The sequence below is a fragment of the Atopobium sp. ICM42b genome, from assembly GCA_000564995.1.
GTDB lineage: Bacteria > Actinomycetota > Coriobacteriia > Coriobacteriales > Atopobiaceae > Lancefieldella.
In genome coordinates this window covers 1-42253 of sequence record JDFH01000016.1, presented here as the reverse complement: position 1 = coordinate 42253, position 42253 = coordinate 1, and the positions used below count along the sequence as shown (strand labels likewise).

Below are 42253 nucleotides of genomic sequence, written 5' to 3'. Positions count from 1 at the left end.
CCGATAAATTCTGCACCTACGGAACACACCTAAGTCAGATAATCTGCTCAGATGCGGGCATTTTACACATCTAATGACGATAATCTGCATGTTTGTGACAATTTCTGCGTCATGTATACGTCTTTTTAACAGATTATCCGACTTAGGTGTGTTTTGAACTGCCTCCTATTTCTCGTGTCCAAGAAATGGGAGGCAGTTCAACATGAGAGGTTTCAGGAATCGAAACTATTAGCTGTTACTGTCTTGCTTTAACCTCAGCAACAAGCTGGTTAGCAGGCACCTGTACCTGCTCGTGAGACTCCATATCACGAAGGGTTACCGCACCAGCTTCAACCTCATCTGGACCAATAACCACACAAAGCGTTGCACCCATCTTATCTGCCTGCTTAAACTGAGCCTTCAGCGAACGACCAGTGCGATCAGCCTCACATCTAATGCCAGCCTCACGTAGCGCCAGCACAGCATCAAATACAACAGGAGCCTGCTCAGCACCTGCGCAGGCAACATAAACACAGCTTGGAGCTGCTGGCTCGGCTGCAACACCAAGAGCCTCCAGCGCAAGCATAATGCGCTCAAAACCAACAGCAAAACCGACACCTGGAGTTGGCTTTCCACCTTCAAGCTCAACAAGACCGTCATAACGACCGCCGCCGCCAATGGCGCCAACACCAGCGTTTGGAATCTCTACCTCAAAGACGGTACGCGTGTAGTAATCCAGGCCACGAACAAGTGTTGGATCCTCAACGTATGAAATACCCGCAGCATCCAGATACGCCTTGACCTGCTCATAGTGAGCACGACAATCATCACACAGGTTGTCAGAAATCAGTGGAGCGTCCTTCATGACCGCATGACAACTCTCGTTTTTGCAGTCAAACGCACGAAGCGGATTGATCTCTGCACGCTCAAGACAGTCCTCACACATCTCATCCTTGTGATCAAGAATGAACTGCTTGACCTTCTCGCGATATGCAGGACGGCACTCCGCATCACCCATGGAGTTAATCATGAGCTTCATATCAGCTGGCGAGAAACCCATCTGCTCGTAAAACTTTATCAACATGATGATGGACTCTGCATCGGCAGCTGGATCAGAGGCTCCAAGCCACTCGACACCTACCTGGTGGAACTGGCGCAGACGGCCTTTCTGAGGACGCTCTCCTCTGAACATTGACTCGGCGTACCAAAGTTTTGCAGGAGTTCCTCCCTGTGGCACAAAGTTGTGCTCAACGGCAGCGCGGACCACACCAGCAGTTCCCTCAGGACGCATAGCCATACGCTGACGAGGCTTAAGACCGGACTCATTGCCGGCAGCCAGCAAATCATCAAGTAGCGCGCCTGAAAAAACGCGGAACATTTCTTTACGTACGACATCGGTTGACTCACCAATACCGTGAACAAAGGTATCTACCTGCTCAAGTGCAGGTGTCTCAATGCGGTCAAAGCCATAAGTACCAAACAGATGGCGGGCAACATCTTGCATATGCTCCCAAGAGCGCATATAGCCGCCGTAAAGATCTTCGGTACCTTGAATTCTCTGACCCATGAATCCTCCTTGTTACAAACATAGATGTTTCTAGTTTACCCATGAGAGACAGCTCTGGCGCAGAAAAGCTTTTATAACTTTTGAAACCTATGAAAAAATCCGATTATTTTCTAGAAAACGTGAAAAAGTGCTTATGTGAGGGTTGCTTTTTAATTCCTACCAATTAGTATGAATTAGCGGATTTTGGGGTATGACAAAAACATCGGTGACATTGGCGTTTGTCTTTGCCACAAAACCGCACTAGCACAAGGTTTTGCTCGCTCTAGAGCTGCCCAAACTTGCTAGTCACAAACGTATCACGTGCTTGCACGTAGAGATATTTGGAGAGAGATTTATGGCAACTGAGCTACTCCGTGTGAACGGAATTTCTGCAGGTACCGAGGAGAAATCCATCCTGCATTCAATTGATCTGAGCATTGGTGATGGCCAGGCTCACGTTCTGATGGGACCTAACGGCGCAGGTAAATCAACACTTGGCCGCGTCATTATGGGTGATCCTACCTATAAGATTACCGATGGCTCCCTTATCTTTAACGGCGAGGATGTAACTGAGCTTACTGCAGATAAGCGCTCCCTTGCGGGCATCTTCCTCTCCTACCAGGCACCTGTTGAGGTTCCTGGCGTTCCTCTTTATTCATTCCTGCGTACCATTACACAGATGCGCCCTGAGCTTAAGATGACTGCTCGTCAGTTCCGTCAGCGTGTTGGTCAGATTTCTGATCACCTTGAGCTTGACCAGGGCTTCTTGATGCGTGAGCTTAACGTTGGCTTCTCTGGTGGCGAGAAGAAAAAGGTTGAAATGCTCCAGCTTCTGCTGCTTCAACCTAAGCTTGCCATTCTCGACGAGACAGACTCTGGCCTGGACGTTGACGCGCTCTCCGTTGTCTCAAAAGGCATTCAGGCTTATCGCGAGACCTGCGGCGGCTCTCTGCTCATCATTACTCACAACACCCGCATTCTTGAGCGCCTTGAGATTGACCGCACTCACGTTATGGTTAAGGGTCACCTGGTAGCAGACGGTCCTGCTGACCTTATCAACCAGATTGACCACGAGGGCTTTGAGCGTTTTGAGAGCCAGACTGATGAGGGCGGTGCTAACTAGTGAGCGAGAAGAAGCGATCTGAGGTCGCTGACGTAGACCGCTCGCTCTACGACTTCACCAAGTCCGAAGAGGGTTACGAGCGCTACGATGATGGCCTTACGCCAGAAATTGTGCGTGCTATTTCCAAGAAAAAAGAAGAGCCCGAGTGGATGCTCCAAATGAGGTTGTCGGCTCTGGAAACCTATCACCAGCGCCAGATGGCTACCAACTGGGGACCTTCTATTGCAGGTCTGGATTTGAATCATATCTCCACGTATGTCTCGCCAAAGACTCAGCAGGCAAATAGCTGGGACGACGTACCTGAGGATATTAGGGATACCTTTGATCGTTTGGGCATTCCACAGGCAGAGGCAGAGAGCCTTGCTGGTGTTGGTGCTCAGTACGATTCTGAGATTGTCTATCACAACATGCGTGAGGAAGTTGCTGAGCAGGGTGTTATTTACACCACTATTGAGGATGCTCTACATGATCCACAGTGGGAGCCTGTTGTTAAAGAGTACTTTGGCAAACTGATTCCTCCTTCAGACCACAAGTTTGCGGCTCTACACTATGCCGTGTGGTCTGGCGGTTCTTTTGTTTATGTGCCAAAAAACGTCACTCTGGACTACCCACTTCAGAGTTACTTCAGACTGAACGCTCAGGGTGCTGGCCAGTTTGAGCACACGCTTATTATTGTTGAGGAAGGTGCTGACCTGCACTTTATTGAGGGCTGCTCCGCACCTAAGTACTATGCAGCAAACCTCCATGCAGGGGCTGTTGAGCTCTTTGTTAAGGACGGCGCTCGTCTGCGCTACTCGACCATCGAAAACTGGTCCAAGAACATGTACAACCTCAACACCAAGCGCGCCATTATTGGCAGCAATGCAAAGATGGAGTGGGTCTCGGGCTCTTTTGGAAGCCACGTTTCCTACCTCTATCCTTCTACGATCATGAACGGCGATTCTTCTAACTGCGAGTTCACTGGTATTACGTTTGCAGGCGCTACGCAGGACCTAGACACGGGCTGCAAGGTGATCATCAACGGCTCCAATAACTCAGCAAACGTTGACACTAAGTCCATCTCCAAGGACGGTGGCGTCAATACCTTCCGCTCTACAGTTACCGTTGGACGCAAGGCAGAAAACGCTCGCGTGGCATTCTCGTGCCAGTCTCTGATGCTGGATAACATCAGCCGTTCCGACACCATCCCAGAGATGGATGTCCGCAATGCAACTGCTCAGATTGGCCACGAGGCAACTATTGGCCGCATTTCTGACGACACCGTTTTGTACCTGATGAGCCGCGGCTGCTCTGAGGCTGAGGCTCGCACCATGGTAGTAAACGGATTTGCAAACCCTGTCTCAAAGGAGCTCCCAATGGAGTACGCCGTTGAGATGAACAACCTGATTAAACTTGAGATGGAAGGAGCGATTGGTTAATGGATAACGTTTTGATTAATCGCGCCAACGTTCCTGCAGCTCAGACATGGAACCGTCTACGCGCAAACTCACTGTCAGTTACCGTCCCTAATCACGCTGACGCAGGCAAAGTCTACCTGCCTCTGCCTCGCCTTTTTGAGCGCATTGAGTGTGGAATGGGCCAAGAGGTTACTGACTACGTAGAGTCACAGGCATTCAAGTCTGATTTCTACAACGTTCCCGCTCGTACCAAGCGAGATGAGCCTATTGTTGTTGCTGTTTCTGCAGCTCAAAATCAGTGTGCTAACACCGGCATCATTGTACGCGAAGGTGCCGAGGCTACCGTAGTCATCGCAGCGTTTGCAGGCGATGTTGACGGCGACGCACCTACAGGCAGCGACGCGAACGACGATGCGCTTCCAACCAGCGCTGCGCTCACCCGCATTGTGGTTGAGGCTGGTGCAAAACTGCACCTTATTGAGATGCTTGGCGTCAATGAGGGCCAGCAGCACCTTGAAAGCGTTGGCCTTGAGATTCACCAGGACGCTGCTGTTGACGTTAAGCAGTACGCTCTGGGTGGATCAACCATCGGTCTTGGCCTTACCGCCAACTTAGTTGGCGCTCAAGCTCGCCTTGACCTTAACAATCGCTATCACGCTACTCACGAAGAGACGCTTGATATTAACCACCTGGTACGCATGCGTGGTACCTCTACGCGCGCGCTGCTCACCGAGTCCGGCGTCCTTAACGAGGCAGCTAAGAAGACGCTTCGCGCAACTATCGATCTTGTCCGCGGTGCAAAGGATGCCCAGGGCAACGAGATTGAAACGGTCATGATTCTTGGTGACGACGTTGTCAACAAGACCATGCCTGCTATTCTCTGTGATGAAGACGACGTTGCTGGTAACCACGGCGCTACTATCGGATCCGTCTCCCCTGAGCAGCTTGATTACCTTGCAGCTCGAGGACTTTCTCACCAGGCTGCTGAGCAGATGTTTATACGCGCTCTTTTTGAAGACGCCATCATCAACGCGCCTGAGGAGATTTCCCACCGCGTGGCTGTTGAGCGTTGCGAGGCTGAGCTGGGCGCAGAAATTGCTCACGACTATGACGGATCTGCAGCTAGTGACGACGCAGCTGGCAATTCCCTGGCTGCCAGTGATGGCAGGAATTCCGACGCTGAAGCCGATTCCAGCAAAGGTGGTGTCGCGTAATGACCGACGCAGAAGTTGCTCAGATTACCGATAACCCTTACAAGGCAGATTTTCCAATTCTGGCAGCAAACCCCGAGGTAGCTTACTTGGACAGCGCTGCTACTTCTCAGCGCCCACGCGCGGTTATTGAGGCGCAGTCTAGCTTCTACGAGACCATGAACGCAAACGCACTACGCGGATTGTACCGTTGGAGTGTGGAAGCAACCGCAGCTATCGAGGGAGCTCGCGCTTCGATTGCAAAGTTCATTGGCGCTGTCGATAAAAACGGCAAGCCAGAAAGCCAGCAGATTATCTTTACGCGCAACACTTCTGAGGCGCTTAATCTGGTTGCTTCAAGCCTTGGCCGCTATGCACTCAAGCCAGGCGATGACGTGGTCATTTCCATTATGGAGCACCACTCCAATATCATCCCATGGCAGCAGATTTGTAAAGCTACCGGCGCTAACCTGGTGTACCTGCGCATGAATTCGCAGTACCAGATTACACCCGAAGAGATTGCGTCAAAGATTACCGAGCGTGCCAAAATTGTGTCTGTCACACACGTCTCCAACGTACTGGGCACCCGCAATGACATCAAGGACATTGCCAAGCGTGCACACACTATGGGCGCCTACATGGTTGTTGACGCCGCCCAATCCGCACCTCACATCCCTATTAACGTGCATGATCTTGACTGCGACCTGTTGGCCTTCTCGGCACACAAGATGTGTGGACCTATGGGCATTGGCGTGCTCTGGGGTCGCGCTGAGCTGCTTGATGCCATGCCACCGTTCCTTACCGGCGGCGAGATGATTGATTCCGTCACCGAAACCAGCGCTGTTTGGGCTCCTGTTCCCGAGAAGTTTGAGGCAGGCACGCAGGACGCTGCAGGTATCTATGCTACCGGCGCCGCTGTCGAATACCTCAACGGCTTGGATATGACAAAAATCGAGAAGCGAGAAGAACTTCTCGCCAGGTACTTGGTGCAGCAGCTGTGCACACTGGACTTTGTAGACATCGTTGGCTCTAAGCTGGGACATAATCACGTGGGTGCCGTGGCGTTTAACGTGCGCGGCGTTCATCCACACGACGTCTCGAGCATCTTAGACATGAACAACGTTTGCATTCGCGCTGGTCATCACTGCGCCGAGCCGCTTCTGATTGAGTTGCACGAGTCCAGCACCTGCCGCGCATCCGTTGCGTTCTACAACGATAAACACGACATTGACCAGCTGATCGAGGGTCTTAACCAGGTATGGAAGATCTTTGGCAGTGCGGTCAGCAACAAATAAAACAAGGAGTTGAAATAAGTGGCAGCAAACGACCTGTATAACGCTGAGTTTATGGACCACGTTTCTCACCCCGATTACAAATATCAGATGGACAACCCAACCGTCTCCCACGAGGGTGTTAACCCTTCTTGTGGCGATGAGCTGACGTTTTCCGTGCGTATTGAGGACGGAAAGATTGCCGAGGCTGCTTTTGTGGGCAGCGGATGCGCAATTTCTCAGGCGTCGGCCGACATCATGAGCGACCTGATGATTGACCGTACTCCAGAAGAGGCTATTGAGCTCTGCAAACTCTTTGGGCGCATGATTCGCGGAGAAGAGACTGACGAGGCCGTGCTTGGCCAGCTGGAAGACGCCAACATTCTGCACGACATCGCACACATGCCTGCGCGCGTTAAGTGTGCCGAGCTGGCATGGCACACGCTCGAGGAGATGCTCGAGGCTCACAACAGCGGTTCTGCCGCAGCCGGCGCATCTACCACCGAGGACGGCGCCGCGAGCGCCAAGGACGGCGAGTAACCGTGGCCGGAATGTTCTCTACAAAGGGAATGTACGCGCTTCGCGCAATGGCTGACCTGGCCGTTCACGACGGCTGGGTCTCGCTGGGCGATGTTTCCGAGCGCCAGAATATCTCGCGCAAGTACCTTGAGCAGGTCATTGCGCTGATGCACAAGGCTGGATACGTCGAGAGCCTGCGTGGAAAGGGCGGTGGCTATCGCCTCACGCGCAAGCCCGAGGACTACACGCTGGGTGAGATTCTTCGTGCAGCCGAGGGTAATCTTGCACCCGCTAGCTGCTTGAACTGCACAAACACTACGCTCTGCCCCCAGATGGAGTCCTGCACCACTATCAACATTTGGCGTGACCTTGGTCGCATGACCTCCAGTTTCCTGGACAGCAAGACGCTCGCGGACATCGCCCGCAACGAAGGCAACATGCACGTCTCCCCCGCCGACAACCCTACCGCTGAGTAAGCGTTTAAGCTGCGGTTTTATTGTCGTGTGCGGTGGGGCGTGCACAGCGAGAAGACCTTGGAGTACACCAGGTTTCTCGCGAGAAAGACGCACTTGGAGTGCGCCGAGCGTGAGCCTGAAAATCACATCATGTCTGAACGATTTGCCGGATTCTCTTACCATGTCTGAGTGATTTGCCGGTTTTTCTCACCAAGTCTGAGCGATTTTACTCAGACTTGGTAAGTTATTCAGGCTCTGATTTCCTAGGGCTTGATCGATTTCCTAGGGCTTGAACGATTTCCTAGGCTTGAAGAATTTATCGTAGATTCAAGTTAGTATTTCTAAATCTTTTCTAACTCTTTCCACAATTTAATTCTTTTCTCTCTTTCAATTTGCCTTTGTTTTGAAGATGTATGTCTTCTTGGCAAATTTAATCTAGAGCGAATGACCGTAAATAAATTATCCATAAAAACAATATCGTCATATTCATTTTTGCTAATTACAAACTCTTCTATACCAGCAGCTAAAAGTTCGTTATTTCGTTTGTAGTCCCTGTCTGCGCTGTCAATCGATTCATGAACAGATTCGTTATATTCAAGTGCTACATTTTGAGATTCTTTTGGATTCAATACTCCACTGGATAGAAGCAGGTCAATTGCACGACACTTTTTCTGAGATTTTATTCCTGAAATACTTTGTATCTCAAATTCTTTGTTTAACTCAACGCATGGAATAGCATATCCACCTTTATACACTGGCATTAAAGCTCGAAGTGCAAGTTTAACCTCCATCGGGGAAGCTGCATTTTCAACAGACAAATCTACCGCAGCCTTTACCTTTCTAAAAGATCTAGCACCTTTCTTTTTGCTGAGATATGCAAGTAATTCTGACTTTTTGAAAAGAGGCGAATACCAATTTGACTGCAATTCTCCTGTTGACGCATCAATAACAAAACGTCCTTGGAATTCTGAAATGAGGAGCACTAGTTCTAACAGACTCAATTTAGAAGCCATTTGAAACAGCAATTCGAATGGAGATGAAATTAAAACTGAAAAGCTGCTTATATTCAGTTTTATTACAGAGTCAAGCGAAGCACATGTATCAACATGAAAATGAATTCCTTCATAAGCACAGGAATTCTTTTTATTGCTCACAGTAATTTCAACTGGATTTTTAAGTTCAATACCATAATCTACTAGTAACTCGGCATTAATAGCTCTAACCAATTCACGATAAGAAATATCATCTTTGGTCAGTAACTGTCTAGCATCTAAATTGAACTTATTCAGATACTCATTAAATCCATGAGTTAAGAGTTCGTGTCTCCGTGTTCGCAAAGCACGATAAATTTGTAGAGCAGATGTATGTGAAAGGTAATATTCCATATGGAAATAGTATTTCTAAAAGTCAAATAAGCAAAACAACAAAAAAAACCTACGAATATTTGATTAATACGTTATTTCCGCAGATAGATTAAAAACACCTTCAAATATCATCTTTTAAAAGTCCTGCTACAAAGATTAGACCGCTAAATAAATGTATTTTCTCAATTTCGTGACAAATAAGTGACAAAATTAGAATTCCATATTTAAATGAGTATTCTTCTCCATACTACATGACGCAAATGAGTATTACACGTTAATTGACGCTAGTCCGAAATGCGAACTTGACCAAGCGGCTTGCGCACTTCTCTTTCATGAAACTGAGCCTGAAATGTTTAACAAGTCTGAACAAAATCACTCAGATAAGGCGAGAAAAACAGGCAAATTACTCAGACATGGTGAGAAAATCCGGCAAATCGTTCAGACTTGGCGAGAAATTCAGGCTCACATCAAACACATCACCCGCCCCTCGCGAGAAGGGCGTACTAGGTGCACGTCTTTCGCACATACCGCGCCCAACAAAAAACGGACCTGGAAAAATCCAGGTCCGTTGCTTTAACTAGCAGCAAGAACGCGCTGTCGCATCGACGCCCGCGCCCAGCGTAAACCGCAGCAGTTAGTTCCAGCCCTTACCGTCGGAACCAAACTCGCGGATGAGCTCCTTGGTGCGCTCGATGATTGCCTCGCGACCAGGCTTCAGAAGCTTACGAGGATCGTAGCCCTTGCCGTTGTCAACAAGGCCAGCCTCAACGTACTTCTTGGTTGCCTCAGCAAAGACAAGCTGAAGATCGGTGTTGACATTGATCTTGGAAATGCCCATAGAGATAGCCTTCTGAACCTGCTCTACAGGAATGCCGGTGCCACCGTGAAGAACAAGTGGAAGATCGCCAACGCGCTCCTTGATAGCCTTGAGCTGGTCGAAGGAGAGGCCCTCCCAGTTAGCTGGATAGATACCGTGAATGTTGCCGATGCCGCATGCAAGGAAGTCAACGCCCAGGTCAGCAATCTTTGCGCACTGCTCAGGATCAGCAAGCTCGCCCTTAGCGGTTACGCCGTCCTCAGTGCCGCCGATGCCGCCGACCTCAGCCTCAACAGAAATACCCTTTGCGTGAGCTGCCTTTACGACCTCTTCGGTGCGCTTAAGGTTGGTCTCAAAATCAGGCTCGTGAGAACCATCGTACATAATGGAAGTAAATCCAGCCTCGATGCACTTGAATGCATCCTCGTATGAACCGTGGTCAAGGTGAAGAGCAACTGGAACAGTGATGTTCTTGTCCTCAACAAGACGACGAACCATGTCTGCAACAACGCGGTAGCTTACCTGCCACTTTGCTGCGCCGCTGGTGCACTGAATGATGACAGGAGACTGAAGCTCTTCTGCTGCATCAAGGATTGCTGCGGTCCACTCAAGGTTGTTCTCGTTGAATGCGCCGATGCCATAGTGGCCCTTCTCGGCACTCTGGAGCATGGCTTTTGCGCTTACAAGCATGCTAAACCTCCGTTTGACGGAAAACTGATACATATAAATGATACCTTGTTTCATCCCCTTTGATACGGTCGTTTTTAACAAATACATGGCGAGAAACACGCGCATAAGAAAATCGCTTAGTTACTCACAGAACTTCTCGCCATTTCCGACACTGAAGTTGTATGTTGGATGAAACTTAATGCCCTCTGATGTTGCGATTTAGCGACGAAACATTACATCTTCACAAAAATGAGGTAGGCTATCAGTTCGAAGAAAGGAGCATCTTGTGAGCTATAAGCACTTTGATGCAGACAAAACTCGATTAGCTTCGCCTGCTCAGCCTACAGATGAGGCAACAAACGAGAAGCCCAGCCTTCTTAAGGACGTCTCAATTACCCAAATTTTGGCAACATCGCTTGCTGCGGTGACTGCGTTTGTACTGTCAAACCAGATTGGTATTGCCGGCTCGATTATTGGAGTGGCTGTTGGTGCCGCCGCCTCGGCGCTTGCTTCGCAGATTTACCAGAACGTTATCAGGCGCTCCACGCATAAGTTCCGCGCTGGCGACAACGATGAATATAACCAGCAGGCATATCCAAACAGCAGCCAAACAACGCTTGAAGGCACACAATATATGCCTCGAGCACAATATGCACCTTCTCGCGATTATTATCCCAACGCTGACTCTGGTACAGGGCAGTCGTCGCAGGTAAATCGCACACCAACGCTGTCTCGCAAGCGTGTAAGAGCGCTGACTATCGTGACCATTATTTCAATTATCTTTACCATTTCTGCCGTCATTCTTTATGCCATGTTCCTCAGCTATATCACCGACGGATCTGGCCTGGGACCAAAGGTCAGCACAACCCCAGTTGTGACGGAAAAAACTACGAATACCAGCAATTCGACGGATAAGAAAGACGATTCCAGCTCTTCTAGCGAGAAGACCGACGAGTCAAGCAAGTCCACTGATTCCAAGGATTCCTCTTCGGAGAGCACTGACTCCAAGAAATCAGAGACCACCAGCTCCGACAGCTCGTCTAGTTCGGAAAAGACCAGCGACTCGAGCAGCTCAAGCAGCTCGTCTGAGAGCAATTCTTCCAGCAACAACTCTGGAACGGGCAGCTCAAGCAGCAATTCTGGTTCCAATCAGAACTCTGGCTCTGGTAATAGTTCTGACAGTGGCTCCAGCGGTTCTGGCTCAAACAGCTCCAATGGAGGCAACTAAGTCGCGGTCGCAGCAGTCGCCGGCACCGCGACCACTGCAACACACCTAACAGCAACAACAAGCAGCAGCTCACACAGAGCTTGCTACAGAAAGGATGGGTATGGAAACCACAAACGCATGGAAAAAGTACACCTCGGAGGACCTGGAGAAGCTCCAGTCGTTTACCGAGGGCTACAGAAAGTTTATCTCCGATAACAAGACTGAGCGCGAATGCGCCGCAAGCGCTATCAAGCTTGCCGAGGCAGCAGGTTACGTCAAGCTTTCCGACGCTATCGCTGCAGGTAAAACCCTCAAAGCTGGCGACAAGGTATACGCAGACATTCGCGGCAAGTCCGTCATCTTTGTTCAGATTGGTACCAAGTCCCTAGAAGAGGGTCTGAACATTCTTGGTGCTCACATCGACTCCCCTCGCCTGGACGTCAAGCAGAACCCTCTTGAGGAACGCAACGAGCTTGCTACCCTTGACACCCACTACTACGGCGGCGTCAAAAAGTACCAGTGGGTCACCATTCCTCTGGCAATTCATGGCGTTCTTGCACTTAAAGACGGTAGCGTCGTAAACGTATGCGTTGGCGAGGATCCAACTGACCCTGTTTTCTGCATCTCCGACCTTCTCATCCACTTGAGCGCTGAGCAGCTTGGAAAAACTGCTTCCAAGGTCATCGAGGGCGAAATGCTGGACCTTATTGTTGGCAATCGTCCACTTGTTTGGGGCCAGAATGGCGAGAAACCCACTGATGCAGAGGGTGATGAGCCAAAGGAAGCTGTTAAGGCTAACGTCATCAACATCCTGAAGGACCTCTACGGCATTGAGGAAGCAGACCTTCTCTCCGCTGAGCTTGAGATTGTTCCTGCAGGTCCCGCTCGCGACATGGGCTTTGATCGCTCCATGATCTTGGGCTACGGTCACGACGACCGCAGCTGCTCCTACCCTTCCTTGATTGCACAGCTTGAGTGCGACACTCCTGCTCGCACCTCAGTCACCATCCTGACCGACAAGGAAGAGATTGGCTCCGTTGGCGCTACTGGCATGAATTCTCTCTTCTTTGAGAACATCATGGCAGAGGTCCTGGCGCTTGCCGGTTTTGAGTCTCCACTTTCCCTGCGCCGCTGCATGGCCAACTCCTACATGCTCTCCAGCGACGTTTCTGCTGGTTATGACCCAAGCTTTGCTGGTAGCTTTGAAATCAAGAACTCCGCCATCATGGGCCACGGCCTTGCTTTCAACAAGTTCACTGGTAGCGGCGGTAAGGTTGGCTCCAACGATGCCGATGCCGAGTACGTTGCACTGATTCGTCGCATTATGGACAATGCTGGCGTCCAGTTCCAGACCGCTGAGCTTGGCCGCGTTGACGCTGGTGGCGGCGGAACTATCGCATACATGCTGGCAAAATATGGTATGCACGTCATCGACTGCGGCGTCCCTGTTCTCTCCATGCACGCACCTTGGGAGATTGCAAACAAGGCCGACATCTTTGAGGCATATCGTGGATATCGCGCATTCCTGGAGTTCAGCGAGTAAGCAGGCTGCATAATTACCTGCACAAACAAAATTGTGCGTACGCAAATCGAGCTAACAAGAAAGACGTGAGAGGCAAACTCTCATGTCTTTTTCTGTATCAAATTCTAGAGCGAGAAACCCGCACTTCCAGAAATCCGCGAGCCGAGAAACCCGTGGCACTCGCGTCTGCGCGTGCAGGCAGCTATCCCAGCAACGAAAGCACTTCTCGCTTGGCAGCCAAAAACTCTTCGCTTAGGTCAAACGAAGCCAGTTCATTACCTTGACCAGCGTCTTTGCTAGAGTCCACTGCCGCTGCATCCGTGCAGCCCTGTGGCTCAATAACGCCTACGATCTTGGTTACCACGCCCTGAGCAGGACTTCCCGCCATCACGTAAATACGCGAAGCCATCGCAACAGCCTCATCAACGTCGTGCGTGATCACCAGTACGGAGAGGCCAAACTCCTTCACGGAAGACATGAGCCATGCACGCATTTCTCGCCGTGTGAGAGCGTCAAGCGCCGAGAAGGGCTCGTCCAGCAGCATGATGTCTGAGCCGATAAGTGCCGTGCGCAGGAACGCAACACGCTGTCTCATGCCGCCTGAGAGCTCGTGAGGCCAGCTTTGTGCCACGCGCTCAAGTCCGCCGCGCTCTAGCATCTCCTGGGCCCGTGCGCGCGCCTCAGCGCGCGAGACGCCCTTCAGCTCAAGCGGAAGTGCTACGTTGTCGATGATTCGTTTGCTTGGGATGAGCAAATCCTTCTGGAGCATGTAGCCGATGTGTCCCGGGTGTCCCGTGACGTCAGAGCCATGCAGCAGCACCCTGCCCTCCTGCGGCTGCAGAAGTCCTGCAAGCGCATGGAGCAGCGTAGTCTTGCCGCAGCCTGAACGACCAACCAGGCAGGTAATAGTACCAGGCTGCAGCTCAATCGAAATATCCTGAGCAACTACCTGGCCGTTTCCCCAGACTAGCGTAAGGTTGCATGCTTCAAGCGCTGGAGCATTCTGTTGCGGCTCGCATGCAGCTGCAGCTCCAAGGTCCTTCTCGCCAGGAGCTTCTACGGCTGTGCCTTCTGTTATGTCAGTAGTTTGCTTATCCAAGGTACTCACTAGTAAATCCTGCGGATGGATCAATCTTATTCTCAAGCAGCTGCTGGTTATTGAGCCAGGTATAGAAGCGCTGCCAGCGAGCGGAATCAATAACGCCCCACTTCTCGGCGTCGTCAATGTACTTAGCAGCCAAGAACTTTTGAGAGGCTTTAACCAGGTCAGCGTCAAGTTCAGGAACAGCTTTGAGCAGAATCTCTGCTGCCTCGTCAGGATTAGAAACGCAGAATTCGTAACCCTTTCTTGCAGCGCTCAAGAAGGCCTTAACAGCATCTGGATTCTCTTTTGCAAAACCATCGTTTACCGCAATAACTGGTGTGTAAAAGTCAAAGTTTTGATCAATAGCTGCAAAGGCAAAATAGTTGTACGCAAAGTTCTGAACACGAGCGTTTTGAACAGCCCACTGCTCATATACCCAAACAGCATCAAACATCTTTGCTCTTAAGCCAGATACCTCGTCGTCTACCTCGTAAGGTACCATCTTAAGCGTTGAGGGGTCTCCACCGTCGGATTCCATAACAGACCTGATAGTAGCCTGTTCAACAGGGAGATTCCACGTTGCATAAGTGCGGTTATTAAGGTCTCGCGGGCGAACAATGTGATCCTCTTCACGGCTCATAATGCCCGAAAGATTGTGCTGAATGATAGCAGCCACCGCAGTATATGGCAGCGGATTAGAAGACGAGAGGCTGTTAGCAATATAGTCCTGGTAGGTAACGCCCATCTGAGCGCCACCCGCACCAATCAGCGCGTCCGCACCGTCAGCAGGTGGCTGCTGAATGGTTACCTTGAGACCAGCTTGGTCAAAGTAGCCCTTCTCCTGAGCTACATAAATGCCGGTGTGATTGGTGTTTGGAGTGTAATCCAGGGCAAACGTAATCTCCGTGGTACCGCCGCTCTTCTCGCCACCGCCCTTGCTGCTGTTAGACGGAGCGGATGGCTGCTCAAGCGAGCAACCTGCGCAAAGACCTGCTGTCGAGAAACCCATCGCAGCTAGAAAGCTTTTTCTTGTTATACCCTTGCGATTAGATGCGTTCATGCGTGTAATCACTTCTTTCTTTAAGTGCCGTCAAAGTTACTGTGCGGATTCCTTGGCTTCCTGAGAGGTATCCCAAGGTAGCGCACGCTTTTGGACAAGTTCTACGAGCTTCATCAACACCAGCGACAATGCAGAAACCACCACGATTGCTGCAAACATCCTGTCGTACGCAAATGCTTTTCTGACGCGCGTCATATACACGCCAAGGCCAGCATCGCCACCCAGCCACTCTGCAATTACTGCACCGATTACGGCATAGGTCACGCTCATTTTGAGTCCCGAGAAGAACTGTGGCGCAGCAGCAGCCAACTTGACGTGCCAGAAAATCTGCCAACGACTAGCTCCCATGGTAGTCATCAGGTCAACCATATCAGGATCAATAGATTTAAATGCTGAGTTCAACGCCACGGTAATAGGGAAAAACGTTGAAATGGCCACAAGAACAATCTTTGGCAAAAGGCCATAACCCAGCCAAAGCACCAGAAGCGGCGCGATAGTCACAATAGGAATAGTCTGCGAGATAGTAACAAGTGGAGAAAGCAATTTGTCCAACGTTTTGAAAAAGTCCATAAGAACCGCAAGCGCAAAGCCAATAAGCACTCCAATAACCAGGCCAATAAGGGATTCTAGAAGCGTAATCCCTGTATGTGTCAGAAGAAGCTGAAAATCCTTGACCAGCGCAAATACAACCTGAACAGGAGTTGGAACAAGGTAATTTGGAATAATTCCTGCAACAATAACAAGCTGCCAAAGCACAAGAAAAGAAGTAAGGGATATGGCTTGCAATGCAAACTGAGAAAGTTTTTTCATATGCCCTCCTTCTTGTAGTGCGTAAGGACGGCATTGAATCCCTACGCTGGCATTACCCAGATCAGGTTAATGGGTCGCAACATACGGTGTTGCCTCTCAGCCGGGCCATTTCCCAGCTCCCCGTTTTAATTATTATAGCGCGGACGTCTCTAACATCAAATAAATAGTTAAACAATCCCGAAACAGTGCACTTTAAAGTCCTATACCCCGAAGCCACGCGCTCCTAGCCTAACAGGGCTAACCCAGAAGCTCCTTAAGTCCCAGCTTATCTGCCTCAGTAATTTGACGTACGACTTTTGCTGGAGAACCAACAGCAAGAGAATTATCTGGAATATCCTTAGTGACCAGGCTATTAGCACCAATAACGCAGTTATTGCCAATAGTTACACCAGGAAGCACCGTTACATTTCCACCAAACCAGCAGTTATCCCCTACCGTAATAGGCAAAGCTCGCTCATACCAAGCGTTTCTCTCCTCAGCATCTAAAGGATGCTGAACGGTGTATGCCTTAAATTGAGGCCCCACAAAACTATGCGCACCAAAGGTAATAGGCGCGCAATCCATTAGGTATGCACCGTGGTTGATAAAGCTATGTGGGCCAATCTTGATGTTGAAGCCATAATCAACATTAAAAGGGGAAACTGCTGCGCTTCCCTCTCCCAATTCGCCGAGAAGTTCGGTCAAAATCTGACGACACTTTTCTTTATCGCTTGGGCGAGTCTGATTGAACTCCCAGGCAAGATCCTTAGCACGCCAAAAAGCTGCGCTTTGTTCTGCATCAGCTTCACCGCCACACCACTCACCTGCACTCATACGCTCAAGCTTTGATTTCTTATTATCTGAATTTGCGGTGGTCTGCTTTGGATCAATATCGTACATAGCTAACTCCTTGTGCTTCTTTATGTAACAGCAAGAAGTGTAATAAAAGAAGAGCCCCTGACGAGGCTCTTCTCGGCTAGTTTAAAGTTCTTGTAACCAACTACATTGCATCAAAAACATTTACCCACTTAAGCAGGAACTCTGTTTCTTTTACACGACCGCGTGCAAGCTCTGCTGCAGCAATAATGCCAAGCCAATCGTTTACATACTGACGTGTGCAGCCCTGCTTGGTGCAATAAAGATTGATGTACTTCTCGGCAAGCTCCTCATCACCATGAAGAAGCAGGTGCAGATACGTTGTAGCGCAGTCTGCAGCGCCATTACCCTGTGTTGCGTGGGCCCAGTCAAGAATTATTGGAGCGCCATCCTCGGCGAGAATAACGTTAGAAGGAACAAAGTCACCGTGGCAAACCTTAGTGTGAGGCTTCATGCCGTCAAGCTTAAGCAGAAGCTCATACCTTGTAGCCTCATCAAGAATGTCTGGAATGCTGTTAATCATTCGGGTGAGCTTGTCTTTTTGACGAGTAAGAAGCGGTGCTTTATGAGCGTGAATAGCCAGCTCAATATCGATAAACTTATTGAGATACTCGTCCTCTTTTTCTGGATGCTCCTCAATAAGCTGCCTAATTGTTTTACCTTCAACTTTTCTGGTTGAAACAGCCCAGCAATTACCAACTTTACTAATCTCTACAAGAGAGGGAACGTTGATGCCGGCCTGCTCAGCACGAGTAAGGTTTAAAGCCTCATTCATAATATCAGCAGAAGGTTTGCTTCCGCTGAACACCTTAACGACTGTGTCTCCGTTGTCATACACAACCTTGTTATTACGCTCGACAATTACCTTTTTATCAGCTTTGAGCTCCATAACAACCTCCAATAAGGTACTCATGCAGATACTCACTATCCACCTAGTAGTATTGTCGTTCTTCTCTAACTTCTCCTGGCGAGAAGAACACTCTTATTGGTTAAACGGTTGGCAAATTCGGCGAACGTAAACATCTCCAGTTAAAACAAGGAATCGTCCTTCTGACAAAGATCCCCCGCTTTTTATAAAAGCGGGGGATCTGCATACTAAGTATATGTGTGTTGCTTACTGCTCTTTACGAGTGCGAGCATATGCTCCAACACCAACAAAGCCAGCGCCGACCGTTGCAAACGCAACCATAGCTACTACGCTTGCGTCACCAGTATCAGGCGTGCGGTGCTTACGCTTCTTACCAGGCTTCTCTGGAGTTGGGGTTGGGGTAACTGGAGTCTCGGTGTTTGTAATAGTAAAGCCATTGGCCATATCACCAGTTATCTCAGAAGTGTAACCCTCAATAGCATCCTCAGAAACGGTGTAAGCAATGACGTGATTATCTGCTGCGTAAAGATTTACACCAACAAATGAACCGGTCCAATTGTTTGCCTCAGAAAGGACAAGGGTCTGACCAGTGTCAACACCATCAGCAAGCAGGTGAACGGTTACAGAATCCTTCTTTGTACCGTTCCAAACCTTGGTGACTGGGACATCGCGAGTCACTGGAGCGTCAGCCTTGTTAGTAAGAGTTGTAACATTGCCGTTAACCTCAGGAGTCTGAGCAGTCCAACCATTTGGTGTGGACTCCTGGAAGGTCAGAGTAACGTTATCTGGAAGTCCAGTAAAGGTGTGCTCCCAGTTATTAGCTGCGGAAAGCTCAACAGAGTCAACGCGATAACCATCAGCAACAAGGTAAACAGTGAGCTTCTCTGGAATAACTGCGTCTGGATTTGCAGAAGTATCCCAAACCTTCTTAACAGTTACATCCTGAGTGCCCTCTTCACCGGTAATAACGGTACCGTTGGAACCAATACCGCCACCACGCTGTGCAGTGTTGCCATAAATGAGCAACTTAGCCTTATTCTGTGCAGCATTAATTGACTCGTGGCGTGGGTTGGATTCAAGTGCGAGCATATCGGTATTGTTGACGATATTGCTTACCTCTTCAGTGGTGTGACGTGCAGCAGCTGGATCTGCATCACCAACGATGGAAGGAAGGTTGATAGTAACAGCACCGTCCTTTGTCCAGTGAGCAGAAGCACCACCAAGCATGTAATCAGAAATAGTTGCACCGCCGCTATAACCTGCGCCGCGAACAGTAGCAATCTCATCGGCGGCACCATTTGCGGTGTTATTGAAGAAAGCTACACCGTTCTTAGAATGGAACTCTGCATCACCAGTTGGACAGAACCATGCGCCGCCACCAATAACTGTTGCAGTGTTGTCCTTAATAAGTGCGTTATTGATATGAAGGACATAAGGAACAGAAGCAACGTAAACTGCGCCACCCTGATCATTTGCTGTGTTATTGATAATTTCGCCAGCATTAAGAGTTGCATTAGCAGATGCAATATAAATACCAGCACCAACACCCTTATCACCAAGCTGGTTGGTGTCATTACTGGTGGCCTTGTTTCCGTCAATAGAACCACCGTTCATGGTGAAGCCAGCACGGTAGATATTTGGCCAGTTATTCCATGGTGCAGCAGCATTTGAATATGGCATCTTACGATTACCAGCAACGCCTACAAACTGGTCATACGTAGCTACACCGCCACCAGCAATGCCAGCAGTATTGTTCTTGATGATGCCGTTGTTCATTACAACGTTGCCGTTCCAGGCTACATAGATACCGCCACCAGACTCAGAAGCAACATTATTAGTAATAGAGCCGCCGTTGAAGGTAAAGTCTGCCTTTGACTTAGAGTCGCCATAGTAAACATTACCTGCATACACATAGACGCCCGCACCGTCAACAGACTTGTTATTAGTGATATATCCACCACCCATAGTGGCTGTTGTTGTCTCACCATTAGGATCCAAAGCATAGAGCATCAGACCACCAGAGGAATTAATGGTAGAAGCATTGCCACCAGTGATGGTTCCGCCAGTCATAGTGAAATCAGCATTTTTTACCAAAACGCTACCAGAGTACTGATTGGTAAGAGTGGTGTTCTGAATAGTACCGTCACGGAGCTCACCTGTTGCACCATTTGCAACAGTAACCGCACCACCAAGAGCGTTATCAACCGTGCTGTCCTGAATGGTGCCGCCGGCCATAACAAATTTTGCACCAGCGCCAGTAGTAAGAACTACGCCGTTATTTCCAGGATAAGGTTTTGCCTTACCGTTTTTAATAACGCCACGAAGCAAAGTAAAGCTACCACGGTTCTCAACAGCAAATGCAGTGTTGTTACCGTCAATGGTGGCACCATCAAGAGTAACTGCACCGCCAGAAGCAATCTTGAACATATAGAAATGATTAGAGCCGGTCATGGCACTAGTAATAGTTCCACTACCCGTCAATCTAATGTTCTTATTAGCAGGAACCTGGACTGGAGCAGTAATGGTAAAGTCTGCGTTCACCTGAACGATAGACTGTGAACCATCTGCTGGAGCAGCAGCAATAGCAGCCAGCAGCTCAGCCTCTGAGGTAACAGGGGTGGTGTCTGCAAGCGCTTGCTTTGCAAATCCTCCAACGAGCGAGAGTGCTAATACAAAAGTAGCAACAATCGCCATGCTCCAACGTGAAAGCCTTTTCATGGCAAAACTCCTTGCGCTTAGGGAGCCTGTAGTAACAAAAGCAATAAAACAATTAATATAAAAGCGTAAAACAGTACAACTTTAGCGTACCTTACTCTTCTTTGTCTAGCTGTTCAGGCTCTTCTGGGCGATGTTTTAGGCGATCGTATTCTTCTTCGGTCAAAACATCTTCAATTCGCAGGTTAACACCAGAAACTTCAAGGCCTGTCATACCGGTGATTTTCTCGACAATCGTACGCTTAACGTCTTCAAAAATCTGAGGTGCATAAGAACCATATTTAATAAGAACAGACACGGTAACAATTAACGAACTATCAGGCTGCACTTCAACAGTGACACCTTTAGCTGTATCAGATGCGCCAAGAACGTCTTGAACCCTGTTAAGCCAGTTTCCGCGAGCGCCCACCACGTTAGGAACATCACGCAAGGCCAACGAGACAATCTTCTCGACAACTCCGCCAGAGAAGGTAAGAGAGTCTGTATCCTTTAGATCTGCATCGGAAGGAACATCTGTTGTTTCTTCTGCAGGAACAATTTCTTCAGAGGTGGTCTCTTGTGAATTAGTAAGCTCTTCTGCCACAGCTCTCTCCTATCTAATTTCTGTCCGTAAATAAGGAACGAATCTTTGCCAAAATGGTTGCCTTTCCGTCAAAAATCTGACCAATGGCAACTCCTACCAGTACAAATAATGCAACAACCAGCATTTTAAAAAGGCCAAACGTAAACAAAAGAATTGCAAACAAAAGGCCTAAAAATCCGCCAATAATAGCACCTGGATGGCCAACGACATATTTTTTGCACTGTTCTTGCATTTTTTGGAAAAAGTTTTTATCCATTGTCTTTGACCTCCTTTGCGTCTGGCTCTGGAATGCTCAACCGAATGTCTTGACCAGTCTGCTGCGCAGAAGCCTGATTGGAAGGCTGTTCATACGTTTGCTCTTCAACAATCTCTGGCTCTGACACAACCTCTTTTGCCTGGGATAAAGACGAGCTTTCTTCATCTTTTGGCGAGAAGGAACTTGGCTTGATAAAAGAAAGATTGATACTAGAAACACAAGGTCCGCACACGATAGCAAGACCAGACTGAAGCGCGTTGTAGAACTCAGAGCCCTTAGCAGTAACATCAACAGGCTCTTTAGGGAGAATATCAATCTGTACAGCTACAGAATTATTTTTAGAAATCTGCACGTTAACACGGTGAGCTAGGCACGTTCCGTCTTCTTCAATAATATGGGCCGCCTGAGAAGAAATGGCATCTTTAGTGACGGAGATTGTTCCGCCTTCAACTGTTGCAACTGTGAGCTTTACCGTTTTTCTAATAAAGAGAGCTCTGAACAACACCACAACAAGACCAAAGATGCTAATAGCCGCACAAGCGTTAAGAGCAATAAGGTAGGGCTTGGTAAACAAGAGATTAGTTGCCTGATGTGTCCAAGGACCAAACCACGTTAAAGCAAGGGCTAAAAACACAAAAGCACTTGCAAAAACATAGAGTATGTAGCAAAAACGCTTGAAGCCGCTCATGGCACCTCCACTTTCTTTTATATAAACAGTTTAACCCCAATACCGGACAAAAAGAGAATATAAAAACTGCCTCCCGGTGGAAGGCAGTTTTTAGTCTGTATATACCGTTAGCAGAAGACGAACTTAAGCGTTCTTCATAACAACAGAGCGAACAACTCCCGCCGCATCGTCACAGGAATCCAGAACAGTCTCCATGCGGTCAAAAATACGAAGCCAAGCAACGGTGTGGCGACCAGGCATCTCATCACGGAACAAGCGAGAGAGTGCGTTGTGGTAAATAAGGTCTCCCTCGTCCTCAACATGTCCTACTGCAATGGCCTTCTCCATAACGGTAGGATCTTTCTTGTAGTCACTCAGAACACTCAGCATCTCCTGGACTGTCTTGCATGCGCGAAGGGTAAGCTCAGCAAGCTGCATAGCCTCTTTACGAGTATCGTCAACGTTAAAGAGATCAAGGCGCTCTGCAACAGAATTCATTCCGTCAACAATGTCATCAAGACGAAGAGCCAAGTCAGAGATGTCCTCACGCTCAAATGGTGTGACAAAGGAAGCGTAAAGCTCCTTCATAATGTGCTGGACTTTCTCGTCACACTCACGCTCGTAAACCTTCATCTGAGGAATACGTGCAGCGGTCTCGGGAAAGCCTTCCATAATGACCACATACTCTTCAGCGGTTTCTACAATTTTGTCGCCAAACTCGCGGAACATAGTGTAGAAGACGTCCTCTTTTGGCTTACCTAGCATGAATCCTCCAATAAAGTTGAGTGGTTCAATAGAACTCGTAAAAGACAGTTATACGTACTTAGAAAATCATCAGGAACAGTTTTGCAAAAAGAAAACCAATAAGTCCGCAGCCAGGGAAAGTAAACACCCATGCTGCTACCATTTCTTTTGCAACGCCCCAGTTAACTGAACGAATATTTTTTGCAGCACCCGCACCCATCATGGCGGTCATTTTTGTATGAGTTGTTGAAACAGGAAGACCGGTCAGTGTGGAAAGCAGCAAAGATGCAGATGCCGAGAAGGACGCAGCAAAGCCCTGATAACGCTCAAGCTTTACCATTTCCATTCCGACTTTTTTAATAATCTTTCTTCCGCCAATTGCGGTGCCGATAGACATAAGAGCAGCACACAGTACCTGCAACCAAAGCGGGAATACATCTGCACCAGCAGCTCCATGACCTGCGGAAAGTGCAATTGCAAGCATGGCAATGGACATGAACTTCTGACCATCTTGTGCACCATGCATAGCCGCAACAAATGCGGAGCCAACAACTTGCAAATGGCCAAACATCTCATCAGCGCGTTGTCGATCAACGTTAACGCAAAGCTTGTTGATTGCTTTAACAATGATCCAACCAGCGGCAAAACCCAGTGTGGTCGAGAAAAGCAGACCAATTAAAACTTTGCTCCACTCGCCCCAGTTAACTGCACCAAAATCACCATGAATAGCAAGTGCTGCACCGGTGAGACCTGCAATAAGGGCGTGTGACTCAGAAGTTGGAATACCTAAAGCCCAAGCTCCTACTGCCCAAGTAACAATACCAACACAGCCTGCGGCAAGAGCAACAAGAGCCTCATGGTTATTACTACCAAAGTCAACCATGCCCAAAATTGTGTCTGCAACTGCAGTTGAAATGAGGCACATAGCCACCAAACCAACAAAGTTGCATACAACACTCATGATAATTGCATGGTTAACTTTAATTGAACGAGTTCCAACAGCCTCTGCAATAGCATTAGCCGCGTCGGTTGCACCATTTACAAAAATGCATCCAAAAACAAGGACAATGACGAGGGCCAAAAACGGATTGGCAACCATCATCTCAAAAAAGTGTCCGAGGGTTATCATTCGGTACCTTTCAAACCACTTTCATAACGGGACAATGATAATCGAAGTATCGTTCAATTATGTTTACAAACATTCGAATAGCTAAATCAGCGCAAGTTGTTTCTTACGCCCCGCCTTCCCTCTTATGAAAAATGCAAACTGACCTGGAAGAGCTACCCAGTTAACCCAGAAGAGTTGCCTCAAAAGGACGCCTCAGGTTACTAGGCAAGCTTTTTGATAATAGCTGCAGTAATTCTGGCAGAGCGCTCAGAAGCCTCACGCTCAAACGTCAAATAATCACCGCTTGAAGTAGTGCCGGGCTTATCGGACATAAGCCTAATCACCACAAACGGTATGTGGTTGAGCCAAGCAACCTGGGCAATTGAAGCGCCCTCCATCTCGCAACAGTCAGCACCAAACGTTGTGTAGATGTGGTCTGCTAACTCTGATGAACTTACAAACTGATCTCCTGAAGCAACGCGGCCAGAAATAACCTGTAGTTGAGGAGCTACTTCTTTGGCTGATGCAAGTGCGCGCTCAATAAGACTCTCATCTGCTGTAAACGAGAAAACCGGAAGACCTGGAATTTGACCAGCGGCAAAATTGAGAGGACCAACGTTCATATCATGTTGAACTAAATCTGAGGAGATAACAATATCCCCAACCTGTAGCTCAGGGTTTAAAAGCCCTGCAATACCAGTATTAATCACGTGTGTTACTGCAAACGTATCAATCAGGATCTGTGTACATGCTGCTGCATTAACCTTGCCAATTCCCGACTGTACAACAACTACAGGAACTTCTCCCAAACGGCCTTCAACAAACTGCATACGAGCCTGTTCATAGGTACGCTCAATGGTCATCTGCTCTTTTAACAGCGCAACCTCGGGCTCCATGGCACCAATAATTCCAATTTTCATGTTAGGCTCCTACTCCTGCAAGCCAACTGGAACCAGCCAGGGCTCGTACAATTTTGTCTCGCACACTCATCTCATTTGCATCGTCTTTAATGTGTGCGTGAATAATAACGGTAATGCCAGCATCAGCTATGCTTGCAGCTTCAACCTCAATAGGAAATGTTCTATCAAGCTGAGGTGCAACTACCTCTTGAACAATTTCTGTTATTTCTTGCGTTACCGCATTCAGATCAACGGTTGGTTTAAGCACTATAGTAATGGGCACCTCTGTCATATCCCACCTGGTACGATGCGCAAGTGCTGTTTTATTAAGTACTGAATTAGGAATGATGTCTACCCTACCTCCACGAGCACGAACTATGGTAGAGCGCCAATTCATGTCAATAACCTCACCGGAGATAGTTCCAATGCTTACCTGATCTCCAGGTTTAACTACACCTCCCAGCATAAGGCCCAAGCCTCCCACCAGGTTAGAAATGGTGTCCTGCAGGCCAAAAGACAAGGCAATGGAGGTAACTCCCAAGGCGGTTACAAACGCTGTTGGTTGAATACCAAAAACAGGCTGCAATACCGCGAGAATAGCAAACGCCCAGATAACTCCGCGCAGTATGTTGACAAAGATAGATGCCGACGGCAGTTTAGATGAATCCAAGGCCTTTCTTGAGAGCTTTATTGCAAAATGCTCAGCCAAAAATGCAATGAAAAACACAACTACAAAAGTAACTACTCTGAAAATAAAATCTTGTGGAGTGAGGCCCAAGATCAAGCCGTCATGCATCAATACCATGGCTATCCCTCAATTTTAACTATTGGAGCAAAGCCCTTCATGAGCTTCTTTGTCTTATTAGTACGCGTAAACTTAACCTCAATAGTATCGCCCTGAACTGCTAAAACAACGCCTGGGCCAAAGGTCTTGTGAGAAACCTGGTCTCCCACAGCAAAACTTGCAGAAGCGCGGGCTGGGTCTTTCTGAATAGGAGCTGTACGTGGAGCTGGAGCACCGCCGGTAGAGCGCGTGCGAGAACCAAAAACGTTTCCACCGTAGACCTCGGAGCCGCGACCAGAACCAAAGGTTCCATGACGGTCTCCTCGCTTTGCCCAACCAACTCCAGAAAAACCTGCAGAACCAACACCAATAGCTTTTACATGCACTTGAGGAATCTCTCCCACAAAACGCGATACAGGATTTGCCTGAACAGAGCCGTAAGTCCTTCTGGTAGATGCGTATGTTAAATACAGGCGCTTACGCGCACGTGTAATAGCAACATAGGCAAGTCTGCGCTCTTCTTCTAGCTGAGCCGCCTCAGCCTCGTAATTTGCATGTGGGAAGATTCCCTCCTCCATGCCAGCAACAAATACTGCTGGGAACTCCAGACCCTTTGCAGCGTGAATGGTCATGAGTGTTACCGCAGAGGTAGAACCATCCAAACTGTCAAGGTCAGAGCGAAGCGCCAGCCATTCCATAAATGCCGGGAGCTTCTCAGCAGCAACCTGCGGATGTAGAGCTTCTTCCTGAGGTGCAGAATCTGACTCAACAGCAACACCAGCAAGCGCGCCGGTAGCAGCATCAAAGCCTGCCGCACTCAGCGAGGCAGCATCTTGTGCGTCAAGCGCTCCTGCTTCCCTTAGTTGCTGCAAGCTCTCAAGTGTTTCTTCAACATCGTCGTGAGACTCGTCAAACTCTGCCGCAACGCCAAAGAACTCTCGAATGTTCTCGATACGTCCGTCAGCCTCAATGGTATGCTCAGCCTCAAGTGCACGAATAAGACCTGAGCGGTCAATAATTGCCTCAACTATCTCATCAAGCTCACCGTCAATATGACGGCCGTGCTCAATAGCAGACGTAAACTCTACCAGCGCATTTCTCACCTTTGCGGTAAGAAGGCTCTCCTCCATCACACATGCTTCACATGCCGAGAAGAACGACAGGCCGTTATATAGTGCGTACGTCTGAATCTTCTGAATGCTTGTTGCACCAATACCGCGACGAGGCGTGTTGATAACGCGCAGCGCAGCCATATCATCATCAGGGTTTACAACAACCTTAAGGTAGGCCATAACATCTCTGATCTCTGCACGATCAAAGAATCGAGTGCCGCCCACAATCTTGTAAGGAACACCTGCTCTCAGCAGCATGTCTTCAAGAATACGAGACTGCGCATTAGTGCGATAAAACACAGCAATATTGTCGTATGACGTGCCCTTATCGTGCAGCTTTTCTATCTCAGAGCCAATCCAAGCGCCCTCGTCGCGCTCATCAGATGCCTGATATACCTGGATCTTCTCGCCATCTCCCTCATCGGTGAAGAGGCGCTTTGGCTTGCGGTGAGAGTTGTGTGCAACAACTGCGTTGGCAGCCGCCAAAATATGTCCTGTTGAGCGGTAGTTTTGCTCCAGCTTAACAACAACCGCTTCCTCATAGTCTTTCTCGAACGCCAAGATGTTTTTGATGTCTGCACCACGCCACGAATAAATGGACTGGTCATCATCGCCAACAACCATAAGATTGCGATACTTAGATGCCAAAAGCTTGGTAATTGCGTACTGGACGCCGTTGGTATCCTGATACTCGTCAACGTTGATATAACGGAAACGCTCCTGGTACTTAGCAAGCACGTCTGGGTACTTGGAGAGCAGTTCAAACGCCTTGATGAGAAGATCATCAAAGTCCATAGCATTGGCTTTATCTAAGCGAGTCTGAAGCGCACGGTACACGCGAGCTACCACGTGATCCATAGGACTAGCTGCTTGAGCCTCTACATCATCAGGATACAGAAGCGCATTCTTAGCAGCAGAAATCTTAGAGCGGATGGAGTTGAGTGGGAACTGACGAACATCAATATCTAAATCAGATAGAATGGTCTTTACCAGGCGCTTTGAATCGTCATCATCATAGATGGCAAAATTGGAGCCATAACCAAGACGCTCGCCATCTTCTCTGAGCAAACGAACACACATAGCGTGAAACGTGCAAACCCACATACCACGAATATTGTTAGGCAGCAGTGCTTCAAGACGCTCACGCATCTCTGCTGCGGCCTTGTTTGTAAACGTAATGGCCAGAATCTGCCAAGGACGAACGCCTTCATCGGCAATCATGTGCGCAATTCTAAACGTCAGAACACGCGTCTTTCCCGAACCAGCTCCTGCAAGAACCAGCAAGGGTCCTTGAGTTGTCATAACTGCCTGGTGCTGGGCAGGATTTAAACCTTCAAGATCAATCTGCATTACGCCATCCTTGTGTCAATCATTCTTAGAGTAAAAGTGTACCCCGATAACCGGACATTAATTGCGCTCGTTTCTACTGCCTCCACAATAAAAAACCGGCCCCCAAAAGAGAGCCGGTTTATCTGCATAAATGCTGCTAGTGAACTTCTACACGTATGGCGAGAAGATCATCTACTCCAAACGTATGCTTAGTTTGTTGAGTTTGCCTGACGGCTCTTTGCACGAGCAACAACTGCCAGAGCAATCACACCACCTGCAACACATGCCATAACGATGGCGCTGAGTGTGTGGTTCTCATCGCCAGTGTATGGAAGTGCAGGACCGCCATAGTATGGGATAGCTGCAGGATTTGGAGCGCCTGGGAAACTTGGTGCAAGAGGGCTACCAGGGGTACCAGGAGTGCTTGGAGTACCAGGGTTTTCTGGAGTAGCAGGATTTTCTGGAGTACCAGGATTTTCTGGAGTAGCAGGGTTTTCTGGAGTTACAGGAGCAACTGGCTCTGGCTCCCACTCTGCAACTAGAACAACCTTAGGAGTGGCGGTGGTAAGGGTTACCTGATCTCCTGCCTGGTAGGTAGTACCGTCAAGCTTCCAACCCTTGAAGATGTAGCCGTCACGAGTTGGAACGGTTGCAGAGACAGTCTCGTTCTTAGGATCGGTGAGAGAGTCAGCAGTGTTGCTATCAATACCAAAGTAACCGCTCTGCGCAGCAGGTGCGCCAGTACCGCCGTTTGCGTCATAGCTGAGCTCATACTCCTGGTTCCAAACAGCAGTCAGGGTATAAGGGCTTCTCATATTAAAGACCGTAGTCTCAGAAACATAGCGCTTATCGCCAGCTGGGTTGTTGTTTGCATCTGCAGGAACAGCAGAAGCGCCAACGTAGCGGAAGTGGTTATCAACGTAAGAACGCTTCCAGAACTCAAACTTGTAACCATCGCGGACTGGCTGGTCTTCAATGATGTTGTACTCAGCAAAACCATAGGTACGAGGGTTGTTTGGAGTCTTGGACTCTGTATAAGTTGCGTTGCCGTAGATGGTGCCGCCATTTGCATCGTAAATAAGCTGATTAACTGCGGATGGTGTTGGCGTAGGTGTAGGAGTTGGGGTGGTCTCTGCTGGAATAACGTGGATGTGATAGCCAACCCACATAAGGTGAGTGGTGTTACCGCCAACGTTAGCAGGGTCAGAGGAATCTCCCTGCATAGTAACAAGGAAGAATGCCGTAACAGGCTGGTTAGCAGGGGTTACCTTACGACCGGTAAACTCAAAATAGAACTGACCACCGTTATTAGTTACGGTATTGCTGTTTCCATAGAAAGCATAGGTGAAATCATAATCAGTAGCAGGGAGCTCAGGATAAGCACCTGCGGTGACCAGCGTAGTGGTTACGCCAAAAGGAGCAAAGCCGGGACGAGTGGTGGTGTAGTGGGAATACGCACCAGTGTCTCTAATGGTCTGACCAACGCGAACAACAATCTCGCCATACTGACCAGGAACAGGAGTCTGGTGGCCAGAATGCTGAGGGTTGTCTGTAAGAACCCTGGATGTATCGGCATTACCGTCAGCCGAGAAAACAGAAACCTTTACACCTGGTGTAGATGTATCAATAGGATCTGCAAATGCAAGTTTTGGTGCAGAAACTGCAAGAACTGCGACAAATGCAAGTGCGAGTGCGCATGCAATTCTCTGAAGCGTCTTGATGTGGCGCATAAAACCTCCTGGAACTATTACAAGTAATTACGTACTCTTACGGCCAAAATTCAGCTGCAAGAGCATATAGGACAAGGCAACTCTTAGTAAATGAGCCCAGAGCGATTACATATATCTTTCATAGGTTTTCCACGTATTTTCCATATGTTTTGGCATAAAAAAGCGCGGCGAGAAACTCACCGCGCTTGAACGCATATGTTGTATCGCTTGTCAGTCAGAAACTTACTTAACAAGCAGGAAGTATGCGATAACTGCAATACCCAGAATAATGCGGTACACGCCAAAAGGCTTGAAATCATGCTTGCGGACATAGCCCATAAGCGCACGGACCATAACAAGCGAAACAATAAACGCCACTAAACAACCAACACCCAAAATAATTGCCTCGGGAGCAGTGAAGGTGTTGCCCTTCATAAAGTAGCGAACAAGCCTTAAAGCAGAAGCGCCAGCCATAGTAGGAATTGCCAGGAAGAACGTAAACTCAGCAGCTACAGCCCTTGAACAACCAAGTGCCAAGCCGCCAAGAATAGTTGCACCAGATCTTGAAGTGCCTGGAACAATTGCAAGAACCTGGAAAACGCCAATTCCAAGTGCGGTCTTCCAATCCAGGTTGTCAATATCTTGCACGCGGGCCAGGTTGTCGGCTGAAGGGGCCTTCAGGGATGCGGGGGCGTCTGGACGCATGTGTTTACCGCGAGGTGCTTCAACCTTTACCGTTGCAGCGACCTTCTCGCGATGTAGCTCAAGCACAATAAAAATGATGCCGTAGAAAATAAGGGTTGCGGCAATAACAAAAGGGCTTCCAAGATGCTCTTCGATGAAGTCGTTGAGCGGTAGACCAATTGCTGCTGCAGGAACGCAGCTGACCACCACTTTTGCCCAGAGTTTCCAGGTAGAACGCTTCTCGTCCCTAGATTTCTTTGGCGAGAAGGGATTGAGTTTGTGAAAAAATCCCACACATACTGCAAGAATTGCGCCAAGCTGAATAACAACGAGGAACATATTCCAGAAGTCTTCAGAAACATTGAGTGGTAAGAACTGATTGAGTAGCAGCATATGGCCTGTTGATGAGATAGGTAGCCACTCGGTAATACCCTCAACCACGCCAAACAACGCTGATTTAAGCGCTTCAATCCACAAAATTGCCGACTCCACTAAAACCTCCTTGGGGACTGATTACGAACCTATTGTACGCAATCCGTTCGCCCTTTCTTTTTCTACCGTTCACGGCTTTATATAACGACTTTACTACTTTAAAAGTGCCTTGTTTTCTGCAAAGTTGGCAATTGGGGTCAAAAACAAGTAGAATTGACACCCTCGCACGAGCGGAGAGAAGCGATTATGCGTATTTTGGAGGTCAAGTGTTATCTGACCTCGCGCTTGAAGCCAGTAATGAGTGGATAGCACAACATGCGTACTAATCGGAAGCCCCAATCGCGGAGGTCGATTTGAACAAATATATGCGTCATAGACGCTTACCTTCATGCTCTACCCTTATGACAGCACTTCTTGTAGCAGTGCTTGTTGCTAATACCTTTTTGTTTGGCGTCTCAAGAGCTCAGGCAGAGACTCTTGAAGAGCTCCAGGCCAAGGTAGAGCAAACCAATTCTGATTACGATGCCGCTAACCAGCGCGTAGCTGAGCTGCAAAAACAAATTGCAGACAATGAGGCTCGTATTGCAGAGATTGAACAGCAACTCCCAGAGCAGCGCTTAAAAGCTGCAGAGTCTATTAGAGCTATGTATCGTATGCAGCAGGGCTCCATGGGAATTATTGATCTGCTTTTGTCGGCAGATAACTTTAATGATTTGATTGCTGTTGTTCAGTATCTTGAGATTATCCAGAACAAAAATTCAGATGCTATCAACCACCTGGTTGACCTTAGCAAAGAGCTTTCTGAGACTCAGTCATCTTTAAATGCACAGATGGCAGAAGCAGAAGAGCAGAAGAAGGCTGCTGAGGATGCTATGAATGCAGCAATCGCAACAAGAGAGCAGTTGCAGGCAGAGCAAGCTGCGCAGGCAGCAGCAGAAGCAGCAGCTGCAGAAGAAGCGCTGAAACAAGCTTCTACTGAGACTACCTTTACTAACGCTTCTGGTAACACCACTGAAGTCACTACCCCATCAACTCCTTCGGCTCAAAATGTTGACTGGTCAAGCGATAAGACCAACTTTGTAAGCAGCTGGGGTGCTCGAATTGATGCGTATCTTGCTGGTTCCCCTCTTGCCGGCTACGGCTCAACCTTTGCTGAGGCTGCATGGGCCTACGGCGTTGATCCGCGTCTCTCGCCTGCCATTTCTGCAGTTGAGAGTACAAAGGGTAGGTATAACTTCCTCCCTTACAACGCATGGGGTTGGGGTTCTGCTAGCTGGGGTAGCTGGGAAGAGGCTATCTGGGATCACACAGCTGGTCTTGCTGCTGGCTACGGCGGAAGGCTTTCTGTTGCTGGTGCTGCAAAATACAATCCAGCTAATCCAAACGGCTGGTACTCGGCAGTTCTCACGCAGATGGAGCTCATCTAAGCTTCTATCCACATAACCTTTAGAGAACGTTAAAACCCCGCAGTTTACCTGCGGGGTTTTTGTTGTCGGGCGCGGCTACGCGGTGAGCACGACCATGGCGAGGATGAGGGCAAAGCCAATGAGGTCGGCAACGCTAAAGGTGATTCCCAGCACCAATACGGTGGTAATGGTTGCCATAACGGGCTCGATAGTGCCTAGAAGCACCGCCCTAAGTGAGCCTGCGTCCTTAACGCCCTGCAGGTAAAGGCCATACGCCAAGAATGTTCCTACCAACACACCAATGGCTACCAGCAAAACACCAAAAGCGTCCAGCTGAGGCATATGATTCCAGGGCTGGTAAAACACAGCAATGAGCGTGCCAGAGAACAAAAACGCAAGGCCGTTTACGGTAAAGCTTCCCCACTTTTCCATCAAAGGCTTGGGCAAAATAGAGAGCGCTGCCTGAGCAAACGCACACATAACGCCCCAGAAAATACCTGATGTTGGCAGGTTAAGCGTGCCGGGATTTCCTCCTGTTACCAAAAGATATGTGCCAATAAGTGCCAAAACAATGCCAAGAATCTCGCGACGGCGAGGCCAGCGCCTACCAACCACGCACACAAAGGCCAAAACGCCCAACATGCCCAACGACTGCATGATAGTTGCAGTTCCAGAATTAGTGGCATTAACTGCGTAAATGTAAGCAACTTGCGAGAATAAAATGGCAAACAAACTAACTACAAAAATCTTTGCCAGCTCTTTTGGCTTCCTGATGACAGTTGTGAGATTTTTTCTATCCAACGCAAAGGCGGTACCCAAGAATAACCAGCAGGCACAAAGCTCGCGAATATCAATCAGCCACATGGGATCAACATGATAGGTATCTAGCAGGTATTTTGCGGCGGTTCCAAATGCGCCCCAGGAAGCTCCGCCAATCAAGACAAACAGCATTCCTCGATAAATTTTCTTCTTATTATCAGGGGTTATTTCTGCGTCGTCGCTACCAAGTACTTCCTCTTCTGCAGAAATCTCCACGACATCTATGGCTTTAGAGGGCTCCACATCACTCTCATTAGAAATGAAATCATTCATCTGGGTATAAATCTTTCATTACAAAACACGGATACAAGTGTCACTTTTTCTCTGACGCAGTAGTATCACAATAACAAAAATCCACCTTACCCTGGTCCGCGCAGAGCCTTAGGTCTCTAAACGGTCCCGTTAAGGCAAGATGGTCCAAAAAACGGCATTGATGCTCACGTAAGTTTTCGTATAGATTGGCAGCTTATGACGTCTAAGTATTCGCAGATGGACAGCGCGTTTTCTGTTGGCACGCTTCACGCAGAAGACAAAAGCTTTGAGGTAATCTCGGCTGAGTGGGTTAACGAGATTTCTGGTTACGCGTACATCTTTAAGCACATTCCCACAGGTGCCCGTCTTATGTGGTTTGCCTGCGACGATGATAACCGCTCGTTTGCCATTGCTTTTAAGACACCTCCTGTAGATCACACGGGCGTCTTCCACATTCTGGAGCACTCAGTTCTCTGTGGCTCCGATGCTTATCCTGTTAAGGAGCCGTTTGTTAACCTGCTCAAGACCTCTATGCAGACGTTCTTGAACGCAATGACTTACCCTGACAAGACAGTGTACCCTGTGGCCAGCACTAACGTAGCCGACTTGGAAAACCTCATGAGCGTGTACCTGGACGCTGTCTTGCATCCTGCAATCTATAAGCGCAAGCGCATCTTTGAGCAGGAAGGCTGGCACTTAGAAGCGGACGAGCAGGGCAATCTTAGCTACAACGGTGTTGTCTTCAACGAGATGAAGGGCGCTCTCTCTGACCCAGATCGCGTACTCTACGATTCTGTCAGCGAGGCCCTCTTCCCTGACACCGCCTACGGCAAAGAGTCTGGCGGCAAGCCTCGCGCAATCCCTGAGCTCACCTACGAGAACTTCCTGGACACCCACGCTCGCCACTACGATCTCTCTAACAGCTACACCTTCCTTTACGGCGACCTTGACTGTGAGCGCGAGCTCTCCTTTATTGCCCAGAGGTTTGCGGCTGCCGAGAAACGCGATGCAGGTGCCCCTAATCCGCTCAACCTGCAGGCGCCCGTGTTGCCCGCGCCTTGCCAGGTCCGTATGAACACCACAGCCGACAACTCCAGCGTTGGCCTGGGTTACGTGCTTGGAACTCCTGACCAGCGTAACAAGATGATGGCAGCAGATATCTTATTTGACACCCTCATGGGCTCCAATGAATCCCCGCTCAAGCGTGCAATTCTTGACGCAGAGCTGGGCGATGACTTTAGCTACTACCTCTCCGATGACCTTGCACAGCCAATGCTCTTCTTGCAGCTCAAGGGTCTCAGAGAAGGAGCAGCTCAGAAGTTCCGTGACTTGGTAGAGACCACCTGCCAGAAGATTGCCACCGAGGGCATTGATCCAAAGAAACTCAACGCGTCCATTGCACTTGCAGAATTTAACCTGCGCGAGAATGACCAGCCTTACTCAAACGGTATTGAGTACACGCTACGTTCGCTCTCAAGCTGGCTTTACGACGACACTCGCCCTCTGGATTACATCCGCTACGAGGACGCTATTGCCTACGTCAAAGAACTTGCAGCTCAGAAAGGCTTTGAGAAGCTGCTTCTGGAGCTCATTTGCAACAGCAAACACGCAGCTCAGGTTGAGCTGGTCCCCACAGACGAGGGAGACGCTCAAGAAGAGGCTGCTGAGCTGGAGCAACTTCGCTCTACGCTCACCGATGAGGATATCGAGAAGATCCGCGCAGAAGTTGAGGCACTCCGTTTGGAGCAAGAAACACCTGACGCTCCAGAAGATTTAGCCAAGCTGCCGTCCCTCTCGCTTAGTGATATCGGCGCAGGTAGAGAGCGTCCTGCTGGCTTTGAGGCTGAGGCTCCCCTGCCATGCATTGCGCATGAGCTGGACACTCACGGCATTGACTACGTCTACCATTACTTTGATTTGACCAGCGCAGTTACCTTTGAAGAGCTGCCACTTGTGGGCATTCTCGCAGAGGCTCTGGGCAAGCTTGATACAGCATCACACACCGCGTCTGAGCTGGATATCCTTATTGAGAGCAACCTTGGTCACCTCTCGTTCTTCACTGATATCTACGACCAAGACACGCTTGATCAGGCGCACCCTGCCTTCATTGTTGCTGCAAGTGCCCTTGCCGAGAAAACCCAGGGACTTGCAAGCATTCCTTCTGAGGTTTGGTCCAGCACGCGCTTTGACGATTTGAACCGCTTAAAGAACATCTTGATTCAGCGTCGCATTGCGCAGGAGCAGTACTTTGTTGGCGCTGGTCATACTGCAGCGCAGAATAAGGCTTTGACCGACTACTCTGCAGCTAATCGCGTAAACGATGCTCTCGCAGGCGTTGGCTTCTATGAGTATCTGAAGAACCTGCTTGCCAACTGGGATGAACGCGCTCCTCAGCTTGCAAAAGACCTGGATGCGCTCACCCGCAAGATGTTCCGTGCAGACAACGTTACGGTCAGCTTTACGGGCTCCGCTCAGAGCCGCGAGGCATTCTGGCAAGCAGCGGGAGACCTTGGCCTTACTGATGGCAATAAATCGCAGGCAGGCGACGCTGCGCCAACCCTTGTTGTCCCTGAGGGTAAGCTGCAGCACGTGGCGTATATCATTCCATCAAACGTCTCCTACGTTGGTCTCTCTTATCCAAACGTTGCCCATGCAACCAATGAACAGCAGGGTAACTGGCTCATTGCCACCAGAGTTCTGGGTCTTGATTACCTGTGGAATGAGGTTCGCGTCAAGGGTGGCGCTTATGGCGTCATGTTCAGAAACTCCATCGCTGGCCTGCAAAGCTTTGTCTCCTACCGAGACCCCGCGCTTGACGCAACCCTCGACCGCTATGTTGGCGCAGGTAGTTGGCTCTCTGAGTGGACTCCAGACGCTGACGAGTTTGAGGGCTATGTAGTTGCCTCTGTGGCAGGCGTTGACGCCCCTGTTCCCGCTCGAATGCTTGCTCGCAGGCAAGACATCGAGTACTTCAACCAACGTGATCCAGAGCGTCTTCTTAAGCTTCGCGAGAAAATCCTTCACGCCCAGGTTGAGGACATCAAAGAACTGGGAAGCACCATGCCTCAAAGCTATGACGACCTCTCGGTTGTTGTCTTTGGCGCTAAGGAGGCCATTGAAGCCTCCAAGCTTGATCTTGAGGTTGTCGATCTCTTTGGCGGCCAGGAGAACTAGGTCTGGTAGCTGAAACAAAAACGCAAAAGCCCTGTCATGTACACACATGACAGGGCTTTTTTTGTGAGGTATGAGGTGCAACTAGACGTTCTTCTCGCCAAGAGCGCGACCAGGCGGCGCGTTACTCGCTTCTCAGTGCCTGAACTGGATCGGACTTAGCTGCTCTACCTGCAGGAATAAGACCTGCCAGAAGCGTCAGAACAACGCTGATCAGAATCAAAATAAGTGCTCCGTTTATCGGCAAAATCACCAAATTGTCCACGTTAAACATGGCTTTGACCACAGCGTTTGCAGGCAAAATAAGCAGCTGCGTAATGCCAATACCCATAACACCGGAGATAAGGCCTTCAATAAACGTCTCTGCATTGAATACGTTGGCAATGTCTCGCCTAGAAGCACCAATGGAGCGCAGGATACCAATCTCCTTTTTGCGCTCAAGTACCGAGATAAACGTAATGATGCCAATCATAATGCTGGAAACAACAAGCGAAATAGATACAAACGCAATCAGCATTGCCGAGATCATATCAACAATCAGCGTGACAGAACTCATCAGCGCACCAACAATGTCGGTATACGTCACTACCTTAGACTCTTCACCTGCAGCCTTTGCATCAGCGTTATACGTATTAAGAATTTCAACAATCTTCTCTTTGCTTGCAAAGTCTTTAGGATAAATATTGATTGACGTGGGCTTATTAAGGTCCGCATATCCCATCTTAGAAAGATTTGATTCATACGTTGCCGGCGTTGCCCTTAGCATTGACGCAGCAATAGCTGCTAACTGCGATGGGTCAGCATTGAGCTTAAAGGCACTTGCGAGCGTTGCTTGATCTATGTGCATAGCATTGGACATATTTGCCGCAACGCCCTGCATAGCTGTATTGAGAGCGCCTGCAATCTGATTTTGCATCCTGGAAGCAACCTGCGTCATCACGCTGGTTAACGCAGACTGCACGTAAGCACTCATAGCACGCGTAATAGCTGCAGAAAGTGCACTTGCAATCTGTGACTGATAAGCGCTCATAAGCCTCTGAGAAACCTCAGCCTGGACGCTTGGAAGGTCTGGATTGGTGCCCAGTTTATTTGCCAAAGCAGTAACCAACTGTTGCTGCAGGTCATCGGTATCAATTGCAGAAGAAACTGTAGTTACTATCTGCGTGCGTACCTGGTCCGTTGCTAAGTAATCGGCCATGGTCTTGCCAGGATTAGCAGCACTCCAAGAGTTCCATCCCAGAGCAATAGTGCCCATGAGCGAAGAAATAGCAGCTTGTCCTCCTGGTTTGAAATTAACGGTAATGCCAGAAAGAATCTGCTGAATGTCTGCTGCAGAAAGCTCTGGGAAAGCCGCCGCCAGCGCAGCTGGATCAAGCGAAGACGTAACAGAAGACAGTACATTGCTGTCAGACAGATTAAGCTGCGACGGATCAAAAGGTGGTAGCTGCACGTCAGAAAGGTCAAGCGAGGACATATCCAGCCCAGACAGATTAATTGACGAGAAGTTCAGTGCCTGTGGATTAAAGTTAAACGCCGAAGAAAGCACGTTAGAATCAACGGAAATGAGAGAGCTGATAGAAAGTCCCTCTGAAGTCTGACCGTTCTTCTCGTCCTCAAAGGTTTTACCAGTGAAAACGTCAACGTCCGGGCGATTCATCTGATCCTGAACAATAGGAGATGCCTCTGCATCAGAAATCATCTTCTGAGTTAGTTGTGGCGTGTAGTAAATGCCCTCAGAAAGCGCTCCTGTGGTAGTTGGGTCTTTTGCCTGAACAACACCAACAATATGCAGGTCGGGTGCATTAGCAATGAGGTCATTCATGTATGACTGATCGTCGGATTTGTCTGTCCAGACACCAAGATTTCCGTCCCATACATAGCGCTGATAAGGCATAACCAGCTTAAAGGTTGGAGACATCAGCTGGTCGTAGGTGTATGTATTATGAGACTCTTCGATAGTGCCAGATTCTCCACTTGCAATTTTATCAACGGTAGAGCGCAGGCCAGCGTAATCACGCAGGCCAAGCGTATACTCCAAAAAGTCATCCATAGTGCCGTTTGGACGCAGTACCAGAACAGCCTCATTCCAAGCAGTAGGCCATCTGCCAGCACGAACCGTATAACGGTCCTCGTAAATGGAAGGATTTCCTGGAAGCTCACTAAACAGCGTAGTGCTTGCAAATGAAGCAAGCGGACTATATGACGGAATCTTAGGCGACACCTTAGAGAAGGTAACATCTGGCTGCACCTGAACAGGATCAGAAGAGCCAGAGTCCGCGCCTGCTGGCAGGTAGATGAAAGGACTTACGGAATAGCCATACGTAATAGCACTGGCATACGTGTTAATGCCGCCACCATTATTGTCGAGAAACGCCTTCAGGCTGGTCAGATCATTGGATCCGATACTTTCTGCCTGCATACCTAGCCTGTTGTTAGTAGGAATAGCACCTTCAGCAGGTTGATTTTCTAGCTTTGCAGCTTCTGCATTTTTCTGATTTTGCGTCATCTCGCTTTGTGCATCTTGCGTTTGAGAATCAGCCGAGTCAGAGCTGCTTCCACTTCCAGAAATAAAGGAAGAAATATTAACGGACTGCTCAGAGATGGTGAGTGGATACATTGAAAGCGTATCCTCCTCAACCTTTTTGATGTAACCGTTTGCACCATTTGCCAGCGCCAGAATTGCTGCAATACCAATAATGCCAATTGAGCCCGCAAATGCGGTCATGAGCGTGCGACCCTTTTTGGTCATGAGGTTATTAAACGAGAGGCCCAGTGCAGTCAAAAGCGACATAGAGGTCTTACGAGAAGGCTTGGCTTCTCGACGAGAAACACTAGCAACATCAAATGGATCTGAATCTGCAGTTACCTGGCCATCTGCCAATTCAACAATACGCGTTGCATACTGATGAGCCAGCTCAGGATTATGCGTAACCATAATGACCAAACGGTCCTTAGCCACCTCTTTGAGCAAATCCATAACTTGCACAGAGGTTGAAGAGTCAAGTGCTCCTGTTGGCTCATCTGCCAGCAAAATCTCTGGATCATTTACCAGTGCACGAGCAATAGCCACGCGCTGCATCTGTCCACCAGAAAGCTGATTTGGACGCTTATTTGCGTGTGCTTTAAGGCCAACCTTATCAAGGGCTTCAAGCGCACGTTCATGACGTTCTGTCTTGGAGACACCAGAAAGCGTCAACGCAAGCTCAACGTTACTTACCACGCTTTGATGAGGAATAAGGTTATAAGCCTGGAATACAAAACCAATGCGGTTGTTTCTATAGGTATCCCAGTCACGCTCTTTGAACTTCTTGGTAGAAATACCATCTACCAGCAAGTCTCCAGAATCAAAGCGATCAAGACCACCAATGACATTGAGCATAGTAGTCTTACCCGAGCCCGAAGGACCAAGGATTGCTACAAACTCGTTATCCCTAAACGCAACGGAAATGTGGTCCATTGCGGTTTGTTCAAATCCGCCGGTGTTATAACGCTTTGAAATACCTTTGAGCTCAAGCACGCGTTGCTTCTTTCTTGTTGGACTGTGTGGAGCGCGAGACTTTCCTGTTAGTTGGCTGCGTCTTCGTTAGCTGTATCTGTATCAGCTACACCGTTCTTCTCGCCAGCAGCTGTCTGAGCTACTGCGTCCTCTGCAAATGGATCAGCAGTGACGTCCTCAATAACCTTCTGCTGAGCCCAGCTCAATCCATAGAGCAGGCCAAAGAGCACCCAGAACCATGGCGCATAGAGCATGACAACCATCAAGAGGGCAAAAAGTCCTCGGAGAAGAGTCCAAGGGAGCACCACAATCAGGAAGAAAAAGAATGGCAGTACAAAGAGGATTGCTGCAAGCGTGCGAAGTACAACTGCCACTGTCTTAGTCAACGAGAAACCCGTATTGCGTGCAATAAGCAGACCTACCAGGCCAGCAATGCCAAAATACAGCATGATTGGCGCAACAAAATAGGAATAGAACAGCGGTGTAGAAGGGTCTTGAGGCAGCGTTTGCCTAAGAACCATCAGTACAATTCCCAAAACCGTTAAAACGCCAAGAAATGATGCGTTTCCAAGAAAAGTCTTTTTCGTCATAGTTAACTCCTTTGAAAAGGGGTATTAAGTATAGTGTAACTAGTACCTTGTTCCCGACCTTGTCTATTTCATACGCGAGATGCCGCTAAAACCACTGCTCTCCATATGTTTCAGGGTCAAACGTTTGAATTAAAGGAGTTTTTCATGACTGATGCAGAACTCAAAGCAAGCGCTGAGGCGTTTGTCAACGAGCACTGGGAAGAGATTATTGAGGATATTCGCTACCTTGTGCAGGTAGAGTCCGTTGAGGATCTGTCTCTTGCAGAGCCAGGTAAACCTTGGGGCCCAAAGTCTTACGAGGCACTTTGCCGCGGTCTTGAGATTGCAGAGCGCCTAGGCCTTGAGACCACAAATGTTGACGGTTATCTGGGCTTTGGTGACCTTCCTGGTGAGTCCGAGAAGTACCTTGCTACCATCGCTCACTCCGACATTGTTCCTCTTGGTAAGGGATGGACGGTAGACCCGCTTGACGTTACCCGCCGTGAGGGCTTTATTCTGGGGCGCGGCGTTCTGGACGACAAGGGTCCTTTGGCACTCTCACTCTGGGCAGCACACTACTTTGTAGAGCAGGTAAAAAAGACTGGCAAGAAGCTTCCTTACACCCTGCGCGCCATTGTTGGTAACAACGAAGAGACCGGCATGGGCGACGTCCCTTACTACCTCTCCAAATATCCAGAGCCAGCATTCTGCTTTACTCCAGACGCTGAGTTCCCTCTTATTTGCGGCGAGAAGGGTGTGTACCACGCACAGTTCACCTCTCCAAAAATTGCTGGCGCAAACGGCGAGAAGATTGTTGAGCTTGACGGCGGCACCGTACCTAACGCAATTCCAGGACTTGCAAGCGCACTTGTTCGTGCTGATGCTTCTACCTTGGCTGATACTGATTCCATCAAGGTTGAGGACGCAGGTGTTGAAGATGATGGCACCAAGCTTGCCCGCATTAACGCAACAGGTAAGGGTGGACACGCTTCCATGCCTGAGGGAACTGTCAACGCAATTGGCCTACTTGTGAGCTATCTGCTTGATAACAACATCTGTGGAGAGGCAGAACGTGACTTCCTGACCTTCTCGCAGCAGCTTTGCTCAACTACTGACGGTGCTGGTACTGGTATCCAGAGTTCTGATGACAAGTTTGGTCCTCTGACCTGCATCTCTGGTACTATCCGTACCAAGGGTGACGTCTACGTACAGACTATTGACTCCCGCTATCCAACCTCTACCACCGGCGAGGCAATTACTGCTCGTATGACTGAGCTTGGTGAGGCTCATGGTTGCACCTTTGAGGTTCTTTCCGATGCAGTTCCTTTCTACATTGACCCAAGCTCTCCTGAGATTACTACCCTTCTTGATACGTTCCATGAGTACACAGGAAGTAATGAGCAGGCGTTTGTTATCGGTGGCGGCACCTATGCACGTCACTTTAAGCGTGCCGTTGCCTTTGGTCCTTATGACAGTAAGGCAGCAAAAGACCTACCTGAGTGGGTTGGTATGGAGCACGGTCCTGACGAGGGAATCTCTGAGGAATGGCTCAAGCGTGCTCTTAAGATCTACATTGTCAGCATTGCTCGCCTGATGCAGCTTGACCTGTAAAACTACAAGCACAGAAATGTAAGAATAAAGCCTCTGTATTCCATTTGATTTGACTGCCTCCCATTTCTTGGACATAAGAAATGGGAGGCAGTTCATATGCGGGGGATTTGATTCTGCAGCGTGTTAGCGTCGGCTTTTAGGCCTGGCGCACAAAATAGCGCAGCTTTGGTA

33 protein-coding genes and 1 riboswitch are annotated in these 42253 nt (G+C 48.9%); of the genes, 11 read left to right on the top strand and 22 right to left on the bottom strand.

Annotated elements, in window-relative coordinates; all coding sequences use genetic code 11:
* Nucleotides 1-235: 235 nt before the first annotated feature.
* Entirely contained in the window at nucleotides 236-1546 is a 1311-nt protein-coding gene (gene hisS, locus HMPREF1493_RS04945) for a histidine--tRNA ligase (RefSeq protein ID WP_035428266.1), read from the bottom strand.
* A 334-nt stretch (nucleotides 1547-1880) separates the two neighbouring features.
* On the opposite strand from hisS, the gene sufC reads away from it, so the two are divergent.
* From sufC to HMPREF1493_RS04915, 6 genes are read left to right on the top strand one after another with little or no spacing between them, the layout of a single operon-like run.
* The gene (gene sufC, locus HMPREF1493_RS04940) at nucleotides 1881-2648 is read left to right on the top strand and encodes a Fe-S cluster assembly ATPase SufC (RefSeq protein WP_035428265.1); all 768 of its coding nucleotides are present in this window, start codon (nucleotides 1881-1883) and stop codon (nucleotides 2646-2648) included.
* Nucleotides 2648-4066: a Fe-S cluster assembly protein SufB gene (gene sufB / locus HMPREF1493_RS04935; protein ID WP_035428263.1), complete on the top strand. Its 1419-nt coding sequence runs from the start codon at nucleotides 2648-2650 to the stop codon at nucleotides 4064-4066. Before sufC ends, sufB begins: the two co-directional genes overlap by 1 nt.
* Complete coding sequence (locus tag HMPREF1493_RS04930; protein WP_035428261.1) at nucleotides 4066-5259, top strand: SufB/SufD family protein; 1194 nt, start codon at nucleotides 4066-4068, stop codon at nucleotides 5257-5259. Before sufB ends, HMPREF1493_RS04930 begins: the two co-directional genes overlap by 1 nt.
* Nucleotides 5259-6530: an aminotransferase class V-fold PLP-dependent enzyme gene (locus HMPREF1493_RS04925; RefSeq protein WP_035428259.1), complete on the top strand. Its 1272-nt coding sequence runs from the start codon at nucleotides 5259-5261 to the stop codon at nucleotides 6528-6530. The genes HMPREF1493_RS04930 and HMPREF1493_RS04925 overlap by 1 nt, the downstream gene beginning before the upstream one ends.
* 18 nt (nucleotides 6531-6548) lie before the next feature.
* Nucleotides 6549-7046: a Fe-S cluster assembly sulfur transfer protein SufU gene (gene sufU / locus HMPREF1493_RS04920; protein ID WP_035428257.1), complete on the top strand. Its 498-nt coding sequence runs from the start codon at nucleotides 6549-6551 to the stop codon at nucleotides 7044-7046.
* A gap of 2 nt (nucleotides 7047-7048) precedes the next feature.
* Nucleotides 7049-7501, top strand: coding sequence for an RrF2 family transcriptional regulator (locus tag HMPREF1493_RS04915; RefSeq protein WP_035428255.1), 453 nt, complete (start codon nucleotides 7049-7051; stop codon nucleotides 7499-7501).
* Nucleotides 7502-7821: 320 nt separating this feature from the next.
* On the opposite strand, the gene HMPREF1493_RS04910 is transcribed toward HMPREF1493_RS04915, so the two are convergent.
* Both HMPREF1493_RS04910 and fba read right to left on the bottom strand, forming a co-directional pair.
* On the bottom strand, nucleotides 7822-8865 hold the full coding sequence (locus HMPREF1493_RS04910; RefSeq protein ID WP_035428254.1) for a hypothetical protein: 1044 nt from the start codon (nucleotides 8863-8865) through the stop codon (nucleotides 7822-7824).
* Nucleotides 8866-9478: 613 nt separating this feature from the next.
* Nucleotides 9479-10351 (bottom strand): class II fructose-1,6-bisphosphate aldolase, encoded by an 873-nt coding sequence (fba, locus tag HMPREF1493_RS04905; protein ID WP_035428252.1) that lies wholly within the window; start codon nucleotides 10349-10351, stop codon nucleotides 9479-9481.
* Nucleotides 10352-10616: 265 nt separating this feature from the next.
* Here fba and HMPREF1493_RS06890 point away from each other — a divergent pair, with 265 nt between their 5' ends.
* Nucleotides 10617-11558 (top strand): hypothetical protein, encoded by a 942-nt coding sequence (locus tag HMPREF1493_RS06890; RefSeq protein ID WP_051485281.1) that lies wholly within the window; start codon nucleotides 10617-10619, stop codon nucleotides 11556-11558.
* A gap of 100 nt (nucleotides 11559-11658) precedes the next feature.
* Complete coding sequence (locus HMPREF1493_RS04895; protein WP_035428251.1) at nucleotides 11659-13080, top strand: aminopeptidase; 1422 nt, start codon at nucleotides 11659-11661, stop codon at nucleotides 13078-13080.
* Between the two features lie 181 nt (nucleotides 13081-13261).
* Here HMPREF1493_RS04895 and HMPREF1493_RS04890 read toward each other — a convergent pair whose 3' ends face one another.
* The 16 genes from HMPREF1493_RS04890 to HMPREF1493_RS04815 form a co-directional block, all read right to left on the bottom strand.
* Entirely contained in the window at nucleotides 13262-14167 is a 906-nt protein-coding gene (locus HMPREF1493_RS04890) for an ABC transporter ATP-binding protein (RefSeq protein ID WP_232215513.1), read from the bottom strand.
* The gene (locus HMPREF1493_RS04885) at nucleotides 14151-15203 is read right to left on the bottom strand and encodes an ABC transporter substrate-binding protein (RefSeq protein ID WP_035428249.1); all 1053 of its coding nucleotides are present in this window, start codon (nucleotides 15201-15203) and stop codon (nucleotides 14151-14153) included. The genes HMPREF1493_RS04890 and HMPREF1493_RS04885 overlap by 17 nt, the downstream gene beginning before the upstream one ends.
* A gap of 36 nt (nucleotides 15204-15239) precedes the next feature.
* Nucleotides 15240-16013, bottom strand: coding sequence for an ABC transporter permease (locus tag HMPREF1493_RS04880; protein WP_035428247.1), 774 nt, complete (start codon nucleotides 16011-16013; stop codon nucleotides 15240-15242).
* A 21-nt stretch (nucleotides 16014-16034) separates the two neighbouring features.
* Nucleotides 16035-16146: riboswitch (TPP riboswitch) on the bottom strand.
* A 104-nt stretch (nucleotides 16147-16250) separates the two neighbouring features.
* On the bottom strand, nucleotides 16251-16892 hold the full coding sequence (locus tag HMPREF1493_RS04875) for a sugar O-acetyltransferase (RefSeq protein ID WP_051485280.1): 642 nt from the start codon (nucleotides 16890-16892) through the stop codon (nucleotides 16251-16253).
* 100 nt (nucleotides 16893-16992) lie between these two features.
* Nucleotides 16993-17781 (bottom strand): phosphotransferase family protein, encoded by a 789-nt coding sequence (locus HMPREF1493_RS04870; protein ID WP_232215512.1) that lies wholly within the window; start codon nucleotides 17779-17781, stop codon nucleotides 16993-16995.
* Between the two features lie 201 nt (nucleotides 17782-17982).
* Nucleotides 17983-20454, bottom strand: a complete 2472-nt coding sequence (locus tag HMPREF1493_RS04865) for a Cna B-type domain-containing protein (protein ID WP_051485279.1) — start codon at nucleotides 20452-20454, stop codon at nucleotides 17983-17985.
* 91 nt (nucleotides 20455-20545) lie between these two features.
* Nucleotides 20546-21034 (bottom strand): Asp23/Gls24 family envelope stress response protein, encoded by a 489-nt coding sequence (locus tag HMPREF1493_RS04860; protein ID WP_035428244.1) that lies wholly within the window; start codon nucleotides 21032-21034, stop codon nucleotides 20546-20548.
* A gap of 13 nt (nucleotides 21035-21047) precedes the next feature.
* Nucleotides 21048-21290 carry a DUF2273 domain-containing protein gene (locus HMPREF1493_RS04855; protein ID WP_035428242.1) on the bottom strand — a complete coding sequence of 81 codons (243 nt, stop codon included), beginning with the start codon at nucleotides 21288-21290 and terminating at the stop codon, nucleotides 21048-21050.
* Nucleotides 21283-21978, bottom strand: coding sequence for an alkaline shock response membrane anchor protein AmaP (amaP, locus tag HMPREF1493_RS04850; protein WP_051485278.1), 696 nt, complete (start codon nucleotides 21976-21978; stop codon nucleotides 21283-21285). The genes HMPREF1493_RS04855 and amaP overlap by 8 nt, the downstream gene beginning before the upstream one ends.
* Nucleotides 21979-22101: 123 nt before the next feature.
* Nucleotides 22102-22722, bottom strand: coding sequence for a DUF47 domain-containing protein (locus HMPREF1493_RS04845; protein ID WP_035428241.1), 621 nt, complete (start codon nucleotides 22720-22722; stop codon nucleotides 22102-22104).
* 58 nt (nucleotides 22723-22780) lie between these two features.
* Nucleotides 22781-23830 carry an inorganic phosphate transporter gene (locus tag HMPREF1493_RS04840; protein ID WP_035428240.1) on the bottom strand — a complete coding sequence of 350 codons (1050 nt, stop codon included), beginning with the start codon at nucleotides 23828-23830 and terminating at the stop codon, nucleotides 22781-22783.
* A gap of 200 nt (nucleotides 23831-24030) precedes the next feature.
* Nucleotides 24031-24729, bottom strand: coding sequence for a 5'-methylthioadenosine/adenosylhomocysteine nucleosidase (locus tag HMPREF1493_RS04835; RefSeq protein ID WP_035428238.1), 699 nt, complete (start codon nucleotides 24727-24729; stop codon nucleotides 24031-24033).
* Nucleotide 24730: 1 nt separating this feature from the next.
* Nucleotides 24731-25513, bottom strand: a complete 783-nt coding sequence (locus HMPREF1493_RS06885) for a mechanosensitive ion channel family protein (protein WP_051485277.1) — start codon at nucleotides 25511-25513, stop codon at nucleotides 24731-24733.
* 2 nt (nucleotides 25514-25515) lie between these two features.
* A complete protein-coding gene (locus tag HMPREF1493_RS04825; RefSeq protein ID WP_035428236.1) occupies nucleotides 25516-27954 on the bottom strand; it encodes an ATP-dependent helicase in 2439 nt (812 codons plus the stop codon).
* Nucleotides 27955-28142: 188 nt separating this feature from the next.
* Complete coding sequence (locus HMPREF1493_RS04820) at nucleotides 28143-29663, bottom strand: InlB B-repeat-containing protein (RefSeq protein WP_035428235.1); 1521 nt, start codon at nucleotides 29661-29663, stop codon at nucleotides 28143-28145.
* Between the two features lie 222 nt (nucleotides 29664-29885).
* Complete coding sequence (locus tag HMPREF1493_RS04815; protein WP_084058346.1) at nucleotides 29886-30818, bottom strand: undecaprenyl-diphosphate phosphatase; 933 nt, start codon at nucleotides 30816-30818, stop codon at nucleotides 29886-29888.
* A gap of 293 nt (nucleotides 30819-31111) precedes the next feature.
* Between HMPREF1493_RS04815 and HMPREF1493_RS04810 the strand changes: the two genes are divergently transcribed.
* Nucleotides 31112-32185, top strand: coding sequence for a coiled-coil domain-containing protein (locus tag HMPREF1493_RS04810; protein ID WP_232215511.1), 1074 nt, complete (start codon nucleotides 31112-31114; stop codon nucleotides 32183-32185).
* A gap of 75 nt (nucleotides 32186-32260) precedes the next feature.
* On the opposite strand, the gene HMPREF1493_RS04805 is transcribed toward HMPREF1493_RS04810, so the two are convergent.
* Nucleotides 32261-33226 carry a DMT family transporter gene (locus HMPREF1493_RS04805; protein ID WP_051485283.1) on the bottom strand — a complete coding sequence of 322 codons (966 nt, stop codon included), beginning with the start codon at nucleotides 33224-33226 and terminating at the stop codon, nucleotides 32261-32263.
* A gap of 225 nt (nucleotides 33227-33451) precedes the next feature.
* Between HMPREF1493_RS04805 and HMPREF1493_RS04800 the strand changes: the two genes are divergently transcribed.
* Entirely contained in the window at nucleotides 33452-36409 is a 2958-nt protein-coding gene (locus HMPREF1493_RS04800; protein ID WP_035428234.1) for an insulinase family protein, read from the top strand.
* A gap of 121 nt (nucleotides 36410-36530) precedes the next feature.
* On the opposite strand, the gene HMPREF1493_RS04795 is transcribed toward HMPREF1493_RS04800, so the two are convergent.
* On the bottom strand, nucleotides 36531-39923 hold the full coding sequence (locus HMPREF1493_RS04795) for an ABC transporter ATP-binding protein/permease (RefSeq protein ID WP_035428233.1): 3393 nt from the start codon (nucleotides 39921-39923) through the stop codon (nucleotides 36531-36533).
* A gap of 47 nt (nucleotides 39924-39970) precedes the next feature.
* Nucleotides 39971-40492, bottom strand: a complete 522-nt coding sequence (locus HMPREF1493_RS06880; protein ID WP_051485276.1) for a hypothetical protein — start codon at nucleotides 40490-40492, stop codon at nucleotides 39971-39973.
* A gap of 144 nt (nucleotides 40493-40636) precedes the next feature.
* On the opposite strand from HMPREF1493_RS06880, the gene HMPREF1493_RS04785 reads away from it, so the two are divergent.
* The gene (locus HMPREF1493_RS04785; protein ID WP_035428232.1) at nucleotides 40637-42082 is read left to right on the top strand and encodes a Sapep family Mn(2+)-dependent dipeptidase; all 1446 of its coding nucleotides are present in this window, start codon (nucleotides 40637-40639) and stop codon (nucleotides 42080-42082) included.
* The last annotated feature ends 171 nt before the right edge of the window (nucleotides 42083-42253 follow it).

Coding starts and splice junctions, on each gene's coding strand:
- HMPREF1493_RS04845 (WP_035428241.1), bottom strand. CDS start 22,722: ATGCTAGGTAAGCCAAAAGAGGACGTCTTCTACACTATGTTCCGCGAG.
- HMPREF1493_RS04875 (WP_051485280.1), bottom strand. CDS start 16,892: ATGTACGATATTGATCCAAAGCAGACCACCGCAAATTCAGATAATAAG.
- HMPREF1493_RS04820 (WP_035428235.1), bottom strand. CDS start 29,663: ATGCGCCACATCAAGACGCTTCAGAGAATTGCATGCGCACTCGCACTT.
- fba (WP_035428252.1), bottom strand. CDS start 10,351: ATGCTTGTAAGCGCAAAAGCCATGCTCCAGAGTGCCGAGAAGGGCCAC.
- HMPREF1493_RS06880 (WP_051485276.1), bottom strand. CDS start 40,492: ATGACGAAAAAGACTTTTCTTGGAAACGCATCATTTCTTGGCGTTTTA.
- HMPREF1493_RS04785 (WP_035428232.1), top strand. CDS start 40,637: ATGACTGATGCAGAACTCAAAGCAAGCGCTGAGGCGTTTGTCAACGAG.
- HMPREF1493_RS04855 (WP_035428242.1), bottom strand. CDS start 21,290: ATGGATAAAAACTTTTTCCAAAAAATGCAAGAACAGTGCAAAAAATAT.
- HMPREF1493_RS04865 (WP_051485279.1), bottom strand. CDS start 20,454: ATGAAAAGGCTTTCACGTTGGAGCATGGCGATTGTTGCTACTTTTGTA.
- hisS (WP_035428266.1), bottom strand. CDS start 1,546: ATGGGTCAGAGAATTCAAGGTACCGAAGATCTTTACGGCGGCTATATG.
- HMPREF1493_RS04835 (WP_035428238.1), bottom strand. CDS start 24,729: ATGAAAATTGGAATTATTGGTGCCATGGAGCCCGAGGTTGCGCTGTTA.
- sufC (WP_035428265.1), top strand. CDS start 1,881: ATGGCAACTGAGCTACTCCGTGTGAACGGAATTTCTGCAGGTACCGAG.
- amaP (WP_051485278.1), bottom strand. CDS start 21,978: ATGAGCGGCTTCAAGCGTTTTTGCTACATACTCTATGTTTTTGCAAGT.
- HMPREF1493_RS04925 (WP_035428259.1), top strand. CDS start 5,259: ATGACCGACGCAGAAGTTGCTCAGATTACCGATAACCCTTACAAGGCA.
- HMPREF1493_RS04930 (WP_035428261.1), top strand. CDS start 4,066: ATGGATAACGTTTTGATTAATCGCGCCAACGTTCCTGCAGCTCAGACA.
- HMPREF1493_RS04910 (WP_035428254.1), bottom strand. CDS start 8,865: ATGGAATATTACCTTTCACATACATCTGCTCTACAAATTTATCGTGCT.
- HMPREF1493_RS04895 (WP_035428251.1), top strand. CDS start 11,659: ATGGAAACCACAAACGCATGGAAAAAGTACACCTCGGAGGACCTGGAG.
- HMPREF1493_RS04840 (WP_035428240.1), bottom strand. CDS start 23,830: ATGATAACCCTCGGACACTTTTTTGAGATGATGGTTGCCAATCCGTTT.
- HMPREF1493_RS04880 (WP_035428247.1), bottom strand. CDS start 16,013: ATGAAAAAACTTTCTCAGTTTGCATTGCAAGCCATATCCCTTACTTCT.
- HMPREF1493_RS04800 (WP_035428234.1), top strand. CDS start 33,452: ATGACGTCTAAGTATTCGCAGATGGACAGCGCGTTTTCTGTTGGCACG.
- HMPREF1493_RS04870 (WP_232215512.1), bottom strand. CDS start 17,781: ATGAGTACCTTATTGGAGGTTGTTATGGAGCTCAAAGCTGATAAAAAG.
- HMPREF1493_RS04825 (WP_035428236.1), bottom strand. CDS start 27,954: ATGCAGATTGATCTTGAAGGTTTAAATCCTGCCCAGCACCAGGCAGTT.
- HMPREF1493_RS04885 (WP_035428249.1), bottom strand. CDS start 15,203: ATGAACGCATCTAATCGCAAGGGTATAACAAGAAAAAGCTTTCTAGCT.
- HMPREF1493_RS06885 (WP_051485277.1), bottom strand. CDS start 25,513: ATGGTATTGATGCATGACGGCTTGATCTTGGGCCTCACTCCACAAGAT.